Annotated in this window: 38 protein-coding genes, 1 other RNA gene and 3 pseudogenes (1 of these 42 running past the window's edge); 12 read left to right on the plus strand and 30 right to left on the minus strand. The window is 37.4% G+C overall.

Annotated elements, in window-relative coordinates:
- Positions 1-303 precede the first annotated feature (303 nt).
- A complete protein-coding gene (locus JCM15092_RS06105) occupies positions 304-2,301 on the minus strand; it encodes a glycoside hydrolase family 43 protein (protein WP_051532492.1) in 1,998 nt (665 codons plus the stop codon).
- Positions 2,302-2,577: 276 nt separating this feature from the next.
- On the opposite strand from JCM15092_RS06105, the gene JCM15092_RS06110 reads away from it, so the two are divergent.
- The 7 genes and pseudogenes from JCM15092_RS06110 to pelA all read left to right on the plus strand — a co-directional run bounded on the left by JCM15092_RS06110 (position 2,578) and on the right by pelA (position 14,293).
- Complete coding sequence (locus JCM15092_RS06110) at positions 2,578-3,816, plus strand: anaerobic sulfatase-maturation protein (RefSeq protein WP_024993888.1); 1,239 nt, start codon at positions 2,578-2,580, stop codon at positions 3,814-3,816.
- A gap of 304 nt (positions 3,817-4,120) precedes the next feature.
- Complete coding sequence (locus JCM15092_RS06115) at positions 4,121-4,543, plus strand: pyridoxamine 5'-phosphate oxidase family protein (protein ID WP_024993889.1); 423 nt, start codon at positions 4,121-4,123, stop codon at positions 4,541-4,543.
- A gap of 73 nt (positions 4,544-4,616) precedes the next feature.
- The gene (locus JCM15092_RS06120) at positions 4,617-4,919 is read left to right on the plus strand and encodes a hypothetical protein (protein WP_148296606.1); all 303 of its coding nucleotides are present in this window, start codon (positions 4,617-4,619) and stop codon (positions 4,917-4,919) included.
- Between the two features lie 498 nt (positions 4,920-5,417).
- Complete coding sequence (locus tag JCM15092_RS06125; RefSeq protein ID WP_439645902.1) at positions 5,418-8,708, plus strand: SusC/RagA family TonB-linked outer membrane protein; 3,291 nt, start codon at positions 5,418-5,420, stop codon at positions 8,706-8,708.
- A gap of 12 nt (positions 8,709-8,720) precedes the next feature.
- Positions 8,721-10,760 (plus strand): RagB/SusD family nutrient uptake outer membrane protein, encoded by a 2,040-nt coding sequence (locus JCM15092_RS06130; RefSeq protein WP_024993892.1) that lies wholly within the window; start codon positions 8,721-8,723, stop codon positions 10,758-10,760.
- Positions 10,761-10,778: 18 nt separating this feature from the next.
- Positions 10,779-13,084: pseudogene (locus tag JCM15092_RS15190) on the plus strand (hypothetical protein).
- Between the two features lie 108 nt (positions 13,085-13,192).
- The gene (pelA, locus tag JCM15092_RS06140; RefSeq protein ID WP_024993893.1) at positions 13,193-14,293 is read left to right on the plus strand and encodes a pectate lyase; all 1,101 of its coding nucleotides are present in this window, start codon (positions 13,193-13,195) and stop codon (positions 14,291-14,293) included.
- Between the two features lie 387 nt (positions 14,294-14,680).
- Here pelA and JCM15092_RS06145 read toward each other — a convergent pair whose 3' ends face one another.
- The 13 genes from JCM15092_RS06145 to JCM15092_RS06200 form a co-directional block, all read right to left on the minus strand.
- A complete protein-coding gene (locus tag JCM15092_RS06145) occupies positions 14,681-15,646 on the minus strand; it encodes a glycoside hydrolase family 130 protein (protein WP_024993894.1) in 966 nt (321 codons plus the stop codon).
- Positions 15,647-15,657: 11 nt separating this feature from the next.
- On the minus strand, positions 15,658-16,977 hold the full coding sequence (locus tag JCM15092_RS06150) for an MFS transporter (RefSeq protein WP_024993895.1): 1,320 nt from the start codon (positions 16,975-16,977) through the stop codon (positions 15,658-15,660).
- Between the two features lie 49 nt (positions 16,978-17,026).
- Entirely contained in the window at positions 17,027-19,375 is a 2,349-nt protein-coding gene (locus JCM15092_RS06155; RefSeq protein ID WP_024993896.1) for a glycoside hydrolase family 3 N-terminal domain-containing protein, read from the minus strand.
- Between the two features lie 701 nt (positions 19,376-20,076).
- Entirely contained in the window at positions 20,077-21,057 is a 981-nt protein-coding gene (locus JCM15092_RS06160; RefSeq protein WP_159101375.1) for a BT_3987 domain-containing protein, read from the minus strand.
- A 13-nt stretch (positions 21,058-21,070) separates the two neighbouring features.
- Positions 21,071-22,291 carry a DUF1735 and LamG domain-containing protein gene (locus JCM15092_RS16540; RefSeq protein WP_024993898.1) on the minus strand — a complete coding sequence of 407 codons (1,221 nt, stop codon included), beginning with the start codon at positions 22,289-22,291 and terminating at the stop codon, positions 21,071-21,073.
- Positions 22,292-22,307: 16 nt separating this feature from the next.
- Positions 22,308-23,345, minus strand: a complete 1,038-nt coding sequence (locus JCM15092_RS06170) for a glycoside hydrolase family 18 (protein WP_024993899.1) — start codon at positions 23,343-23,345, stop codon at positions 22,308-22,310.
- A 32-nt stretch (positions 23,346-23,377) separates the two neighbouring features.
- Positions 23,378-24,979, minus strand: coding sequence for a RagB/SusD family nutrient uptake outer membrane protein (locus tag JCM15092_RS06175; RefSeq protein WP_159101376.1), 1,602 nt, complete (start codon positions 24,977-24,979; stop codon positions 23,378-23,380).
- Between the two features lie 20 nt (positions 24,980-24,999).
- The gene (locus JCM15092_RS06180) at positions 25,000-28,311 is read right to left on the minus strand and encodes a SusC/RagA family TonB-linked outer membrane protein (RefSeq protein ID WP_024993901.1); all 3,312 of its coding nucleotides are present in this window, start codon (positions 28,309-28,311) and stop codon (positions 25,000-25,002) included.
- A gap of 151 nt (positions 28,312-28,462) precedes the next feature.
- On the minus strand, positions 28,463-29,455 hold the full coding sequence (locus tag JCM15092_RS06185; RefSeq protein ID WP_024993902.1) for a FecR family protein: 993 nt from the start codon (positions 29,453-29,455) through the stop codon (positions 28,463-28,465).
- A gap of 32 nt (positions 29,456-29,487) precedes the next feature.
- Entirely contained in the window at positions 29,488-30,033 is a 546-nt protein-coding gene (locus JCM15092_RS15200) for an RNA polymerase sigma factor (protein ID WP_084488479.1), read from the minus strand.
- 469 nt (positions 30,034-30,502) lie between these two features.
- Positions 30,503-30,899, minus strand: a transfer-messenger RNA (tmRNA) gene (ssrA, locus tag JCM15092_RS16825).
- Between the two features lie 129 nt (positions 30,900-31,028).
- On the minus strand, positions 31,029-31,499 hold the full coding sequence (locus JCM15092_RS06195; protein WP_084488481.1) for a nucleoside deaminase: 471 nt from the start codon (positions 31,497-31,499) through the stop codon (positions 31,029-31,031).
- A gap of 3 nt (positions 31,500-31,502) precedes the next feature.
- Positions 31,503-32,474 (minus strand): type I phosphomannose isomerase catalytic subunit, encoded by a 972-nt coding sequence (locus JCM15092_RS06200; RefSeq protein ID WP_024993904.1) that lies wholly within the window; start codon positions 32,472-32,474, stop codon positions 31,503-31,505.
- Positions 32,475-32,597: 123 nt separating this feature from the next.
- Here JCM15092_RS06200 and JCM15092_RS06205 point away from each other — a divergent pair, with 123 nt between their 5' ends.
- The gene (locus JCM15092_RS06205) at positions 32,598-33,677 is read left to right on the plus strand and encodes a TlpA disulfide reductase family protein (RefSeq protein ID WP_084488483.1); all 1,080 of its coding nucleotides are present in this window, start codon (positions 32,598-32,600) and stop codon (positions 33,675-33,677) included.
- Positions 33,678-33,880: 203 nt separating this feature from the next.
- On the opposite strand, the gene JCM15092_RS15205 is transcribed toward JCM15092_RS06205, so the two are convergent.
- On the minus strand, positions 33,881-35,431 hold the full coding sequence (locus tag JCM15092_RS15205; protein ID WP_034541640.1) for a beta-helix domain-containing protein: 1,551 nt from the start codon (positions 35,429-35,431) through the stop codon (positions 33,881-33,883).
- Positions 35,432-35,508: 77 nt separating this feature from the next.
- Positions 35,509-38,289, minus strand: coding sequence for a TonB-dependent receptor (locus JCM15092_RS06215; RefSeq protein WP_024993906.1), 2,781 nt, complete (start codon positions 38,287-38,289; stop codon positions 35,509-35,511).
- Between the two features lie 149 nt (positions 38,290-38,438).
- Here JCM15092_RS06215 and JCM15092_RS06220 point away from each other — a divergent pair, with 149 nt between their 5' ends.
- The gene (locus tag JCM15092_RS06220) at positions 38,439-39,461 is read left to right on the plus strand and encodes a threonine aldolase family protein (RefSeq protein ID WP_024993907.1); all 1,023 of its coding nucleotides are present in this window, start codon (positions 38,439-38,441) and stop codon (positions 39,459-39,461) included.
- Between the two features lie 251 nt (positions 39,462-39,712).
- Here JCM15092_RS06220 and JCM15092_RS06225 read toward each other — a convergent pair whose 3' ends face one another.
- The 13 genes and pseudogenes from JCM15092_RS06225 to dxs all read right to left on the minus strand — a co-directional run bounded on the left by JCM15092_RS06225 (position 39,713) and on the right by dxs (position 53,274).
- On the minus strand, positions 39,713-41,131 hold the full coding sequence (locus JCM15092_RS06225; RefSeq protein WP_024993908.1) for an NADH-quinone oxidoreductase subunit N: 1,419 nt from the start codon (positions 41,129-41,131) through the stop codon (positions 39,713-39,715).
- Between the two features lie 6 nt (positions 41,132-41,137).
- The gene (locus tag JCM15092_RS06230; protein ID WP_024993909.1) at positions 41,138-42,616 is read right to left on the minus strand and encodes a complex I subunit 4 family protein; all 1,479 of its coding nucleotides are present in this window, start codon (positions 42,614-42,616) and stop codon (positions 41,138-41,140) included.
- A gap of 6 nt (positions 42,617-42,622) precedes the next feature.
- Entirely contained in the window at positions 42,623-44,518 is a 1,896-nt protein-coding gene (gene nuoL, locus JCM15092_RS06235) for an NADH-quinone oxidoreductase subunit L (protein WP_024993910.1), read from the minus strand.
- Positions 44,519-44,549: 31 nt separating this feature from the next.
- Entirely contained in the window at positions 44,550-44,858 is a 309-nt protein-coding gene (gene nuoK / locus JCM15092_RS06240; RefSeq protein WP_034541644.1) for an NADH-quinone oxidoreductase subunit NuoK, read from the minus strand.
- Between the two features lie 12 nt (positions 44,859-44,870).
- Complete coding sequence (locus JCM15092_RS06245; protein WP_024993912.1) at positions 44,871-45,374, minus strand: NADH-quinone oxidoreductase subunit J family protein; 504 nt, start codon at positions 45,372-45,374, stop codon at positions 44,871-44,873.
- Positions 45,375-45,386: 12 nt separating this feature from the next.
- Positions 45,387-45,833: a NuoI/complex I 23 kDa subunit family protein gene (locus JCM15092_RS06250; RefSeq protein WP_024993913.1), complete on the minus strand. Its 447-nt coding sequence runs from the start codon at positions 45,831-45,833 to the stop codon at positions 45,387-45,389.
- A gap of 2 nt (positions 45,834-45,835) precedes the next feature.
- Positions 45,836-46,912, minus strand: a complete 1,077-nt coding sequence (nuoH, locus tag JCM15092_RS06255; RefSeq protein ID WP_024993914.1) for an NADH-quinone oxidoreductase subunit NuoH — start codon at positions 46,910-46,912, stop codon at positions 45,836-45,838.
- A gap of 40 nt (positions 46,913-46,952) precedes the next feature.
- Positions 46,953-48,512 carry an NADH-quinone oxidoreductase subunit D gene (locus tag JCM15092_RS06260; protein ID WP_024993915.1) on the minus strand — a complete coding sequence of 520 codons (1,560 nt, stop codon included), beginning with the start codon at positions 48,510-48,512 and terminating at the stop codon, positions 46,953-46,955.
- Entirely contained in the window at positions 48,499-49,104 is a 606-nt protein-coding gene (locus tag JCM15092_RS06265) for an NADH-quinone oxidoreductase subunit B (protein WP_024993916.1), read from the minus strand. The genes JCM15092_RS06260 and JCM15092_RS06265 overlap by 14 nt, the downstream gene beginning before the upstream one ends.
- Entirely contained in the window at positions 49,095-49,445 is a 351-nt protein-coding gene (locus JCM15092_RS06270) for an NADH-quinone oxidoreductase subunit A (protein ID WP_024993917.1), read from the minus strand. Before JCM15092_RS06270 ends, JCM15092_RS06265 begins: the two co-directional genes overlap by 10 nt.
- A gap of 150 nt (positions 49,446-49,595) precedes the next feature.
- Complete coding sequence (locus JCM15092_RS06275; RefSeq protein ID WP_024993918.1) at positions 49,596-49,967, minus strand: hypothetical protein; 372 nt, start codon at positions 49,965-49,967, stop codon at positions 49,596-49,598.
- A 58-nt stretch (positions 49,968-50,025) separates the two neighbouring features.
- Positions 50,026-51,365: pseudogene (gene trkA, locus JCM15092_RS15210) on the minus strand (Trk system potassium transporter TrkA).
- 10 nt (positions 51,366-51,375) lie between these two features.
- Positions 51,376-53,274 carry a 1-deoxy-D-xylulose-5-phosphate synthase gene (dxs, locus tag JCM15092_RS06285; protein WP_024993919.1) on the minus strand — a complete coding sequence of 633 codons (1,899 nt, stop codon included), beginning with the start codon at positions 53,272-53,274 and terminating at the stop codon, positions 51,376-51,378.
- Between the two features lie 90 nt (positions 53,275-53,364).
- Between dxs and JCM15092_RS15215 the strand changes: the two are divergent.
- From JCM15092_RS15215 to JCM15092_RS06300, 3 genes and pseudogenes are all read left to right on the plus strand, one after another.
- Positions 53,365-54,364, plus strand: a pseudogene (locus JCM15092_RS15215) (GSCFA domain-containing protein).
- Positions 54,331-56,796 (plus strand): bifunctional UDP-N-acetylmuramoyl-tripeptide:D-alanyl-D-alanine ligase/alanine racemase, encoded by a 2,466-nt coding sequence (locus tag JCM15092_RS06295; protein ID WP_024993920.1) that lies wholly within the window; start codon positions 54,331-54,333, stop codon positions 56,794-56,796. The pseudogene JCM15092_RS15215 and the gene JCM15092_RS06295 overlap by 34 nt, the downstream one beginning before the upstream one ends.
- A gap of 67 nt (positions 56,797-56,863) precedes the next feature.
- Positions 56,864-57,499 carry an SGNH/GDSL hydrolase family protein gene (locus tag JCM15092_RS06300; protein ID WP_024993921.1) on the plus strand — a complete coding sequence of 212 codons (636 nt, stop codon included), beginning with the start codon at positions 56,864-56,866 and terminating at the stop codon, positions 57,497-57,499.
- Here the strand turns inward: JCM15092_RS06300 and JCM15092_RS06305 are convergent.
- A protein-coding gene (locus JCM15092_RS06305) for a DoxX family protein (protein WP_034541660.1) crosses the window boundary here: on the minus strand, positions 57,485-57,671 show its 3' end. 248 nt of this gene lie beyond the right edge of the window; the window shows 187 of its 435 coding nt (coding positions 249-435); the start codon falls outside the window, past its right edge; the stop codon is at positions 57,485-57,487. The two genes, JCM15092_RS06300 and JCM15092_RS06305, sit on opposite strands and share 15 nt — an antisense overlap.

Here is a 57,671-nt window from a genome sequence, read left to right on the forward strand (position 1 = left end):
TTATAAATGTCTTCTATAGCTGATCTGCTATATATAAAAACATTGCTAGAACTAATTCACTTTACATTTTATTTCTTTTACTTCCTGCTTTACTATACATCATTTTAAAACTCTAGCTGAATGACTTTACAATAAAACTATTTTCTTCATAGAAATATAGAAATAGCTTACTGATATAAGGAGATAATAATGCTGTAGTTTACTTATGCATCGATTACAGTATTAACGATATAAGATTAAAAATCTGACAACAAAAAAGCCATCATAAATATTATGATGGCTTTTCTATATTGAACTTGTAAATTATTTACCTAACTTAACTGGAGAGATACCCTTTTGAGTTGGTTTTACCGGTGCAATAGTTCCGTCTTGGTTGAATTCCAGCTTGTCTATGCACACTTCTCTATGATATCCTGGTCCATTATTAAGGAAGTCCTTATTAATGCGATGATATACTATATACCATTCATCTTTTCCCGGTATTTGAAGTATTGAGTTATGAGCAGGTCCATATATATTGTTTGCAGGGTCCTGTATCAATATAACTGGTTCTTTTGCCACTTCTATCGGTCCTAACGGACTTTTGCTTGTACCATAGGCAACATGATAGTTTGGAGACCCTGTATCGTCTACTGACCAAAGAAAATAGTATAATCCGTTACGATAGAATACATAAGAAGCTTCACGGAACTGATAATCTTTCAGAGTTCCTCCTTTAGGAGTAAGAACTTTGGTTGTATTCTCCTTGATCGACATCATATCATCATTCAGTTCAGCACCTGCCATATATCCATTTCCCCAATATAGGTAGCTCTTTCCGCTTACAGGATCAGTAAATACATCGCTGTCTATCTGCTGACCTCTTTTTGCTGGAGATAGGGCAACTATAGAGCGTCCTGAATCTTTGAAAGGACCGGTAGGGCTATCTGCAACAGCAACTCCTGTCTGTTTTCCCTTTATAGTATTACCACTATAGTAGAAGTAATATTTGTAGCTGCCATCGGCTTGCTGTTTCTCTTCAATGCATGGTGCCCAAGCATTACCATCTGCCCATACTACCTGATTACTTTTCAAGTCAATTATAGTACCCTCATCTTTCCAGTCAACAAGGTTGTCGGATGAGTAAACGTTAAAGCTATAACCACCCCAGCCTGCATATCCATCAGTGGTAGGATATAGATAAAACTTTCCGGTCTTTTTTGAATACAATATCTCAGGATCTGCACGGAAATCTAGAACTAGTGGGTTGTTGCATCCTGGAAGTCTCTTAACGCTGAACTGATCACTTGGCCACTTATTCATGAGACGTTCTGCCTCTTCCTCTGTTACGGCAATTGTAGTACCATGACGTGGAGTGAACTTGCCGCTTGTACTTGTATTTTTCTCGAATTTGAAATTCTTCAAATCTTTAGAGCTACAGAACTGATAATGTCCGTTTGAATAACAGTCGTACATCAATATCCATCCATTTCCATCTATAGTTTTGAATACTCCGCCACCTTCAACATTCTCATTTGTCTGTTGCACCGGAGCGCTTGGCTTGCTCCATTGTGATCCCGGTTGTTTACCTTTTGCAGCTGTAAGTCTTTTAGATGTAACCTGACAAATACCTCTCTCACCTTCATTTTTGAAGAAGTAGTGGTATAGCTTATCTTTTTTATCATAAACGATATCACTGTCTATCGTAGCAGAGCCACGGTCGAAAAGATAGACTGGTTCTGTCTCAAGGTCTGTAAAATCCTTATTTGCATAGCAATAAAAGACTTTATCGTATGCCAATGAGCCATCGTTTGTGAGCATAGAGAAATAGACCATGTAACGTTTAGCCTCCGAGTCCCAAATTGTCTGAGGAGCCCATACTCTAGTCACCTTGCTCCATTTATCAGCGAAGCGTGTAGGAAAGTGTACAGTTGAGTGTGTCCAGTTAATCAGATCATCCGATTTCATCAAAACAATACCTCTGTTACTAGCCCATCCTTCTTCTGAGCGCATATCTGTAACAACCATATAGAATTTTCCATCCTCACCTCTTAGGATATGTGGGTCGCGCACACCTTTTTTAATAGAGATAGAGTCCGAAGCAATTATCGGGTTGCCATTATTAAGAGGAACATAGTTGTATCCATCTTTGCTTAGTGCAAAGTGTATCTGTTCCTGTTTAGGACTATTCCCGGTGAAATAGGCAAATAGATACTGACTCATCTTGTTTTTAACAGGTTTCTGACTCTTTATCCCATGAGCTGGCATGGCTGTGAGAAGAAGAAAACTACCTACAGTTGTTAGGATGTGTGGTAATTTCATAACTTAATTAATTTAATTATTCGTTTTAAATAGTTTCGTAAACTACAAAGATAAGATAATCATCCAAGAAACTAAATAATACCTAGCGACATTCATTTTCTTAAATGTATAATTAAGTAATACTAACAACTCTCTTCATCTCTTTAATAACCCTTATAAATAGTTTCTATGTTGAAAAGCCTAGTTGTAATTTAAAAGTGATATTTTTGCGTATTAATGTTTGCGAGATATCGCTTCAACTTAAGATAATCAAAAAAGAATTTAATAATTTACGATATGGCTACTTATGCTCCTTTTGCTAAACCTTTATATGTGATGACTAAACCGGTAAGTTCTATATGTAACTTGTCTTGTAAGTATTGCTATTATTTAGAGAAAAACAATTTATATAAGAGGTCAGATGTAAATGATAAGTTTATAATGAGTGATGAACTTCTGGAAAGGTTTGTAAAAGATTATTTGAGGTCTCAGACTCAACCTCAGGTTTTATTTACCTGGCATGGAGGTGAACCATTGATGAGACCAATAAGCTTTTATAAGAAGGCTATTGAGTTACAAAAGCAATATGCAAATGGCAGAATTGTTGAGAATAGTATTCAGACAAATGGCACATTAATAACCGATGAGTGGTGTAAGTTCTTTAAAGAAAATAGGTGGTTAGTAGGAGTATCGATAGATGGACCACAAGAGTTTCATGACGAGTATAGAAGAAGTAAAGATGGCAAATCTTCATTTCATAAAGTCATGAATGGAATTAATCTCTTGAATAAGCATCAAGTAGAGTGGAACGCTATGGCAGTAGTAAATGATTTTAATGCCGATTATCCTCTTGATTTCTACAGATTTTTTAAATCTATAGGTTGCCATTATATCCAGTTCACTCCTATTGTTGAGAGATTATTATCACATAATGATGGCAGGCATTTAGCTTCTGCAGCTAATAGTGAGGATTTACCTCTATCCAATTACTCTTTATCGCCTGAACAATGGGGTAATTTCCTCTGCAGTATATTTGATGAATGGGTGCGTAATGATATTGGCAACTATTATATTCAGCTGTTTGATTCAACTTTGGCAAACTGGGTCGGAGAGGCTCCCGGAGTCTGTACAATGGCAAAAGTCTGCGGGCATGCAGGCGTTATGGAGTATAATGGCGATGTATACTCTTGTGATCACTTTGTTTTTCCAGAATATAAGTTAGGTAATATACACGAAAAGACATTGACTGAGATGATGTATTCGGATAAGCAGTTGTCTTTTGGTGCTGAAAAGTTTAATTCTCTTCCGAAGAAGTGCAGAGAGTGTAATTACCTTTTTGCATGTAATGGAGAGTGTCCTAAAAATAGGTTCATTAAGACAGAGGAGGAGGGAAAGCCTCTGAATTTCTTGTGTGAGGGTTATTATAAGTTCTTTGATCATGTTGCACCATATATGGATTACATGAAAAAAGAGTTCTTAGCTGAAAGAGCCCCTGCAAACATTATGGATTACTTGAAGTCAAATAATTTCGAATGATAATTTTCAGATATTCGACATGCTCCTAAATGCAATTTTAGTTTTGTATCAATCGAAGTCAACAGTCATATATTTTTAATAATACCTTTTATAACTCCTATGGAGCTATAAATTCAGTCATGTGATTCTCCCTAAGTAGGAGGATTAGTATAAATAATATTTATCCTATTACTTATATTTGGTATATAATGTCCTATTATATGTCTGATAAATTCTCAATTTTTAGTCTAAAAAGTTGGGTGACAGATCTTTTTATATAATTTTACAACATGATACAGAATATATAACTATTAATAATAAAATTATGACACGAGAAGAATTATTTGAGATGATGAATGCTAGTCCGGTGATGCACTTGGCAACAGTCGATCAGAATGGTCAGCCACATGTTCGTGGAATTCTTATGTATAAGGCCGATACAGATGGTATAATATTCCATACAGGTGCTATGAAAGAGCTGCATCAGCAGTTGCAGGCAAATCCAAAAGCAGAGGTTTGCTTTAATCACAAAGGAGTACAGATTCGTGTAGATGGTAACTTTGAGTTGGTAGAAGACGATGCATTGGTTGAAGAGATATACAAGCATCCATCACGTCAGTTCATGAGAAACTGGGGCTCTTTGGAGCAGATCAAGACATTCCTCAAGGTGTACCGCATGAAAGGGGGAAAGGCACATGCTTGGACTTTAGCCGATAATTTTGCTCCTAAAGAGTACATCAACCTATAATTCTTTAATTGTTATGTGTATATTTAATCGAATCATAGCAATCCTGCTCATGTTGTTTGGTATTATTCACGACGTGGCAACTTTTACTCCTTTGATTACCGGAGGATTGGAGAGTGTGAGTGAGATGCAAGTCAAAGCCTTGACATATATGAGCCTCATATGTGGCGCATCTCTTATTCTGAGTGGTCTCTTGTTGTTTTTGCTTCTGCCATTTCGTGCAGAACATAAGGCTATCAAGAATGCCACCAATATAATAGGCATATTTCTATTAGCAGCCGGTATTTTGGCTGTTGTATATATGCCCTACAATCCCTTTGCTTGGATCACCCTAATCCTATGCTTGAGTGCTGACTTTGGTATTATTCGCACAAAATGATAAATATCTGATTCTGGAATAATGTAGAAAAATAAGCCCAGCTGATAACAGAAAAGTTATCAGCTGGGCTTTTCTGTAATGCATTCCAATATATTGTACCTCTTTTCTGTTAAAAATAATATAATGCAGTTGTTGCATGGTCACGATTGATGGAGGTGCATATTTCTCTAATATCAGCCTTAAATTCCTTCATATCTATCCGAAGCACAAGATAAAGCCTTTCTAACGGGCTTTTTTGCCACTCCAAACTGCCTTTGTAACTATAAGGACTCTTATTAATGTCAAAAAGTGACTAAAAAAGCTAAAAAAAAATGTTCGTGAGAATAAATAATGCACATAAAAAACTAATAATTCTCCATAAAGGTCCTTACAAAAAGTAATTTCACCCAATGTTAAGCTAATCTTATATACGATATTTTAAAAGTGATTGTTCATTAAACTAATATTAATTTTAAAATTATGAGAAACACAGAAAAAGCAGTGTGGGTATTGTGCTTGATGGCTATATTGTTGATATTGCCTCCACCAAAACTTTTCGCACAAAATCTCACAGTTAAAGGTACGGTTTTAGATTCTGGTGGTGAACCTATTATCGGTGCTTCTGTAGTCGAAAAAGGGAAAACAACTAATGGTGTAATTACTGACCTTGATGGTAATTTTTCTATCAAAGTCGCAACCGGAAAGAAACTTGTTATTTCTTATATCGGTATGGTTACACAAGAAGTTTCTGCAGTAGCAGGAAAACAGATGAAAATTGTTCTTAATGATGATTCCAAAGCTCTTGATGAAGTTGTCGTTATTGGATATGGTAGCAAAGCCAGAAGGGATTTGACAGGTTCTGTCGGCTCCGTCTCGGGTGCAAAAATTGCTTCAGTTCCTGTAACATCAGCTGCAGTAGCTCTTCAAGGTAAAATTGCCGGTGTGCAAGTTACCACGGTCGACGGTGCTCCAGGAGCAGATATTAATATCAGGGTCAGAGGAGGTACGTCAGTAACTCAAAGTAATGAACCTCTCTATATTGTTGATGGTTTCCAGGTAAGCAATATTAATGATATTCCTCCTACTGATATTGCATCTATTGATGTATTGAAAGATGCTTCAATTACTGCAATCTATGGTGCTAAAGGTGGTAACGGAGTTGTTGTTGTTACAACAAAATCGGCTAAAGCAGGTAAGATACAGGTAAGTTTTAATGCTCATCTTTCTACAAGCCAGCTTTCTAATAAGATTGAATTAATGAACTCTGCTGAATTTGCACGTTATCAATATGAATGGTCTGCATGTAATGGTAGCCGTTCAAGCAATGCAAAATTCTTCCGTGCAAACTTTGGTAACCCTCAGGACCTTGATTTGTACACTACACTTCCTACACATGACTGGCAGGATGAGGTTATGGGAGAGAATCCTATTAACTACTCAACAAACATTACAATAGGTGGTGGTACAGACAGAATGCGTTTTAATGCATCTCTCACTCAGAGTGAAGATAAAGGTATTATAATGGCATCAGGTGTTCGTCGTACAAACCTGAATATTAAAACTGCTATCGATATTACAAAGAATCTTACCTTACAGATTAATCCAAAATTCACATTCCGTCGTGATGAGGGAGCTGGAGGAGATAACATTGGTACAGGTGGTATAATTGATGTATTACGCTATCGTCCAACAAATGGTTTGCGTGAGTATGGATATGTTGATCCATCTTATGCAGATCCAGACGAAGAACAATTATTTACTTATACTAATCCTAAGAGTGATATTGACATCAACCAGCAGAAGAAATATAGTTATAACTATACTAATGCTCTTTCTCTTGAATGGAGACCTATTAAAGGACTCTCATTACGTTCTGAGGCAACAATAGGATTGAGCTGGAGAGATCAGTATCGTTTCTTTGGTGCTCTTACTCCAGACGGTCAGAGGAATAACAACCAGCCTCTTGCTATAGTTCAGAAAGATAATTCATTTACTTATATTTGGACAAATACAGCAACTTATGCTTTCTCTTTGAAAGACACACATAATTTCTCATTCCTTTTAGGTGAAGAGGTATATCATACTCAGAGCAAAAATAACTATCAGAAAAACCGTTATTTCCCTCGTGCATTCGAGGCTGAACAGGCATGGGCAAATATGGGATTTGGTACACCTCAGGAGTCTACTACATCTTTATCAACTCCAGACCGTACAGCATCTTTCTTTGGACAGACAAGTTATAACTATAAGCACAAATATCTTCTTTCATTAACTATGCGTGCAGATGGTTCAACAAAGTTTGCTCCAGGAAATCAGTGGGGATATTTCCCATCTGTATCAGGTGCTTGGGTACTTTCAGAAGAGAATTTTATGAAGGGTATTGATTGGATTGATCAGTTGAAACTTCGTGTTGCAGTAGGTCTTGCAGGTAATAACCGTATTGACAATGATATGTGGCGTTATCTATATTCTGTTAACTCAACAGGTGGTCCTGGCTTTGGAGAAGCAACACTTTTCGGAGCTCAGTGGTATGGAAATCAAGGAAATGATAAGTTTGCAAATAAAAATATTAAGTGGGAAACTACATTGACAAGAAACTTAGCAGCCGACATTTCGTTGTTCGATGGTCGTCTATCTGTTACTCCTGAAATCTATTGGAATACAACAAAAGACTTGTTATATAAATCAGATATTCCTTCTGCTACAGGTTATGTAAGTCAGATGCAGAATATTGGTAGAGTATCAAACAGAGGATTTGAATTGACAGTATCCGGTGATATTCTTAGAGGAAAAGACTATGTATTATCAGCTAATCTCTCTTTGGGATCAAATAGAATGAAAGTTGATAAGTTGAACGGAACAGATAATGTAATATGGGATCAGAATAACCGCTGGAAATCAAGCTATAATGACTATTGTTTGAAAGTAGGTGATCAGGTAGGACTTATTTACGGATTCGTATATGATGGATTATATTCAATGGACGAGTTCTACTTTGACCCAACAAACTCTCTTCAGGCCTTACCTTGGGGTTCAAAAGCTGCAGAGAATGGTACAAGTAAAGATGCTCCTACTGTAGATGAAAATGGTGTAGAGCATAGCAAGACTGTGATAAATACGATATCTGGTGATTCAAATTCAGGTATTGCAACTCTTCCTGGAAAAATTAAATTTAAAGATTTGGATGGAGACGGATATATTACAGAAAACGACCGTACTGTAATCGGTAATACAAATCCAAAGGTACAAGGTGGTTTTGGCTTAAGCGGTCAATGGAAGAACTTCGACTTCGCTATGAACTTCAATTTCATGCTTGACTTTGATGTTAATAATGCTACAGCATATCAACTCTCTTCAGCAGAAGGAAATTCAAATAAATTCTTAAATGTACTTCAGAAATTTGCTGATAACGGATGGAGATATACTCGTGATGGAGATGGTGAATGTCTATATAAAGCTTATTTCCTTGACGGATCAGTAGATTTATATCGTGCTTTGAATGAGACTAGCACACTTTGGAATCCTACAGATGTAACAAAGAAAATAACTCACTCTTATTTTATCGAAGATGGTTCATTCCTTCGTTGTCAGGATTTGACATTAGGATACACTCTTCCTCAGAATATTTCATCAAAATGGGGAATATCTAAAGCTCGTTTCTATGTATCTGCTTCAAATCTCTTTATCTTGACCGGATATTCTGGTTATGACCCTGAAGTTGATATTCAGACAGGTCTTACTTGCGGTATGGATTATAACCGTTATCCACGTAGCCGTAGCTTTGTGGTTGGTACAAATATCACATTCTAAAAATGAAAGAACATGAAAATTAAAAGAATTCTAATATCTGGCTTGGCGGTTGTACTTTTATCATCTTGCAGTGATTTCCTCACAGTAGAGTCTCCGTCAAGTTATAGCGAGGATTTTGTCTATAGTCAGAAGACTGAGATAAGTCGTGCTTTAAATGGTGTATATGCGTCAATATTGGTGGATAACCTGTATGGCGATCTTTACCAAAGAACATTTGTTATGAATAGTGATGTTGATTTGATACCTTATACCAGCAACACTGCTTCTCATAATGCATATGCTCGTTTCGATTGTGATGATCAGGGTGGTGAAATAAATAAATTTTGGGTTGCAGCTTACAAAGCAATTGAAGATGCCAACCGTTTTATTTATGGAGTTGAACATAGCCCAATTTTTAATAAAACTGATGAGGAACTGATGCAGATGCTTGGCGAGGCCAAATGCTTGCGTGCTATGGTTTATCATGACCTAGTGGTAATGTTTGGTGATGTACCATTCACTTTCGAGGCTGCAGCACAGCTTGGTGATAACTATGTTATTCCAATAAAGGATAGAAATGAGATACAGGATCTTCTTATTGAAGATTTGAAGGCAATAGCTCCTAACATGGCTTCAACTTCATCTGCTACAGTCGAACGTGCCTCTAAAGAGTTTGCTTGGTCTTTGATAGCTCGTATAGCTTTGACAGCAGGTGGATATTCACTTCATCCAAACAAAGATGATGCAAGCAGCTATGGTACTATGCAGCGTCCTTCTGACTATACAAAGTATTATGAAATTGTAAGGGAATATACTGATAAGGTTATTACCACAGGTACACATTCTCTTGGAACATCCTTCTCAGATGTATTTGTTAAGGAGAGCAATTTTGAACTTGTAAATAGTGGAGATCCTATCTTTGAAATCCCTTTCGCTAAGGAATCAACAGGTCAGGTTGGATATTTACAGGGCCCTACTTCTACATCTAATGAAGGTGCAACTCTGGGTAAGAATGTTTGGGGAGCTTCATCAGGTAGTGCACGCTTAAATGCTTTCTATCGTTATCTATTTAATGAGAATGACAAACGTCGTGATTTTGTTAATGGATTATGGTACTATGGCAATGGAGCGAACAATGCAACCCAAGATTCATGTATGATACGTGCTGATTATACTGTACACAACAACAAATGGTCAAAATTATGGTCTAATGCAGGTCAATTTGTCAATACAAGTAGTGGTTCAACAGGTATAAACTTCCCTTATATGCGTTATGCAGATGTTCTGCTTATGAATGCAGAGGCAATAAATGAACTTGAAGGTCCTACAGCATTAGCACAGAATTCTCTTAGACTTGTACATGCACGTGCATTCGACGATCAGGCTGCTGTTGCAGAATTTATATCAAACGCATCAACATCAAAAGAGGCATTCCTTAAAGCGGTGTTAGATGAACGTAAGTGGGAGTTTGCAGGTGAGAACAGCCGTTGGCGTGATCTTGTTCGTACAAATCTTTATGGACAGGAAGTAGTCTATAGTTTCTTGCGCTATCTCTCTACAGCTATGAGTAATGCAGGTTCATATTCTGGATTCGAGGATGATATAGCACAACATGACGGTAGTTATTATCTGGATGAACTTCCTGAATATATGTATTATCATGTACTTCCTCAGGGTGTTGCTTGGAAAGTAGAATCAAATAAAGTATATGGATATCCTTATCCAAATAGGACAATGGATATACTTTATATCTATAATCCTTACAAACAGACTAGTCAGCCGGCTACTGCTTTGACAGCAGTTGATGGAAAAACATGGTTAACTGCTACTCTATATCAGTGGAGTACTGACTCTCAGCCAACTAATCAGTGTCGTTATTCTTACTACGGATATATTCGTTACACTGAGAGCGGAAACATTGTACTTATTAACAATGGCGTTGAAACTCCTTTAGAGGGTAACAGCGTACCAGAAGTAAGTTCTTTGCCACCTGTACGTTATATATTGCCTTTCCCTAATGCCGCTTTGCAACGTTCTGGAGGAGCATATAAAAACTATTATGGTTACAAATAATAAATTATGGGAACAATTATGAAGAAATATATTTTATATACGCTTATGTTGCTGTCGACCTTCTCTTTCAGCTCTTGTAAGGATGAAGAGGATATTGTGTCGGGAACAGACAGGGAATGGATGACGATGTTTATCTGTGACAACAACAGAGGAAAAGGTGATGACTATGCTATAACTGTAAGGCAGAAGGTCCTAATGGTAATGATATTCATCTCTATTGGTATGGTGTAAAGGACTGTGCCGGATATCAAATTCGTCAGGCACTTCAGCCAAATGTATCAGGAGGTGCTGATGCATGGGGCTCTTCAGCCCAAAATGGCCTTTTGCTGTTGGATACTATTGTAGGTCCTGATGTACTGGATATGGTTATAAAGAATCAGCAATATTCAACAGACTTCCGTTTCTCTATTCGTGTTCTATCTACTAAGGATGATAATGTGACAGATTTTTCACATGCATCAAAATGGTATGGACATGGCGATGGACGTCAATGGGCTGAGTATATCGGAATTACTACAGCAGACCGTTATGCTACTCCTTTCTGTGTTTATGTAGATGGATCAAAGACCACTGAAACTACAATGCGTGTTATGCTTAACCGTAAGTTTAGTGTGGTTTCTGATGGAGTATCTGAAGATGATAAGGCTATCTATCGTGAGAAGTTTGAACTGGATGCTAATGATAATTTCGTTTACCAGTGGCTTGAGGTTCAACCATCTCCTAATAATCCGGCATCAACTATTGGAGATAAATGGTTGAAATATAGGATAACAGAAGAAGATTTCAATAGGGGATATGTAGATATCGATGGATTGCAGAAGAATTCTGTTTATGTTATAAATGTACGTAATGAGAATGTACCTGTTAAATGGGATGCTTATTACAATACATATTCAGCACGCTCTGATGGTGAGCCTGGTGAGCCTATACTGGTTAAACATGATATGTCAGCTCCAAGCCGTGATTATTTTGACACTCAGGAACAGTATGACATTGCAATGACTCAGCATGAAGCTGCAGTAAAATACAATGCTATGCGAATTGACTTCTTGTTAACAGACTTTATCTCTGATGTTAATCTTGCTGAGGGTCAGACTTTCTATTTGGAAGGCGGAAAGACTTACTGCTTCTTCAATAACCTTACTACATGTAAAGGATTCGTATTACGTACAAACCCTGAAGATGTGAAAGCAGGAAAACGTGCTACTGTTCTTCTTGGTGGTATGAGTATGACCGGAACGACTGTAAATTCTATGAACCTTATGTTCGGTCGTCAGCCTCAAGCAGGTGAGGGAGGAGAGATATACATGAAGATGCTTGAATTTGAAGATATAGATTTTGACTGTCCTCTTGCTCTTACATATGGTGACCAGATGGCTGGTCTTGGTTCAGCTACAGGAAACTATTTCATAAATATGTTCCCTAATGGTATGGCAGTTCATCTTGAGAATTTTGTAATAAAGAATTGTACATTCAATCATCTTATACGTGGTTTCATTCGTGAACAAGGCCCTAATTACAAAATCTGGGATAATGTATTGATAGAAGGAAATGAGTTTTATAACTGTGGATATTATAGCAATGGTGCCGGTGGTTATAACTGGGTAGCCGGATCTGGTAATAATGCAAATTCAAACTTGTACAAGAATTTCATTGTCCGTGACAATACTTTCTTTGACTGTCCGTTCCCATCATTCTTCAATGAGACAAAACAGTCTGCATGGAAGAGTGGAGCATGGAATATAACATTCGATAATAATACTTTAGTAAACTGGAACACTCGTGCTGCAGGTAATATCTTTAATATGCGCTATATACCAGACGGTAGTTCATTTAATGTTAGGAAGAATCTTATAATTCTTACCAAACAAGATGGTGACGTTCGTAATATGGTAATGGCTGGTGCAGATATACGTAATATGATGCTTTTGCCTGATGGTACAGAAGGACATGCTACTCTCAACTTTGAGAATAACTATTCTACAAATACATTCTTGACTAATGGTCAGATATTCAGTACTAATGCTTGGAATGCAACTAAGAACAATTTCGGAACCTTGGTAAGTAAAGGCTCAGCGACATTGAACGGTTCTCTTGAAGTATTGGTAGATGATATCTCTCCTGCAGAACTTATGCATAGTCCGAACCCTCCTCATAAAGCAGCGACTAATAGTGATCAGTATATGCATCGTGCTGATAAAATTGATGGAACCGGAGGTGAACATGGAGCAGACTTGTATTATAATAACTCAAGTAAGGTTACAAGCTCTAAAATATATCAGCTTGGAATCGGTGCTTCAAAATGGCGTGACGGATTAAAATAGATGTTGTATTAAATTTATTATAGAGAATTGTTGTAAGGAAAAGGGTTGTATCATATTTTTATGATTACAACCCTTTACTGAAGAAGTAACTAATTAAAATTAAATAGTATGTGTAGTAAAAGTCTCATTTTAGCATTACTCTTTATTTCAATAGCACCTGTTATTACCAAAGGTCAGGATAATAAGATGGTTTATAAGAAATGGCATAAAGATGTAAGAGAGTATACGTCTGATTTTTTTTGCACTCCTGAGGCTGAGCGTATTGCAAATAATCTGATGCTATATCAACAGACTACAGGAGGATGGCCAAAGAATATCTATTTCCCGGCTCAGTTGACTGAAGAAGATAAGGTAAAGATACTTTCAAGTAAAAACGATGTTAACGAAAGTACTATTGACAACAGTGCTACTACAACAGAGATCAGATATATGGCAAACATGTATTGTGCCACTAAGAAGAGTGACTATGAGAAATCTGTTATAGCAGGAATAAACTATCTGTTGGAGGCACAATACGACAATGGAGGTTGGCCTCAGTTTTATCCTCGTCCCACAGGATATTACACTCAGATAACCTTTAATGATAATGCAATGATTAATGTAATGCGTCAGTTGCGTGAAATTTATGAAAACAAGGCTCCCTTCAAATTCATTCCTGAATCTTTGAAAGAGAAAGCTAAAATAGCATTTGACAAAGGTATAGAGTGCATTCTTAATTGTCAGGTTAGGCAGAATGGTAAACTTACTGCATGGTGTGCTCAGCATGACAAAGTTACATTAGAGCCATGTAAGGCACGTGCTTATGAACTTCCTTCTTTGAGTGGTGCGGAGTCAGCTGATATAGTTCTTTTGCTTATGTCATTACCTAATCCATCAGAAAGAGTCAAGACATCAATTGAATCTGCTGTAAAATGGTTTTGTGAAGTTAAGATTGATGGATTGCAGAGAGAGAGTTTTATCAATGCTGATGGGAAAAAAGATTATAAGATGGTTAAAAGTGATTTGTCTCCTTCTCTTTGGGCACGTTTCTATGAATTGGGTACAAATAGACCATTTTTCTCTGACAGAGACGGCGTTGTGAAGTATGATATATCACAAATTGGATATGAAAGAAGAAACGGTTATAGTTGGTATAACAATAGTGGTAATAAGGTACTTAGTGAATACGAAAAGTGGAAGAAAAAGATTGAATCTCCTAAATTTAAATAGACTTCATACTCTTTTTATTATAAACAAAAACGTTTAGATATATTTCAACTAGTTACTCTACTATAATTGAGGCTTTATTTAATAATAAAGTGTAGAGGAAACTAAAAATATCTCTTACTACTATCCGTTAAGTAGCAAGGGATATTTTTAGTTTCTTTTCATTCAGATAAATGGTTTTGGGTAGAGCCGGATGTTGTTGGTAATGCGTTTATTATAAGCAAAATACGTAGTATATACCAAAAATGTATAATATAGCTTTTTTATAATATTTTTCTTATCTTACTTGGATAGCCCAATGCTTTCTCTAGTTAACAAGAAACAATACCTTTTAGATGCATAACTATTAGTAAATCAAGAATAAATCCAAGGCAGTTTAAATTACATTTCCTAGATTGAATCCTTCTTTATGAAGTCTATAATTTCGTCAATATATCCAAAAGCCATTCCTACAACAGTATCTGCAGCTCCGTAATATACAGCCACTCTGTTGCCATCATTTAGTGCAGCGCAAGGAAATACTACATTAGGTACATCACCTTGTAACTCATAACTTGCCGCAGGGGCTAACAAATACTTACGAGTACGATGCAACACCTTCGATGGGTCGTTTTTATCAAGAAGTGCAGCACCCATTGAATAACGGAAACCATTGCAAGTTGTGATGACTCCATGATAGAAAAGTAACCAACCATCTTTTGTTAGGAAAGGTACAGAACCTGCACCAATTTTGGTGCATTGCCAAGCACTCTCAGGAAATGGAGTTACTTTCATAACACATCTGTGTTCGCCCCAGTATTTCATATCAGGGCTGTAGCTTATATAAATATCACCGAAAGGAGTATGTCCATTATCACTTGGACGGCTAAGCATAGCATATTTCCCATTAATTTTCTCAGAGAAAAGAACACCGTTGCGGTTGAACGGAAGGAATGCGTTCTCGCATTGGAAGAATTCCTTGAAATCGAATGTATATCCGATGCCTATTGTCGGACCATTATATCCATTGCACCAGGTAATCCAATATCTATCCTCTATCCATGTTACACGAGGGTCGTACTTGTATTCAGACTCAATCATATTAGTGTTTCCGCATTTAAAAACGATAGGGTCATGTTCTATCTCCCAATTTATTCCGTCTTTACTGAATCCGGAAAAGATATTCATCTGAACTGCTTTGTTATCGCAGCGGAAAACACCTGCAAAACCTTCTTTAAATTTAACTACAGCACTATTAAAGATACTATTAGATGAAGGTATTTGATAACGTTCTATAACAGGATTTTTGGAGTATCTCCACATTACGTCTTTTGAATCTTGGGGGCGTTCTTCCCAAGGCATTATTATAGTATTCATAAAAATAGAAATTAATTATATTTATTTTCTTCTACAGAGTCTTTATATGTAAATGGTACGAAATAAGTTATCAGTAATGATGGAATTGTTGCTATTAGAGTGAAGATAAAAAATATCTCGTAGCCCAAATAATCACTTAAGAAACCACTGATACTTCCAGGAAGCATAACTCCAAAATTCATTATACCTGATGCAAATGCATAATGTGCCATCTGATGTTTGCCAGGAGCCACTTGTTGCATCATAAATAGCATTAGGCCTACAAAACCGAAGCCATATCCAAAATATTCCATAATAATGGCTCCACCAATTAAATACATATTTTCCGGTTGATAAATAGCTAATAAGGTATATGCAATAAAAGGCAAGTTAAAGATACAACAAAGGGTAAACAATGTTTTTTTAAGTCCTCTTTTAGCAATGAATGTTCCTGCTAAGAGTGAACCAATCACAAAAGCTGCAGCACCATAAGTACCATATAATATACCAATTTGTTGTTCACTAAGACCTAAACCTCCTGTCTCCCTCCCAGCTTTAAGGAACAATGGAACAATTTTCATTACAAATCCTTCTGCAAATCGATATATTATAATAAAGCAAACATAGTAGAATATATGTTTCTTCTTGAAGAAATCGGATATTATAGCAACAAGCTCTCGCATTGTTTCCTTACTTGATGCATTTTTATTCTCATTCTTTTTCCCTGTTGGCAATGCATAGAAATGATAAGAACCAAGAAGTATCATTATGGCTGAGAGAATAAAAAATACAATCATCCATGAGTTTATGACAGGGCCCAATTTTATTCCTAAAAGAACAGTTTCATGTTCTTTGAAGTAGTCAAGGAGGAAACCGGCAAACCATACCATACCGCCTGAGACCACAATTTTGGCAATATTATAGAAAGCTCCTTGCCATCCAATATATTTAGCCTGGTCACTTTTACTAAGCTCGTCAATATATATACCATCTGTAACTATATCATGGGTTGCTCCACACAGAGCAACCATAGCTAATATACTTATTGTCACAGCGAAAGATGATGGTAGGTTCAGTGCTATAGCAACAAGACCGAAACAGATAGCTGATATGCATTCTGTAAGGACAACAAAGAATTTCTTTGTTTTATATAATTCCAAGAAAGGGCTCCATAAGAATTTTAACGTCCACGGAATCATTATTATTGAGGTCCATAGGGCAATTTGTGAATCAGAAATACCAAGCCCTTTATACATGAGAACTGACATCATATTTAGTACTACGAATGGGAGTCCCATTGCAAAGTACACCGAAGGAACCCAAGATATTGGGTTATAATTAGTTTTAGTCATATTAAAAATAGTCGTGCTTTTATAATAATTATAAATAAGCTTTACTTATTTATTTAATTGTGAATTGACCTGTAAGTTTTATATCATTTGATGCAGACCCTATCATGACTTTGAATTCACCAGGCTCTACAACCTCCTCTAGTTTCGAGTTGTATAGCGAGAGTTGCTCTTTACCAAGTATGAAAGTAACTCTCTTACTCTCACCTTTTCTCAGAGATATCTTTTCGAAATCTTTAAGCATAATATCTGGTGTAGCGACCGAACTTACCATATCCTGAAGATAGAGTTGTACCACATCTTCACCATCACGGTCACCAGCGTTGGTAACGGTACAACTTATGATTTCCATATTATCTTCGTTATTTCCAGCCTGTATCTTGAGGTCGCTATATGCGAATGTTGTATAGCTCAGACCATAACCGAAGTGGAATAGAGGAGACCCAGGTCCTTCAACATAGTCACGTTGCTTACTCTGTGAGTAGTAAACAGGAAGTTGTCCGACATTACGAGGAACTGATACCGGAAGACGCCCTGATGGATTATAGTCGCCGAATATAACATCTGCAATAGCATTGCCTCCCTGTTCACCAGGATACCATGCGGTAAGAAGGGCTTTTGCCTTCTCGTTGGCAAGGTTCATGTTCAAAGGGCGTCCTGCAATATATACTATTACCATTGGCTTTCCTGTAGCGGCAATAGCATTGATTAGTTTTTCCTGGTCACCAAGAAGGTCAAGAGAGTTTCTGTCGTACCCCTCACCACACTCCATATCCGAGATAATCTGATTACCCTCCTGAGATACGGTTGCCGCTCCTGTTGAGATATATTTAGTCTTAAAGTCGCGTGCACTTGAACCGCCCACGAAGAGTATCACAACATCCGACTCGTTTGCTACATTAACAGCAGATGCAATATCACTTTGTGTTGTATCACGTATGGCACATCCCTTAACGTAGTTCACCTTTGTATTAGCCGATACGGCTGCTCGGATACCATCAAGAGGAGTTACAATCTCTTTCCTATCCTGTGGAGCGGTGTAGTCGCCCAACTGGTTGTACATCATATCCGCATTAGGACCGATGACGGCAATGCTCTTTATCTCTTTTGAGAGAGGAAGTATATTTTCATTCTTTAGAAGGACAATGCCCTCACGAGCTACCTGACGTGCAATCTCCTTATGCTCTTTTGAGCGTACAATCTTCTTTGCCTGCTCAGGAGACACATAAGGATTCTCGAAGAGTCCCATACGGAATTTTATTCTCAGAATGTTTTTTACAGCTCTGTCAATATCCTGTTGGCTAATAAGTTCCTCCTGAAGGGCCTGCTTAAGGTTTTTACCGTAAGCATCCTCACCTAGGTCCATATCTACACCTGCCTTAAGAGCAAGAGCTGCTGCCTCTTTAAGGTTTGCTGCAACTCTATATCCGGCAATACCATTTATGCTTACAAGGTCGGAGTAGACGAATCCTTTGAATCCCCATTTATCTCTCAATACATCTGTAAGAAGATATCTGTTGGCTGTACATGGCACACCATCGATAGTGTTATATGATGTCATGATAGTACCTGCTCCCTCTTTAACGGCCTTCTTGAATGGAGGAAGGTATTCAGAGAAAAGCTGGCGCATGCCAACATTTGCCTGTTGTCCGTTATGTCCACCTTCAGGGATACCATAAGCGGCAAAGTGTTTAAGAGTTGAGAATAGATGCTTACCATCATCCTGCTTCTCACCCTGCATACCCTTCATAAACTCCACACCAAGTTCGCTTGTAAGAACAGGATCCTCTCCAAAAGTCTCCTCCATCCTTGACCAACGTGGCTCACGGGCAATATCCAACACAGGACCATAACCTATTCCTGCTCCTTGTAGACGAGCTTCAAGTGCAATGATTTCACCGGTCTTGTGCATAAGGTCTCTGTTCCAAGTACTTGCCTGAGATAGTGAAGTAGGGAATACAGTTGTCCCAATAGCCATATGACCATGCGGACACTCCTCGGCAAAAAGAATCGGTATTCCAAGACGAGTCTTCTCTATTGCATATTTCTGAAGAGCATTTAGTGCCTTGGCTGATAGCTCAGGATTCAAACCATTCTCAAGAGTCTTTTGTGTCCAAGGATCTGCTCTGAGCACCGCCCAGAATGAACCGATAGGCATTGTCGACATCTTCTCCTTATATAGTTCAGATGGTATTACACCCTTATTCGTTTTGGAGTACATTTCCCATCCAAGTGGACAAAGCAACTGACCAATCTTTTCGTCGATAGTCATTCTTCCTACAAGGTCATTCACTCTATCCTCTATAGGAGCATTAGCAATCGTATAGAGAGGTTTCTGTGCATATATATGCAGTGATGAACAGGCTATAATTGCTGAAATGAATAAATATCTTATTCTCATCTGTTATTATTTTTTTTAACGAATTGCTAAAGGTTCATTATTAAGATTTTTAGGAAGAATCACCTTCACTTTATTACCTTTTAATTATATATCAGACTCTTACTTTTCAGTATATGTGTCATCTTGCTTCAAGTAATAATACCTTCTCATTCAATATACTTAAGAAGTGCTTCTTCATGTAGTTGTAAAGTGCTTAGTTGTTTTTCTTATTCTTAGTTTTTATAAACAACAAAACCTATCATTAAGCTTTTATTTGAATATCATATTCAAATAAATCAAGAACCTGTTTTTCCGATATCATGCGTTTATGCCTTTTCAGGTTTTAGGTTTACAAATCCTTGGACTTATTGAGCAATTAAATTAATAATGATAAGCATAATGTCATGATAGATATGTCTGCAAAGATTTTGTTAAGGTTTTCTTTCTATATTTTGTAATTAATAATAGCATTTATATCACGATACAAGAATAATAAAAAAAATGGTTTAGCAGCACACTTAGTATCTTAAATAATATCACAATAAATTAATAGCTATTTATTAACTATTAGCATAAGTTGTGTTACTTATTTAAAGTATCATTAAGCAGTCTAGTGTTTAAATTTCAACCCTGTACTTTTTCATAAATACAGGGTTGATAAAAAACTGATCTTCTATGTTGTGACTTTATTCAATAATATGAATTAGAATGGACATTTCTGATTATTCATCATATGTTAGGCCAAACTTGGATATATAGCTGTAATTCCAATTCCAGCCCCAGTAACCTGTATCCAAATCCATTGTTACTTTCACATAACGACTAGGTACAGCACCATAAAGGACATACCATGTATAAGTGGACCAACCTACAGTTTGGTTAATACCATTATGTCCTTTCAAAGATCCAAGGGTAATCCAAGAGTTGTTGTCTTCACTTACTGCTATTTCACCATTTTTGACCACATCAGAGCCGATCATATAACCTGATATCTTATGAACAGCGCCTAAGTCGACTACAAAAGAAGATGTTGCTTGCTTCTTGGTAAAATACCAATCACTAGTTGTAAAACCATCAGCATTCAATCCATCGGCAGAAATACAAGCCCACCCTGAACCGTCAGCTTCCTGTCCGAGAAGTCCTTTTGGATTGTCATTGATAAGCGATGTAGATGTCGTAATAACAGCATATACCACGCCTCTATCCTCTGAAACAATACCATCACCCTCAACCTTCATACGCAAAGGAGCCACATACCCCTCTGAAGTAAGTCCGGCCAAATTTGCATCTTCCTTTAAAACAATTCTTAATGAATCGTAGGTTGCGACTGTATCAGCCTTGATATGAGCGACAGCTTCTGAAAGATTAAGATACCCGTCAGGAAGAGCTTTATATTTAGTATTATATTTCTTGTTGTATTCATCTAATAAAGAATTATCCTGTACAAGAGAAACTATAGTAGCATGAGCAACAGGACGCTGAACAAAAGCCGGAATTTTATAATCAAGACCTCCAAATTCACCAACAGGAGTATGCACAATTGCACTGCTTAGAGTGTTTTTTGCATTGACTCTGAAATAAACCAGATTATTTGGATTACCATAAACATCAAAACTTTCATCACTACTGCAAGAAGAGATGACAAAAGCTGATACAGCAGTCATACACAATATAAAGTATTTCAAAATATTTCTTTTCATCATTTTATCCTCCATATTATTGTGCAACTTTATTAATATCATCTTTCACCCAAACAATAGATTCTGCAGCCTTTGGTGTAGGCACCATTACACCATTTTCAGATACATCACGTTGTGACTTGCTCCAATCCATGTCAAATCCATTACCGGTTGCATCCTTAAAGATACATCCATTACCCTCATTGAACTTCCAATAAGCTTTAAGTCCGTCGCTATGAGGATCAACGCCAGCCATTCCACCAAGAATTTCACTTGGAGAAAGAGGACGGTCCCAGATTCGGAGTTCACAGAAACGATGTGAGAAGAACTGGCGAGTTGTATAACCTCCCCATGACATTCCCATCTCATAACGTTTGAACTTAATTTCATCAATCTTAGCACCGATAGATGTATCAAGAACACCATTTACATAAAGTGATATTGTGCTACCATCGTAAACAAATGACAATAAATACCAATGTCCGTTCTCAAATTCAGTGTTAGAGATGAATTTGTTCCCAGCCAGGATTACTTGGAGTTTGTTATCAGAGTTAGCTTCATTGAAACGAAGCAACAATGATTTGGATTCATCTTCCTGTTCAAGAGCCAAGAAACGTTGTGGATAATTAGCACGGCTCAATCCTTGAGGGTAAATTTTTACTTCATAAGTCAGCTTTTTAAGAGGTATATCTTTATCAAAGATATAGTTACTTGAAGCTCCTGAATTAGCCTGAATAGAATAGAAGTTTATAATTCTTGAAATACGTAAGAATATAGTTTTTGAAGTCTCAATAAGAGGTTCGTCTGTTCCATTGACAGCTTTGACTGTAACAGGAACAACATAAGTACGGCCTTCCTCAAACGCATCTGTGTTTACCACACGAACAGTTGTTGCTGTAGAAATAGCAGTACCTGCAGATATTGTAACCTGAGGATTCTCCAACTCTACTGCTCCATCAGGAACACAGAAATAATTGGTAGTATTTGTCTTATTATATTCATCTATTTTACTAGCATCAATAGCCAATGTCAATTTAACATCTTGATCTACTTTCTTTGTGGACTGCACAGTTACAGGATAACTGGCAGGTGTATCTTCGACTACAAATTTTACTACAGGGTTGTTCTCTGTACCTGAGACAAAAAGGCCTGCTTTATTGTAATCAAAATCATCGCCTTCTGAGTTACATGAAGTAAACGTCATACCGCCTGTCAGCATCAAAAGAGCCGCCGAAATGATATTGAATTTTAATTTCATATTAGTATTTTTTTTGTTACTTATTTAATGCAGGGTTCTGTATTTGAATTGCTTCACGGAACTCTTTATATGGAATGCCAGACTGAGATTTATAATTATAATCCAAATAGTAGGCACCGAAACCACCTTTTTTACCTGATGCAGGTTCAAACCTAGCATATTCACGAACCATAGCACCGTTCACGCCACCATCTTGAGATTCAGCGCCAGTACTCTCGCAAAGCACAGTTCTATCTTCAGGACGTCCACCTGAGTGAGTTGAAAAGCCAACCTGCCAAGAATAAGCTTGACGGATGAAGTAATCGCAATAGTCATCACATGTAGAAGGTGAACCACCAAAAAAGTCAACGATAAATAACTTTTCAGACCATTTACCCTGAGGACCTAGATACTTATTACACTCGTTGCCTACAATACCCATGTCTGCATCTCCCCAACCCTCATAGTCAAAGTCGACACCATCAAGTCCGCATTGCACCAATGTATCAACAGCCCAACGAGCATAAGATCGAAGTGATTCTTCATTACCTGAAACGGTCTTAACCATTTTATGCTTCTTTTTTCCGTTCTCATCGAGAACAAATTCAGTTTTGCCTGTTGTAGCGTCTTCTTTAGTCTCATAAACATATTCGAACTCTTGTTTATCCTCATTCCAGACACGGTCCCAGAAGTAATGATTATAGTTTGAGGCATCACCATGCATAACAAAGCGAGTACCTTTCATTGTCTGGCAATATACCATATCTGCATAAGCAGTTGGATAACTTTCTTTTGTTGGAATATCAATCCAAAGATTTACAATATCCAAACTATCTGGGAGTCCTAAGAAACGCTCACCCCATGAAGTCGGGTTCTGGGTATTAGCCCATGAAGCATAGTATGCATAAGATATCTCATGTTTAGAATTCTTAAACTCACGAAGGTTTTTAAAATACTGTGAATCATACTTGTACAGATCTTGAATCTCTATAGTCTCAACATCATTATCACAACTGGTGAGAGACAGAGTAATGATCGACAAAACGAACACGCTGAAAAATATTTTAATTTTCATAATAATATATTCTATTTATGTTTGTTCAACAATTAGTGATTAGGATTCTTATCCCACCAAAGTTTTGTACCACCATTGTCACCACCACCTAACAATGTAACGGCATTTTGAACAGCTGTAAGATTATTGTCATAAAGTGTTGATGGATAAGGCATACGGCGAATCTGTAGATTGGTATTAATTGTTCCGGAATTGCTATTACGAGTAGTCGGGAATAACTTAGGATAACCTGTACGGCGGAACTCAGCCCATCCTTCTGGAGAAATAAGGAAGTTTGCAATCCATTTCTGAGTAATGATACGCTCAAGATTCACTTCAAAAGCTGCATTTTCATCATAAGCAACTGTAATTGTACTTGGTTGAGCAGCATCACCGCCTTTTCCTGTATTATCTACAAAAGCCTTAGCTTGCAATTTGCTTGCAATATAAGCATCAGCACCAGAAGTAACACCCCATTCAGCCATAGAAGCCTTAATTCCCTTTTCATAAAAATCCTTAGCTGTACCACCTGCATTCCAACCACGTAATGCTGCTTCAGCACGGAGGAAGAAACTTTCAGAAGCACTCATATAGATAATATTAGAAGCTGAAGTTAAATTGAAATTAGATATATTATTTCCTATATAATCAGCATTACCATCACTCAAATCAATTCCAAGGCGTACACCATGATAGCCATTATCTTTAGCTTTGGTGAAATATTTAGAAAGACGTGGATCCTGATATCCGTTCATATATGAATCCATAGAAGCACTCATACGTTCCTCATTCCAACTATATGCCTGTTCCCACAATGGATTCATGATTGTCAAGCCTGAAATCATTGCACGATCAGATGCCTCCTCTAGGAATCCGATAGGATTAGAAAGAGATTTTTCAGCCTCTTGCTGAGCAAGCGTTGCATCAGCATATACAACACGCAATGCTAAACGCAGACGAAGAGTGTTTGCAAATTTTGTCCATTTTCTGGCATCACCTTTATAGATATAATCGAATTTCTCAAGAATCTTAGCACCTGAAGATGCAAATGGAGTAAGCACTTCAATAGCATCATCTAGTTCCTCAAAGAACTTCTTGTAGACTTTATCCTGACTATCAAAAGTATTATTCACACTTCCTGCAACATAGTTTACATAAGGAATAGGGCCATACTGGTCGGTTACTCGGTGCATAGCATATACTTTCAAGACTGTTGCAAGAGCAGTAACCTGAGGAGTCTTATTCTTTTCTGCATTAGTTTTAATTTTAGACCAGGCTGGCATAATTTGAGTGTAGTTTTGCTTGTACATAGAATTACCCCAATCACCTGTGAAATAATAGTTACCATTATGATTACCATTAGCCCATGTTCCTGTAGGAGCTACATAACCTGAATACCAGTCAGAACTAAGTCCCTGAAAATGCTGATATGCGCCACTAGAACCGTAAGAGTCATCTTGCTGACCACCAGCAGTGAAAGGAACCATGCGGAGCTCCATCTGAGAGAAGAATGAACCTACTGTGAGGTTGTCTGTCTGAAGCATACCTTCTGTTGCCTCATAAGGATTGGTATTATATTTCTCGAATTGATCGGTACATCCTGCAAAGGCAAGTATCGAACCTACGATAAATGTATTTTTTATAATTGATTTCATAATCATATTCTCTTTTCTTTTTAGAATTTAACCTTAACCGAGAAACCCATCGTGCGAGAGCTTGGCTGCATAAAGTAGTCGATACCCTGGTTATAAGTTCCTGTATTTCCTGTGAGTTCAGGATCAAAAGGAGCCTTGCAATAAATCATCAGAAGGTTATGTGCTATAAATGAAAGGTTCATGTCCTTAATCCATGGAACTACCTTCTTTATTGGCACATCATAGCCTAAGCTTAACTCAGAGAGACGTAAGTTAGTTGCGCTATATACATACTGAGAAGCAATAGTTGTAGTTGTACTTGAGATAGTCTGGAAATAGCTCTGTGGAGTAATACCATTTACACCATTAATAACAACACCACCATTATCACGGGCAGCAGCTGTAGTAGCAGATGTTCCAAAAGCATCCATCAATGACTCAGTAAGAGAAACTACCACACCGCCATTTCTGTAATTGAACAGGAAACCCAAGTTGAAGCCTTTCCAAGAGAAATTGTTACCCCAAGAGAGTGTATAGTTAGGAGTAGCATGACCTGCATATACATAATCATTAGGATTAACTTTGATTGAATGATCTTGTGGATCTACATAAATTTCTCCATGCTCACCTGTGGCCAATGTACGGACATATATATCTGTAAGGTTTCCACCTTTTACAATCTTGTTGCGAGTACCATTGAAACCACCTAAGTTCATCTCATCAAGAGTATATATTTCATTTGTTTCAGGATCAGTAACCTGGTTTATTACCTCCTTCACTTCATTACGGTTCAGTGTCCAAGTAAGATATGTTTCCCACTGTACAGGACCAAGAGGCTGATTATAGCGTGCAGAGAGTTCAATACCCTTATTGTCTACACGACCACCATTTACCCACCAGTTTGTATAACCTGAAGATGGATCTAGCTGAATATTAAAGAACTGGTTGTAAGTACTTGAATGATACAATGTAGCATTTAATTTTAAACGATTGTGGAAGAGTACAAAATCAAGACCTGCTTCCCAAGACTTTGTAAGTTCAGGGTCAAGATTAGGGTTCTTCTTAGATGTTGAAAGTGAAGGACCAGTTGCACCGTTAATAGCATAAGTAGGAATTGTAAGATAAGGCTGAGATGGGTCATTACCTACTTCAGAATAAGAGATACGTGTCTTGAAATAGTTCAACCATTTGTCACTCTTTATCTTTGGGAATATATCTGTCCATATTCCTGAAATACCTGCAGACCAATAGAAATAAGAGTCATCTGCTGGATAAAGAGCTGAAGACCAGTCGTTACGTGCTGTAAGGTCTAAATAAGCCATACTTTTGTAACCGAGCTGAGCACTAGCGAACACAGCCTCTTTCATCCTACGTTCACCATATTCTTGGCTCATTTTAAACTTAGGGTCAGCCGGATCTATATTATTTAAAGTAAAACTGTTTGGAACTTTACCCAAATTACCACTTATATATTTAGCTTTACTTTGGCGCTGATCATAGTTAGCACCTAACACAGCTGTAAGACTCCAACGCTCGTTGTCAAAATACTTATTGACAGTAGCAAAGGCTTCTGCATAAAGCTGATTTGTATTCAAGTCGCGGATAGAGTAGTGCCCTGCATCAGAAGCAAACAATGTCTTTGTACCAGCTGCTAATTTCTGCTCATAACGATCTTCGTTGTTGTCATATTTCACACGGCCAGTAAGAGATATCCAACTTGCCACATCCCACTTAAGTGATGCATTAAACATATTACGAGTTTTATGGTTGACAAATTTCTCTTTCTCTGCAATCCAGTAAGGATTCTCCATTAACTCATTCTGACCAAGCCATGGCCAGTACTGGGTCTCAAGATTGCGGTCCAGATCATGACGGCTATAATATTGAATACCTTGCCAATCGCCACCAGCTGGAAACAAGTAGAGTGTGTAGAGAGGGTTGTTATATTGACCCTGAGAGATCATGTTCTGCTCTTTCACTGTTGCCAACGAATAATTCAAATCAAGTTCCAGATTATCAGCAATTTTAGAAGTGTTGCGAATAGTTACATTATAACGGTCAAAGTCATTATTATGAATTAAACCTGTCGCATTAGTAACACCTAATGAGAGATAAGTTTGATTTCTTTCGTTTCCTGAAGATATACTAACATTGTTTGAGATGTTTGCCCCTGTCTGGAAAAAGTCATTAGGGTCATAAGAACTTGGTGTAGAAAGTTTACTTCCCCAACTATCAAATGAACCTGGTGAAGAAGTGCCATAAGTATTTTGGAACTTATGAGTTACAAAAGGACGTGAGAATTGGAAACTACCACTGTATGTAACATCAACACGGCCTTGCTGCCCTTTCTTTGTAGTTATCAATATAACACCGTTAGCTGCATCAGAACCATAGAGCGATGCAGCTGAAGGGCCACTCAATACAGAGATTGATTCAATATCATTAGGGTTTATATTTGAAGCTGCATCACCTGTAGAACCTGAACCAGAGTACATATCTGTAGGCTGAACCGACTGAATATTTGACATTGGAACACCATCAATCACATAAAGGACATTGCTGTTGCCATTTATTGACTTCACACCACGCATTACCACACGTGTTTGTGCACCAACACCTGCAGCACTTTGGCTGAATTGTACACCGGCAACCTTACCATTGAGTGTGTTTACGAAATTGGCATCCTGCACCTTTGAAACAGCATCATTATTTAGCTGTTGAACATTATAAGAAAGAGATTTAGCCTCTTTTTTGATACCGAGCGCAGTTACAACCACCTCTGATAGAACTTTTGAATCCTCCTGCAACTTAATATTGAGATGTGTTCCTGTAAATTTTACATTCACGGGTTTATATCCTATATAAGATATAGTGATTTCATTTCCCACCGGCACATTTTCAAGCGTGAATTCACCGTCGAGATTGGTTATTGTCCCTGCTGCAGGATTGTTCTTCTCTGAAACATTGGCACCGATAATAGCTTCTCCAGTTTCATCTTTTACCACGCCAGTAAGCTTTTTTCTCTGAGTAGGTTGCTTGACACTTTCTTTTTTTGTAAGATAGATAGTGTTGTTCTTTACTTCGTAAGCAATGTTCAAGTTTGTAAATAAAGCATGCAGAGCCTGTTCTAAAGGCTTTTTCTGTACCTCAATAGAAACTTTTTGATTTACATTGACATACTCATCACTGTAAGCGAGTGAGTAACCTGTTTGAGATTTAATAGCGGAAAGTACAGTCTCAAGCTTTTTCTGTTTGAAATTCAGTGACACGTCTTGTGCCCATCCTGATGCTGTAATACCGCCAAGAAGTAGTGCGATTGTTAATAATCGTCGCGTCTTTAGGTTTACTTTCATTTTAGTTTTTATTAGATTAATTTAAAGCAAAGGTCAATTAAGACTTCATTTATATACAATACACTTATGTTACTAAAAGGTATGAGGTGTATCGAAAAAAATAGAGAAAAATTTATTTTTTCTCTATTTTTGATGGTAATCAGACTTGATTTTATTTTGCAGTTGACACCTTATATGCATCATTATCTTGCATAGTGAATTTTATGCTCGAAACATACTCAAGATCCTTGAGAATATCTTCTATATGCCTTTTCGATGTGGATATAGTAAATCTTACATTCTGGACATCGTTTGTTATATTTGTAAATGATACTCCGTATTGACGAGTCAATGTATTAAGTATATCCTTCAAAGGAGTCTTATAGAAATTAAGTGATGAAGTACGCCATGCAGTTACAGATTGAGTATCCTGCATCTTCTCAACAGAATATTTTCCTGATAATCTATTATATATAATATACTCCTTTGGCTTTAATACGGCATTAACAGATATATCATTTTTTAAGGCTACAGATCCCTCGTCAAGGCAGACATTTACCAACTTGTCCTGTCCGTATGCTTTGACATTAAATTTTGTTCCAGTAACCTCTACATAAATTCCGTTCAGATTAACTCTGAAAGGTCTGAATCTTTCTTTGTTAACTTCAAAATAGGCCTCTCCATTTAGTGCTACATTCCTGCTTGTTAATTCAAATTTCTTTGGATAGCGGAACTTTGTACCCGAATTCAAGTGTACGATAGAACCATCCTGCAGAATTATCCTCATTTGCTCTCCGTATGGGACATTCAATTCAGCATATTCCGTTGGTTCCAAAATGCCGGTCTGATTTACAACATAACCCAATGTAGCAGCCATGAATATAAATGGAATTGCTACAGCAGCAATCCACTTCCATAGTCTTGATTTTTTCTTATTTTCAATAATACTTTCAATAAACCTCTCCTTCATTCTTTCAGATGGAATCTCTTCATTATGTATATCAAGTATATCCAACAACTCATCCAGATAAGCTTCTTTGTTTATCTTATGCGACAAGAACTCCTGCCCCTTAGTCGTAGCGAACCATCGAGACACATTTTGTGCTTCTTCTTTTGTTGCTTTGTTTGAAAGAACCTTATCTATTATTTCCTCTGTAATATTCATCTGCTCTTAATACCTTATATATACAATACATTTCAACACGATAAAAGTATGATTAACATAATCTTCTCAATACTCATTCTTAACATTTTTATAGCTTGTGTATAATGTGATTTCACCGTAGGAACTGATATATTCATATTCTCAGCTATTTCCTGATTGCTCATCCCTTTTTGAATCTTTAACAAGCATACCTTCTTTTGCTGTTGAGGCAAGTCCTTGATAATCTTCAATAAATAACTTCTGAAATCTGTTTCCTCTACTATATCTACGAAATCGTAATCTTCACTTGCACTTGCCTGTGAAATTTCATAGTTCTTTTCTATTATAATATTTCTATGCTTTATTTCATTTAATATATGATTCTTCAGAATTGTAACAAGCAAGGACTTTATATTTCTCTCACTGTCAATATTGTCCCTTTGCTCCCATAGTTTCATGAATGTGTATTGAACAGCATCTTCTGCCTCATCATTTGACTTAAGATAACGATAAGCAAGTACATACAGAAGTCTGTTGTACTGGTCGAATATCTGTTCGAACATTCTGTTATCATTATGTTTGAGTCTGTATATCGGCATAATTATAATATTATCATATCGTACATATTAAGCCTAGAATATATTATATAAGTTTTTTAAAATATTTAATTAAACTTGGTCACAAAGTTATTATTTTTATTTAATGCGTATCTTTTATATTAGGATAAAAAATCGCTTCATCAGGGAAATGTTACATAACCAATCAATTGTTGTGGGAATCGTTAATATCTATTCCGATGAATTTTTTTCGGCAGGAATCTATTCTAGCAAAGACAGTTGGGGCTTGAATACTTGTGAATGGAATGTCATTGTCCAAAAATAGAGGAGAGCATTAAATGTGGGGTACAATTTTTAAATAACCGCTAGTGAGTAGATTTACTCACTAGCGGTTACTCACCAATAATATAGGTTAAAATGAACTATTATGAATAATATGGCAAAAGAAAAATCGCATAAACCATTGATTTATGCGATTTTAATTTGTTTTTGATTCAAAAAAATACTTTAAAGGTGGAGCTGGAGGGAGTCGAACCCTCGTCCAAACAAGAAAGCCATATGCTTTCTACATGCTTATCTTCGCTTTGATTTTCGTGGAAAGGCAAGACCGAAGCTACCAACCTATCCCTTATCCTCTAAAGTTTCATAAAGATCACAAGAAAAGACCTTTACTATTCCCGAATTTACTGCACCACTTGATCAAACGCTTCGGAACAAGAGCTTTTGAGTGATGTCTCGTCTCTATCACTATGATAGAAATAAAGTTAATCTACTATACTTCGATTAAGCAGCGAGAGCATAAGATTCGTTGCCAGATAAAATTTTGAAAACTGGGATTATAGTGCCAATCAACCACGCACTGCATGCTTACATACCACTTTAGCTTGCTGTCAAATCCAGTCAACCCCTTGATTGAATCTTTATCAACAGTATACTATAGTTAGTATCTGGGTGCAAATATATGAAATTAAATTGATTCGTTATAAGGTGCACAGATTATTATAACTATAATTTAATAATCTGTACACCTCTATTGGTCAATATTCTGTCTTATCCTCTTTTACTTCCCATTGCCTGAATGCTTCCATAGCTTCTTCCGATAGGAGTTGTTGAGAAGATAATTTTCTATCTGCGGGCTTAAGGTCTATTTCATCATAGATGAATGAGTCATCGAATCCGATGTCCTTGGCATCTGTTTTTGTATTGCCATAGTATATCTTATCAAGATGAGCCCAGTAGATTGCTCCAAGACACATAGGACATGGTTCGCATGAGGTATAGATCTCATAGCCTGAAAGATCAAAAGTACCTAATTTTTCGCATGCATTTCTTATAGCCATAACTTCGGCGTGAGCAGTTGGATCGCAGTTATGAGTAACACGGTTTGTTCCTGTAGATAATATTTCACCATCTTTTGCTATAACTGCACCGAAAGGTCCTCCGCCATTTTTAACATTCTCTATTGAAAGGGCTATTGCCTTGCGCATTAATTCTTCTTTTGTAAACATCACTTAAACGTAAGTTTCTAGGAATTTAACATTACTCTCTACCTCTACCTTTACCTCTTTTGTTGTTGCAGGGAAGAGAACAGACTCACCGGAATGAAGTGGGAGAGTGTTTCCTTCATTATCCTTTATGGTGCAACCTCCTTCCATACAGATAAATATAACAAATGAGTCAAGCTCACTATAGTCCATTGTCATATTTTCAGTCAGGTCATATACAGAAGTTGTAAAGTAAGAACACTGAACTAGCTCTACCGGTTCATTCTTGATAGGTGTGTAGCTTGTACGATAATCTTCCTGAACAGAATAGTCTATAGCATCTTTCGAGAGTTCTGTATGTAGCTCTCTTGTATTTCCATTTTTATCTTTTCTATTGAAATCGTATATGCGATATGTTATATTTGAGGTCTGTTGAATCTCAGCAATGAAACAACCTGCTCCGATACTGTGAATTCTCCCAGCAGGCAAGAAGAATACATCTCCCGGCTTAACAGCATAGTCTGCCAGTGCATCGCATATTGTATTATCCTCAATCATCTGAGAATACTGTTCAGGTGTGATATTTTTACTTAATCCAGAACGGAGGTGAGCCTTTCCTTGCCCATTGTCAATAACATACCACATCTCTGTCTTACCCATTGAGTTATGACGCTCTTTTGCCAGCTTGTCATCAGGATGAACCTGTATAGAGAGGTCATCGTTGGCATCGATAAACTTTATAAGTAGTGGGAATGTGTTGCCAAAACGTTCGTAGTTACTCTTTCCTACAAACTTACCTTTAAACTCTTTTACAAGTTCACTAAGACGTTTGCCTTTATATTCACCTTCAGAAACAACAGACTCATCGCCTTGGACATCAGATATTTCCCAGCTTTCGCCTACCTGCTCTTGTTTGATATCTATATTTTTAAAAGGGATTATTTTATCACCTCCCCAGATGGTTGACTTTAAAATCGGGTCAAATTTTATTGGATACATATTAATTATTTTAGGTTCAAATACAAAAATAGTCAGAATAAGCAATTCCCTATTCATTTATTCTTCTATTTTTGCAAACTTAACAACAGCTTTAGAATTAATTATAAGATAAATAGAAATAAAATGAACCGTAAATTATTATCAATAGGATTAATGTCAACTTTGACATTATTGAGTTCTGTAAATTTGTACGGATACGAGATAAAAGGTAAAATAGCCTCTTCTCTTAGTGGCGTAGATGGTAAATATGTATATATATTGCCTATCGGTGCTAAAGGGCTTAATGAGGTCATTGACAGTGCAAAAATAAGTAACAACTCTTTTATTCTCTCTGGAGCCGATAAAGGTGAGATGATGTGTAGACTATTTATTCAGGACATGGCTCCCGGGAAAACTTATTCACCATCTTTTCTTTTGGAAAAGGGAAACTTAGTAGCTACTCTTGATACATTTTCATATGTAAATGGTACTCCGGAAAATGATGCTTTTAGTGCATTAATGAAGAAGGTTGAAGATACTCAGACTAAGTTGTCCGCTATTCCCAAAGATGCTGATACCGATAAGAAATATGAGGAAATTATTAAAGAGTTGAACGGTGAAGCATATAAATATATTCTTGCTAATCCAACTAAGCTTACAGCAGCTAAACTCTTTACTGATTTAAGATATGATCTCACTGAGGCTGAACAGGAGGAGATACTTGCTGTAGCAGATGCTAAGTTCATGTCTTTCCCTGGTGTATCGTCTATTAAGGAACACCTTGAGGTATTGAAGAATGTTGCTCCTGGAAAGAAGTTCATTGATTTTGAAATGGCTGATTCTGAAGGTAAGCTACACAAGATTTCTGAATATATAGGTAAGGGAAAAGTTGTCCTTCTTGACTTCTGGGCATCATGGTGCGGACCTTGCATGCGTGAGGTGCCAAGCATAAAGAAGATCTATGATAAGTATAAAGATAAAGGATTCGAGATTGTAGGCATCTCTTTCGATAATAAGAAGGAAAATTGGATGAAGGCAAGAACAGACAAAAATATGAACTGGATTCATCTCTCAGACATTAAGGGATGGAAGTCACTTGCAGCTCCTATGTATGGTGTTAACAGTATACCATGTACTTTACTTATCGACAAAGATGGCACTATACTACAGCGTAATATATTTGGTGATGAACTTGAAGGTAAGTTGGCAGAACTCTTGAAATAGAGATTTATTATTGCTATAACAGGTCCTATAATAGCGTTACACTAAAAAATAACGCTATTTTATTATGGGACACTAAATAATAAAAAGGGTTGTACTGTATAATAAGTATAACCCTTTATTGTATAATGTTGGTTCATGTAAATAGAAGGTGCATTATTACTAATGAACACCTTCTACAGACAATAAACTAAATAAGCCAACAATCAATAATCACTATTGTTTGGATCGAAATTAGTCCATCCTTCCATCCAGTTGTCCGATGCATTGAATGCTCCGATATAACTAACTTTATCGAACCCTGCTGAGAGAGCGGCATCGGTAAATGCTGCTGCATTAAGAATTGGACTTGCTGCAGATGGTTTGTAACTTACACCTACGTTAAGATTATCTTGAAGCAGAAGTTCATTTAACTGCTTAACTGCATTTCCTTTCTGAGCCTTGAAGAATGTTGATGAGTATGATTCTTTAGTCGCATCAATCACAGTTTTTGTTGCTGCATCGTAAAGGTCATCAGTGTAACGTTTATTAGCATCGGAACCTGTTATTCCCATACCTGCAAACCATACATTCTCTATTTTTAGATTTCCTGATTTAGCACTAGCTACTGTGTTACCCTTTTCACCGTCAATAATAATTCCGATAGGATAACCTATAGCCATTGAGTTGAAACAGTTAAGTTTGCTTGAGCGTCTTATCTGCATTGCAGATTGGAACTTACCCAATGATGATCCGTTATTTGGATTAAAGCTACCTCCGTTTATATATTCGTTTGTGTTTTGGAACCCACTATAAGCCATTGGACCTACAAAAGTTATGTTACTGAATGTAGCTGTTGTATAAGGCTCAACAGCTGAACCATCAGCGCAGTTATCTGATTCGAAACCATTTGATTGTGATACGTCGGCAATTTTAGGGTCACGTACTGATAGACCGAATTGTACTTTTCCACTAAATCCGTTGTCTGTATCAAACTCATCATCCCATCCTTTGTATGCGATAATATATTTACAGTTTACAGATCCTCCGAACCATTCGTATGAATCATCGTTAGAATATGATACCTGAATATGGTCAACTTGAGTACCACTACCTACAGAACCGAAAGTGATACCGTTAATCTCTTTATCTGGCTGGAAAGGGAATCCTGCGAATTCAACACGTACATAGCTTAATATACCAGAGTTGTCGGCTGGATCTGTTCCACCATGTGTACTACGTGGACCACCTTCTATCTGCATACCTTCCTTATTGTTCTGATTGTTTGGCGCTTTACCACAGATGATAAGTCCTCCCCAATCACCAGGCTTACGGCTACCCTTAGCCTGATTTGATGTAAATACAATTGGACTTGTCTGAGTTCCTTTTGCTATAAGTTTACCTCCACGCTCAACTATCAAAGCAGCTTGAGTCTGTTTGTCACCTTTTATTACAGTTCCAGGTTCTATAGTCAAAGTAGCTCCATTTGCAATGTATACCCATCCTTTAAGAATATATGTTCCTTTCTTAAGAGTCTGAGTGCCATTGAATACAAAGTTCTGGTCTCCGTTACCAATAACGTTTCCTGTTGGGGCCTCGTTTCCGGCTGTGTCGAATAGAATATGATTACAGCTTACGTGTCCTCCGTCTGTTCCGAAGATATATTCACTTTTTTCACCACCTCCACTGCTATCAGGGGCATTGTCACTGCTGCATGCTGCTAATCCACACATAAGAAGTGCAGAAAGAGCAAAACTCATTAATTTGTTAATTTCCATTTTTTCTTAATTTATTAATAATGAAAAGCAAATACTATTTATCATTTATCTCTATTAGTAGATTGTATCTACTATCTTTAGAATGTATAACTTACGTTTAGTCCGAAGTTTCTTCCAGGTTTGTATTCACGTGTTACCTGTTCCACTTTTCCTTTTGAAGTCTCAGCAAATTGCTTGAATGACACCTTCTCTGCTAAAAGGTCTCTTACATACGCCTTTACCTCTATATGTTTTGCAAATTTCTTTGATATGCTCAAATCGAATGAATTTCTTGGCATTTCGTATGAGTCAGGAACCTTTGCTTCATTTCCTGTAGTACCTAGGCTACGTCCTACACCAATTATTCTATTACCAATTATATTGTACAGTGCTGATATGTTCAATCCTTTATCATTGTTATTGTAGAATAAACCGGTATTGATTATATATGGTGACTGTCCCTGCATTGGTCTATCTTTCTCTGATGAGCTGCTGTCAAATCTCACTTTACTTTTAATCAGTGCACCATTGAAGCTCCAGCTGAAGTTATTAAGACCGATAAAATCAAGATTCTTACGTATGTCTAACTCTACTCCGTAATTGTCGGCACCATTAGCATTTACATATGAATAGGTAAGGTCGGTTCCTCCGTTTACAGTATATGTCCATTCTATAGGATTTGAGAAATTTTTGTAGAATAGTGATACTGATATTAACTCCCCTGCTGAAGGATAGAACTCATATCCTAAGTCGATGTTATCGATATATGCAGGCTTAAGGTTGTAATTACCTTGAACATTACTAGCAAGATCGAAATCATAGAATACAGATGGAGAAACTTCACGGAACTCAGGTCTGTTTGTTGTACGTCCGTAAGATACTCTTACCTGGTTCTTCTCGTTAATCTTGTAAGATGCATTTATTGATGGGAATAGGTCATTGTATGTGTAATAATGGCTCTTAGGGCTTTTCTCATAATCTTTAGTATTGCTTATTAACTCCATTTTGTTATGCTCGTATCTAAGTCCGGCATATACGTTTAATTTTCCAAAAGGTAGGTTAGTAGCTACATAGCCTGAATACATCATATTATTACCTTCGTAGTTGTTGCTCCATTTAACCTTTTCAAGCATATATATACCATCTTCACCATAATATTTATCCTGCATAAGTTCATTTGGGATATTCATATATCTGAATCCGGAAGGAAGGGAATTGTTTGCAGCGTTATAGTTGTATATGAACATTCTGGTATTGTAGTCTCTCATTCTGTACTTCAAATAAGCACCTGCTTTAATCATAGGTTTGAATGAGCCAAAAGCCATATTCAATTCATAATTCCCATTTGCCGATAAAATATGTTCATTGAGTTTCGTCCACTCTCTTGTAATATCGTTTACATTTGACAATCCCATTTTACCCACTTCCATGGCATCGTTAATGATGTATCGTTTACGGTCAGGCATATTGTTATTTGCAAATGCATAACCTGCGCTCCAGTCTATCTTGTTATTATCATTTATAGAGTGTTTTCCTGTGAGTTGAGTGTTATATGTCATTCTGCTGGTATAGTAATACTCTGCACTCTCCTCATTATCACTTTGAGCACTTACTCCTACACGAGTAGTATATCTGTCTCTTCCAAGCTGGTTGAAAATATTCTTAAACTCATATCTGCTGTTACCACTAGCATTTACATATGTAAGGTTCAGCATCGCTCCAACTCTTGCATTGTGATTATACTGATTATCCTTACTATGTCTTAAGTAGTTTGACTTTTGGTTTGTCTCATCGTAAGTACCGAATAGAGAGTTTTCCATATCTTGATAGTTCTTATAGCTGTTGCTGTAGTTTGCTGCAGCCATCATAGCAAGAGTTTCACCTTTGTCACTTGTCCATCTATGTGCCATATTCATAGCAAGATTCATATCTGCTACAGGTTTCAGGCTCTTTACTGTCCAATCATTGTTGAAATTATTATTCTTTAGATCAATACCATCTCCTGCAATATTATTCAGGTTTGCACCTATGCCTCCATTAAGACTTCTTAATCCTGAGTCAAATCCCAAGAAATCTGTGCTGCTGCTTTTACCTGAATTGAAATCCTTGAAGTGTGTACGGTCATTTATGCTACCTCCGACAGAGATATTAAACATATTTTCGTTTGGTACATCTTTTGTGTTTATTAGGATGAAACCTCCACTGAAGTCCGATGGATATTGTGGTGATGGAGATTTTACAACCACCATGTTGTCAAGTTGTGAAGATGGTATTATATCGAAAGAGAAAGCTCTTGAATCGGCTTCTGAACTTGGTACAGCACTATTGTTTATCCAAACATTGTTGTAACGTTGTGAAAGTCCTCTTACCATTACAAATTTCTCATCGATAATACTAATTCCCGGTACTCTCTTTATAACCTCACTTGCATCTTTATCCTGAGTACGTGCAATCTGTTGAGCAGATATACCTGTCTGCATTACAAGACTGTTACGTTGCTGTGCTATGATAGCTGTTTCTGTATTCTTTTTAGCCGCTGCTGTTACAACAATTTCACCAAGTTGTTCTGAATTGGGTTCCATTTTTATATCAATATTACTAACCCCATTTACCTCAACGTCCATTGTAATTGTCTTATAAGATATATAAGATACTATTAGTTTATGGACTCCGTTTCTAAGTCCTGCAAGTTCAAATTTTCCATCGATATCTGTTATCGCTCCTGTTGTGGTGCCATCTACCATTATGGTAGCACCTATAAGCACTTCGTTATTCTGCTTATCTGAAACTGTACCTTTTATCAAGGCCGCTTTACTGACTATTGCTGATGATAGCAATAAAAAGAAGAAGATAATTCTACTCATTTTTCTGTTTTTTATTAGCTTATTTGTCTGATACAAAATTCTATAAAGGCTATTTCTCCTTTAATACATATATGTTATCACTTTTTTACATTATTATTTCATTTATGTTATCATCCTTTTTTTTTATAAAATGGTAACTTTGTGCATATCTATAAAAATATAATATGAGAAGTTTTGCATCCGATAATAATTCAAGCGTCCATCCTTTGGTGATAGATGCTTTGGTAAATGCCAACAAGGACCATGCATTAGGTTATGGTGATGACCCTTGGACAGATGAGGCTACAAGCAGAGTAAAGGCTCTTTTTCAAAGAGAGTCCATAGCACTTTTTGTTTTCAATGGAACAGGTAGCAATACTATGGCTCTACAGATGATGACTCGTCCTTATCATATAATTTTCTGTGCAGAGACAGCACATATTGCTGTAGATGAATGCGGTGCACCAGCCAAGGCAACCGGCTGTATTATGCGCTCTATAATGACCCCTGATGGTAAGCTCACTCCCGAGCTTCTTAAACCTTATATGATAAACTTTGGTGTGGACCACCATTCACAACCGGGGGCAATCTATATAAGTCAGTGTACTGAACTTGGTACTATATATACTCCTGATGAGGTTCGTTCACTTTGTGACTTTGCACATGAGCATGGTCTTAAGGTTCACATGGATGGTGCACGTATCAGTAATGCTGCTGCTTCTCTGAAGCTATCTATAGACGAAGTATCTGCTGCGTGTGGAGTAGATACACTCACTTTAGGAGGTACTAAGAACGGACTTATGGGAGCAGAATGTGTTGTGGTATTTGATAAGTCACTATTTGCAGAGGCACGTTATGCTCGTAAACAGTCTTGCCAACTTGCAAGTAAGATGAGATATATATCATGCCAGTTCACTGCATTTCTTACAGACAACTTGTGGCTGAAATGTGCAGAACATGCAAATGTGATGGCTAAGAAATTACATGATGCTCTCTCTGAGCTACCAGGAGTTAGTTTCACTCAGAAGTTTGAAAGCAATCAGCTCTTTCTCATTATGCCTCGTGAGGTTGAGGACAAGTTATATGAGAAATACCATTTCTATTTTTGGAATGAGGCAATAAATGAGATGAGGCTTGTAACTTCTTTCGACACAACTGAGGAAGATATAGATGATTTGATTGGGTATGTTCGTCAGTTAATGAGATAGCTGATAACACTTTCCTTGTCTTAAACGTATAGTCATTAAAATTGTGGTTTAGGATATTAATCCTAAGCCTTAGGATTAATATCCTAAAGCTTGGGACAAAGAAAAACTCTTGAATGATAGGCGATAGTGTCCTGTTATATAATAAAAGGAATCACCCTTGTAAGTATAAGATGTTTATTCATCTACTTACAAGGGTGATTATTTGTATGGGGTGTATGGATACACCCCAATCTGTTTTAATAAATTACAGATTATAATGCCATTCCGTCAAGCCACATATATACACTGCTTACGATACCTAAAAGTATTATACCTGCAACACATGTTAAAAGGCTTATGCGCATTGGTACACTATTCTTGAATGTCGCAATAGGAGCATCCGATGGAGTAATGAACATAGCTTTAACAATAAGCAGATAGTAGTATAGTGATATGATTGTGTTAACCAATGCAATAAATACTATAACTGAGAAACCGCTTTTGAATGCTGCTGCAAATACAAAGAACTTGCTGAAAAATCCTGCAAAAGGAGGAATACCTGCAAGTGAGAATAGTGCAAGAGTCATAACCATAGCAAGCTTAGGATTTGTTGAGTAGAAGCCATTGTAATCTTCTCTCTCAACCTTTCCTTGTGCATGCTGTTCAACTGCATTGATAACACCGAATACAGCAAGATTGGCTGCGATATATACTAAGATATAATATACTAGTGATGTTGCACCCTGCTCACTTCCGGCAAGTACTGCAAGCATGATGTAACCAGCTTGTGAGATACTACTGAAAGCCATGAATCTTTTCAAGTTGCTCTGAAGTATAGCAAATAGGTTGGCTACAGTTATAGTAACCACAATTACTATAGAAATCATCAGTGACCATTGTTCTACCATAGGAGCAAATACTTTCATCAGGATTGTCATAAGTGCAAACGCTGCTGCTCCCTTAGAGATAACTGAAAGGTAAGCTGTAACAGATGTAGGTGCTCCTTGGTATGTATCTGCTGTCCAGAGGTGGAAAGGTACAAGGCTCAACTTGAATGCAAGTCCTGAGAAGAAAAATACGAGTGATAAAATCTCCAAAGGTGATGCCACTAACAGTGAAGGGATATCATTGAAGTATAATGTTCCGGTAGATCCGTAAAGCATTGATATACCATAAAGCATTAAGCCACTTGAGAATAGAGCTGAAAGAATGAATTTAGCTCCAGCCTCAGCACTATGACCTTTATACTTATCGAATGCTACTAAACAAGCTACAGGGATAGTTGCAAGTTCCATTCCTATGAATAACATAAGGAAGTTTCCTGCACTAATCATGTAGAATAGTCCTATAAGTGTACTGAATGTTAGTACATAGAATTCACCTCTTCTTTGTGCTGTTTCACCTTTACTTAGCCAATCTGTGCTCTGAAGGAATATTATCAGTGTTCCAGCAGAGAGAATTGTCTTCAGTGCATTTGCAAGTGGAGATGTTGTGTACATTCCACCGAAAAGCTCTCCTTGACAGGGCATAATATTTATAATTATACTTATTGCAAGTAGTATCGATGAAATGGTTCCAAGATGATGCTTCTTATCTTCCGGTAGGAAAAGATCGATAATGAATACCAAGATGAATGCAATGATCAGGCTTATTTCCTGTCCCATTGTTGTAAATATAGATATATAGTCCATTGTCTCTTATTTTAAAGATGAAATTATCGGTGCCACACTATTACTAATAAGGTCGCTTATCCACCAAGGTGCAGTTCCGATACCTGCTACACAAACTATAAGGAAGATTACAGCTACCTTTTCATCCCATGTAGCATCAGTAAGTTTCAGATGCTCTTCATTAGTAGGAACTCCATACATAATCTTTCCAACAACGCGTAGAATGTAGACTGCTGTTATTACAATACTTGTAGTAGCAATGATAGTACATACTCTATGGAAAGTATCATTTACTTCGAATGAACCAACAAAAATAGTCATCTCAGCAACGAATCCACTGAATCCAGGAAGACCTAAGTTAGCGAAACCTGCTATGATATAACCTACAGCAAGGAATGGCATTATCTTCATAAGTCCTCTAAGATTACGTATGTCGCGTGTATGAGTACGTCCATATATCATACCAATAAGAGCGAAGAAGAGTGCTGTCATAAGTCCGTGGCTTAACATCTGGATTATAGCACCAGTACAACTTGTTCTTGTAAGCATCAATATAGCAAATAATACAAGTCCGCAGTGAGATACACTTGAGTATGCATTAATATATTTCAAGTCGGTCTGAACGACAGCACTGAATGCTCCGTAAACAACAGAAATAGTTGTCAGTATAAGGAATAGATCACCCCACATTGCTGCACCCTCTGGCAACAGATAGATAGCAACGCGGAAACATCCGTAACCTCCAAGTTTCATAAGTACTCCTGCATGAAGCATTGATACCGCTGTTGGCGCTGAAGCATGACCATCAGGGCTCCATGTGTGGAATGGGAAAAGAGCTCCCAAAACTCCGAAGCCTAAGAATACAAGAGGGAAGAATATATGTTGAATCTCTGCTGGGATACTCTTATGAGCTATTTCCAACAGGTTCATTGTCTCGCCACCTGCTCCGTAGAATATTCCAAGTATTCCTACCAAAAGGAATGCAGAACCACCCATAAGCATAAGTGTAAGTTTCATAGCAGCATACTCTTTCTTTCCACTTCCCCATACACCGATAAGTAAGTACATAGGGATAAGCGCTACTTCATAGAACATGAACATTGTGAATAGGTCGGTTGATATGAAGAATCCATAAACTCCTGTGCTAAGTAGAGTGAACCACATGAAATACTCTTTTGTAAGAGGTTGTAATTTCCATGAGGCAAATATACCTGTAAATACAATTACCGAACTTAACAACAACATAACTACGGAGATACCATCGACACCTACTGAGTAACATATGTTGAGTGGCTCGAACCATGGTATGCTTGATGTGAATAGCATATCACCTTGAGCACCGGCTTCACGCAGGTTTATGTATTCTATAGTAAGGTAGACAGAGAGAGCAAGTAGAATTGAAGCTCCTGCCACCATTGTCGTCTTTACCTGTGTAAGATTTCTTGATGCCCATAAACCAGCCAGCATCAAGACTGGTACTATAACAAATAAACTTAATATATTCATGATGCTTTAGAGTATTAAAATTAATGTAAGAATCAATGAACCAGCAAGGAACCACATACAGTACTGCTGTACATTTCCACTCTGCATACCTCTAATCTCCTCTCCGGCAGCATTGGTACCCCAAGCTGTGAAGTTGAAGAATTGGTCGATTACATGTCTGTCGAACCAAGCAATAGGAGTACTGATGCATCTGAAAATAATCTTCTTTGTGATGAAGATCCATATCTCATCCAGATAGAATCTGTTGTAAGCAGCTTTGTGAAGACCTTTGAACTGCTTGGCAAGCATAGCTGCAACAGGTTGTTTATCGCCTGCATACATCCATGTTGCTATTAGTATAGATGTTATGGCAACGCAAAGACTTGTAATCATAACTGTTGTATCAAGATGTATGGTATAAGCTTCACCATTGCTTGAAACAAGATGTCCGAAAGGTATGAATCCGGCTACACAAGTAATACCTGCAAGCACCATCAATGGAATTGTCATAGACAATGAACATTCGTGTGGATGTACGTTTGGATTATAATTCGGCTTTTTGTTGTATGGAGTTCCCCAGAATATTCCGTAATAGAGGCGGAACATATAGAAAGCTGTCATTCCTGCAATAGCAGTCATGATATATCCCATAACAGGTGAGAATTCGAAACATGCAGTAAGGATTTCATCTTTAGAGAAGAATCCGGAGAATGGCCAAATACCAGCTATGGCAAGACATCCAATAAGGAATGTAATATGTGTAATAGGCATGTGTTTTCTTAAACCACCCATACCGCTCATCTCATTAGTATGAACAGCATGTATTATGCAACCAGCTCCAAGGAATAGAAGAGCTTTGAACATTGCATGTGTGAATAGGTGGAACATACTTGCCATATATCCTAAACCGCCTTCATGTGGGTTAATAGAAGTACAAACTCCTAAGGCAACCATCATAAAACCTATCTGTGAGATTGTTGAGAATGCAAGCACTCTCTTTATGTCACTCTGTACACAAGCTACACTAGCAGCATAGAATGCTGTGAATGCAGCAATGTAAGCTATCCAATGTAACACATCGGGTGCATATCCGACATATAGAGGGAACATTCTTGCTACAAGATATACTCCGGCAACAACCATTGTTGCAGCATGTATCAATGCGCTGACAGGTGTAGGACCTTCCATTGCATCCGGCAACCATATGTGAAGAGGGAACATGGCACTCTTGCCAGCACCTCCGATGAACATAAGTCCAAGAGCTAGAGGAATAAGGAATCCTGCATTTATAAGTGCATTCACTTGTGGAGTGAATGAGAATGTACCTGCATAGTATCCATAAATAAGGATACCGATAAGGAATCCGAGATCGGCAAAACGTGTTACAATAAATGCCTTCTTGCTGGCTGCAATAGCTGCATCTTTTGTATAATAGAATCCGATTAGCAAGTATGACGATACACCTACAAGTTCCCAGAAAATATACATCTGGAAGATGTTGGTTGCAACGACAAGACCAAGCATAGACATGGTGAACAGGCTAAGGAAAGCATAATAGCGCTGGAAACCCTTTTCGCCGTGCATATATCCGAATGAGTAGATGTGTACCATCAGTGATACAGTAGATATAACTACAAGCATCATCACTGAAATCGGATCAATCATAAAACCAAAATCTATAGAGAGGTTTGATGAGAATGGAAGCCAGTTAAAGTTCCATGCTGTAATTGTAGGATAGACTCCTTCAGCATTTCTTGCTCCGGTGAAATAAGAAAAAGCGGTATAGTAGGAGAGGCATGCTACTGTCGCCAGTGAGATTGTGCCTATTATTCCTGCAACTTTGCTCTTCATATACATTCCTGCGAGTCCTAATACCAGGAAACTCAGAAAGGGTAGGAGCAGTATAAGAATAGTATATTCCATATTTATTTTTTTATATCTAGTGAAGTGATTGTTATCCCTTCATTTCGTTAATATTCTTTATCTGTATATTCCGTATGTTACGGTATATATTGATGATTATCGCGATCGCTACTGCAGTCTCAGCCGCACTGACTCCTATTGCAAATAGTGCAAAGAAGTGTCCTTCCAGTTTGTCAGGAAATAGGAAACGGTTGAATACAGCAAAGTTAATATCTACCGAGTTGAGAATAAGCTCAACGCTGATAAGTATTGCAAGTATGTTTTTTCTTGTGAAAAAGCCATATATTCCCACAAACATCATGAATGTGGAGAGTATTAGATAATATTCCATTGGTACCATAATCTCTCTCTTTTAACGTTTACGTGCTATCATAACTCCTCCAACTATACAAGCCAGAAGGAGAATACTTATCACTTCAAATGGTAATACATATTGGTATTTTTCCATTCCCATCAATGTATATCCTATAGTCTTTACATCAAGCTCTCCTGGTTGGAAACTTGGTTCAATAAAGTCGTTCTTTAGAATAACAAAGAGGCAAATACCTAAACCAGCTAGTGTGGATAAGAATCCTGCTGCCACTTTGCTGTTCTTTAACTTCTCTGCTTTGTCTCCCTGTGCTGAGGTAAGAAGTATACTGAATACATAAAGTACTGTGATACCTCCTGCATATATTAGTAGCTGTACAGCTCCCAAAAATGCATAGTTCAGCTGGAAATATATCGCTGCTGTACCGAAAAGCACAAAGAGAAGGTATGTAGCTGCACGCAATATTCTTGAAGTAGTCACCGAAAGAACGGAACATACACCAATAAAAAGTGCAATTACAATGAATACAATAATTTGTAGTGTCATAATATCTTTGTTTTATTTTTTATTCAGAGTCAATAACAGTTTGGAACGGTCGAAGACTGAATTCTCAAATTCGGTATCGAATTCAATGGCATCATGAGGGCAAACGTTGACACAGATTTGGCAAAACATGCATGAACCTAAGTCGTACTCATATTTAACAAGTACTTTCTTTTTCTTGCCTGTTTCCTCATCAGTGATAGTCTCGCTTGTAATTGATATCGTGTCATTAGGGCAGTTCATCTGACATAATCCGCAGGCAACACACTTATTGTTGCCATTCTCATCTGATGGCATTACCAACATTCCGCGGAAGCGTGGAGATATTTCAAGTGTAGCTCTGTTCTCAGGATACTGTTCAGTTACTTTCTTAGTGAAGAACTCCTTAATGGTAGTCTTCATACCTATGAGTAAAGTACTTACTCCGTGTATAATACCTTTAATATATGATTGTTCTTCCATAATTAAAAATGCAAATTAAATACTACAATAATTACCATGAGCAGTAGGTTAAATAGACCTATAGGCACAAGGTATTTCCATTCCAAAGTAAGAATCTGGTCTATACGAAGACGTGGGAATGTCCACTTTATCCACATAAGTAAGAACACTACAAAGAATGCTTTTCCAAAGAACCAAACAAATCCTGGTATATAGTCCATGACTGCATTGAAACCATCAAGGCCAGCGATATGAAGTGGCATCCATCCACCAAAGAATATGGTAGCGGCTATTCCGGAAATGATAAAGAGGTTTACAAACTCGGCAACATAGAAGAAACCGAAATGCATACCTGAGTACTCTGTGTGATAACCTGCTGTAAGCTCACTCTCTGCTTCTGGTAAGTCGAAAGGTCCTCTGTTTACCTCTGCATTTCCTGCTATAAGATAGATTACAAATGCTATAAGTGCCGGAATATGTCCTTTGAAAATAAACCATCCGTCAGCCTGTTGCTCTACTATCTCAGATAGCTGCATAGTATCTGTCAGTACTACCATGGTAAGTAGACTCAGACCTACAGACAATTCATAACTGATCATCTGTGCACCACTTCGCATTGCGCCGATAAGTGAGTACTTGTTGTTGGAACTCCAACCTGCAAGTAGTATACCTACAACACCTATACTTGATGCAGCCATAAGGAAGAATATACCTACGTTGAAATCAAGTACCTCCAAGCCTTTGCTTATAGGCAGACAGCTGAAAGCCAGAATAGATGATATGATAACTATGTATGGTGCAAGGTTATATAGGAACTTATCTGCATGACGAATCTCGATAATCTCTTTTATAAGCATCTTTAATACGTCTGCAAAAACCTGTATAGTACCGTAAGGACCTACTCTGGTAGGACCAAGACGGCATTGAAATGCTGCACACACTTTTCTCTCCATATAGATCATTATAATGGCTATAATGGCATATGCAAGCAATATTATTACTCCAATCAGTACACATTCAAGGAAAATTGCAAGCTGCTCAGGCATATATGTGCAAAGTAGTGAATGTATCCACTGGGTTATTATGCTAAAATCAAACATGATTGAATATCTTGTTATATCTTAATATTATTTGAAAAAACTATCGGTCAATATCAGGCACAACATAATCCACTGTTCCACCAATTGCGATTAAATCGGCAATCTTAGCTCCACGACTCATTGTTTCCATTGCTGATACTAGAGGTAAACCTGTAGAACGGAACTTAAGTCTGTATGGATATTTCTCACCGTGACTCTCAAGGAATACACCGAACTCACCACGGCTACCCTCAACCGCAGAGTAGTATATACCTTCCGGAACCTTGATGATAGGTTTCATTTTCTGTTGATATTCTCCTGCAGGAATATTATCGATGAGTTGTTCAATAATTCTCATACTCTCTACAATTTCATCAATTCTTACCAAATATCTTGCATATGAATCTCCTTCAGTTCTAACTATCTGTTTGAAGTCAACTTTATCGTACATAGCATATGGATGACGTTTTCTAACATCACAAGCCCATCCACTTGCTCTACCTGTACCTCCGGTAGCTCCGAAAGAGATAGCATCTTCTTTGCTCAATAGACCTACACCCTTCATACGCTGTTGGGCAATGATATTTCCAGTAAAGACATCGTTGTACTCCTTAAGCATAGGACGCAGATAAGTAAGGAAACTCTTAACTTTCTCAACGAAGTCAGGTGCGATATCAGCTTGAACTCCACCAATAGTGTTGTAGTTCTGTATGAGTCGTCCTCCTGTAGTATATTCGAATATATCGAGTATCTTCTCTCTGTCGCGGAATCCATATAAGAAGGCTGTCAATGCTCCAAGGTCCATACATAGACATGAGAAGAATAGTAGATGTGAGTCAATTCTCTGCAACTCATCCATAATAGTACGGATATATTGTACTCTCTCACTAACCTCTACTCCCATAGCCTTTTCTACACACATACAAAGAGCATGTCTGTTTTGGTGTGCTCCAAGATAGTCTAATCTATCAGTAAGAGCTAAGGTTTGTTGGTAAGTAAGACTTTCGCACATTTTCTCTATACCTCTGTGTATATATCCGCAGTGAACATCAAGTTTCTTGATAATTTCACCCTCTAAAGCGACGCGGAATCTTAATACACCATGAGTAGCAGGGTGCTGAGGTCCAATGTTAATGATATATTCATCTTCATCGAATATAGCCTGTCTCTTCTCAATGACACTACCATCAGGCTGCTCTTCCATGTATTTAGTTGAGTCAACTGTCTCCTCGTTTGTCATTCGTAGTGGATTGAGGCTATCGTCATAATCTTTTTTCAAAGGATATCCGACCCAATCATCACGAAGATATAGGCGACGCATATCAGGATGACCGATAAATACGATTCCTAAGAAATCGTATACTTCTCTTTCGTTGAAATCAGCACCTTTCCATATATCAGATACAGTTGGTATCTCAGGTTTCTCTCTGTTAGGAGCGACACACTTAATAGTAATAGTCTCTTGAGTCTCACTATTTTCAAGGTGATAGACTACGCCAAGTCCATTCTCTTGCCAGTCAACTCCGGTAAGACTTCTAAGGAAGTCCATGTGCTTTTCTTCCTTAAGACGAAGCATTTCGTCGTGTAAAGCAGCAGCTTCTATCTCATTAATCTTGTCCATCGTTTACTTTGTTTTTTGGTTTTTCCTCTTTTTTATTAACACCTCCAAAAAATTTCTCTACTTTCACCTTTCTCTGCAATTGTATCATTCCATATAGCAATGCTTCAGGTCTTGGAGGGCATCCTGGTATGTATACATCTACTGGCAATATTTTGTCTACTCCGTTGAGTACATGATATGATTTCTTGAAAGGCCCTCCTGAAATGGCACAACCTCCAACAGCTACTACATATTTAGGATCAGCCATCTGATCATATAGTCTCTTTAGTACCGGTGCCATTTTATCAGTTATAGTTCCTGCAACCATAATCAAGTCGGCCTGTCGTGGACTAGCTCTTGTTACTTCAAATCCGAAACGTGCAAAGTCATACCTTGCAGCACCGATTGCCATGAACTCAATACCGCAACAGCTTGTTGCGAATGTAAGTGACCAGAGAGAATTACTTCTTCCCCAGTTAATGACATCATCGAGTACTCCGACAATAACATTTGAGCCATTCTCGTTGAGCTCTTTGACCATGTTCTCCAGAGATTCATTGTCTTTGAATTCTTCATACTGGATAGATTTTATTTTTGGTTTCTTTATTTCCATTCAAGTGCTCCTTTCTTCCATGCATAAGCAAGTCCTAATACTAATACTAGTAAGAAGAACAGAATGCTTATAAGTCCATACACTCCCAATTCCTGTACCACTACAGCCCAAGGGAAAAGAAAAACAGTCTCCACATCAAACATAAGGAATAGGATTGCAAAGAGGTAATATCCCACTTTGAACTGCATCCATGATTGACCTCTTGTAGGCATACCACATTCATATGCTTCACCTTTTTGGGCATTATATGAACGCGGAGATATGGCTCGTGCAATTCCAAGTGCTACTGCAACCATTGCTATTGCCGTAAGTATTACGACAATTAATAATGTAAAATACATGCGTAATAGATTTTATATTGATTATTATTATTTATCTACAATGATTATCGAATAGTTTATTTGGTTTGTTATATCAGCATATATGTGCTTGTGTAACAGGTTGTAATATCCGAAAAAATTGAAAAGTTTTGACATGATAAGGCTGATCGTTTAAATTATAATCTTCCGGAGCTTGAATATATAGTGGGAGTCTTTAAACAAAAATAGATTGCTTACAATTTGGGCTGTAAGCAATCTGTTATCTGTATGTATGTTTCCGAAATTTTCACTGGTAATATTTGAGAAAAGGCTTTTAGACTTGCAGGCCTTGATAATCGTATTGCTTCCAACGGCTTGTAAAACTTCAAAGAAATGATTAGCTAAAAGGAAGTCTATTGTTTTTTCTCGTGGCGTATTCTTCTGGCTATAGTTCGTCTCGTGGACATCAACTGCTGTATAAGATGTTGACATCTCACTCTTGCTTATCGTCAAAATAAGCACAAATAGTGACACATAGACAAAAAATTTTAGAAGTTTTTCCATTATAGGTTTAAAATGCGGTGCAAAGATATAAAAATAAGTATTATAAATATCAAAAAAATTAATTAAAGAATTTCTCTGCTTTTTTAATCATAAATCCCAAACAGAATACCACTACATGGTCTCCAGGAAGTATTGTGGTATTTCCTGTTACAAGTATACCGTTACCATTCCTGATAAGTCCTCCAATTGTGATTCCTTTAGGAAGCCCCATATTCTTTATAGAGTCTTTTGTAATCCTTGATCCCTCTTTTACAGTAAATTCAGCTACATCGGCGTCAGCAAAGGTGAGACATTTTACATTTGATACATCTGCATCGAGCATCATCTGGTAGATATGGCTTGCCGCAATAAGTTTCTTGTTTATTACTGTACCGATATCAAGACTCTCTGCCATGCCTATGTAGTCAATATTTTCTACCTCGGCAACAGTTTTACTAACTCCCATACGCTTTGCAGCAAGGCAAGCCAATATGTTCGTTTCAGAATTACCTGTAAGAGCAACAAAAGCATCAGTGTTTCTTAGTCCCTCTTCTTCAAGTAACTCAAGGTCTCTACCGTCACCATTAATAATCATCACCTTATCATCGACCAACTCCGTAAGTCTGTTGCATCTGTTTATATCGCTCTCGATAATCTTCACCTCCATGTAGTCGGGAACAAACTGAGTTGTCTTTACAGCTATTCGGCTTCCACCCATAATAATCACCGTCTTAACATCAGCATAGTTCTCTTTGCCAGCAATCTTTCGTATGTATGGAATATATTTCTTTGTGGTAGTAAAATATACAATGTCATATAGCTTTATGGTATCATCACCTCTCGGTATTATAGTCTCGCTACCTCTTTTTATAGCAACGACATGGAATGGTATATTCTTTCCACCAATCTCATGAAGAGGAACATTGAGAATTTCGGCTGTTTCCCTCATCTTTGCTCCAATAAGGACTAATGCACCGCCGCAGAACTCCCACCACTGTCGTATCCAGCTCATCTTTACTGCATCTACAATATCTTTTGCAGCAAGCATCTCAGGATAGATAAGTGAGTTCACTCCTAGTTTAGCGAAGAATTCCTTATGATCTGGTTGAAGGTATTCATTATTATCTATTCGTGCCACAGTCTTCTTTGCTCCAAGATTTGTAGCAAGCATACAGGCAGTCATATTTCTACTTCTTCGGGAGTAACTCCGATGAAAAGGTCAGCTCCGGCTACTCCGGCACTTTCTAACCCTTCTATAGATGTTGGTGAAGCGCATACTGTCATCAAGTCGAAATTGGAATCAATTCTTCCCAATTTGTCTTCATCTTCATCCATTAGGACAATGTCTTGTTTCTCTCTTGATAGTAGTTTAGCAAGATGCGTTCCAACAGCTCCTGCACCAGCGATAATTATTTTCATTTCACCATATTTATAGACTCAACAAATCTTCGCAGATACTATCTTCATCAAGTCCGCAAATTTCATGTAGTTGAGTAATATTACCGTGTTGTACAAAGTTATCAGGTAATCCAATTCTCTTAATAACAGGATTGTATCCGTTATCAGACATGAATTCAAGAATGGCAGATCCCATTCCTCCTTTCCTTACACCATCTTCTATAGTAAGAATCTTTTTAAAGTTCTTACCTATACAATTCAGCATATCTTCGTCCAGAGGTTTTAAGAAGCGCAAGTCGTATAAGGCTATACTCTTTCCACTCTGCTGCTCAGCTTTTGCAATAGCTCTTTTGGCAACATTTCCTATAGGCCCTAAAGTTATTACTGCAATATCTTTTCCCTCTTTGATAATTCTTCCTTTTCCTATCTCGACTATTTCCAGAGGACATTCCCAATCTACAAGTACACCTCTTCCTCGTGGATATCTTATCACGAATGGTCCCATGTTAGGAAATTGGGCAGTGTACATGAGTTTTCTTAACTCGTGTTCATCCATAGGAGATGCTATGGTGATGTTGGGAATAGGGCGCATATAAGCAAGGTCAAATGCTCCATGATGTGTAGGCCCGTCTTCTCCTACCAGTCCTGCTCTGTCAAGGCATAGCACTACATTCAGTTTTTGTATAGCTACATCATGTATAACGTTGTCGTAAGCTCTCTGCATGAATGATGAATAGATATTACAGAAAGGTAGTAATCCATCTTTGGCCATACCTCCAGAGAATGTAACAGCATGTCCCTCTGCTATACCAACGTCGAAAACTCTTTCCGGTATTGCCTTCATCATTATATTCATGGAACAGCCGGAAGGCATTGCAGGAGTAACTCCGACAATCTTATCATTCTGTTCTGCCAGCTCAAGGAGTGTATTCCCGAAAACATCTTGGAAAAGAGGTGGAATACCATTTGTGTCCTTTACAATTCTCTCACCGGTCTCTTTGTCGAATATACCCGGGGCATGCCATATTGTAGCTGCTTCTTCAGCAGGAGCGAAGCCTTTTCCTTTTTTGGTATGTATATGAAGTAGTTTTGGTCCCTTCATATCTTTAATATCATTAAGGACCTTTGTAAGGTTAATTACGTCATGCCCGTCGATTGGTCCGAAATATCTGATGTTCATACCTTCAAATATGTTCTGTTGCTGATAGAGCATAGATTTTAGACTGTTATTGAATCGGATAAGACTTTTCCTTCTCTCTTCATTCAGTATACCCCATTTAAGGAACATATTGGATAAATTAAACCTTATTTTATTGTAGCATGAAGAGGTCTGAAGATTCAGGAGATATTGTTTCATACCACCGACACTTCTGTCGATGGCCATATTATTGTCATTAAGAATAATAAGTAGGTTGTTTGGAGAGGATGATACATTGTTAAGACCTTCAAAAGCCAAACCACCACTCATAGAGCCATCTCCAATGATAGCAACAACATGACGACCATTCTCATTGTGCATTTTAGCAGCTACCGCCATACCTAGAGCTGCAGATATAGAGTTTGATGCATGTCCGCAAGTGAAAGTATCATATTCACTTTCGGATGGTGAAGGGAATGGAGTAAGACCGTTAAGTTTTCTGTTTGTGCAGAAATTATCTCTTCTACCAGTCAAGATCTTATGTCCATATGCCTGGTGTCCAACATCCCAAACAAGTCTGTCGATTGGAGTGTTGAAAACATAATGAAGAGCAACAGTAAGTTCAACAACACCTAAGCTCGAACCAAAGTGGCCGGGATTGCATGAAAGTTCATCTATGATCTTATCTCGTAGCTCTTTACAAACCAGAGGAAGTTCAGATGTTTTTAGCTTTCTCAAATCTTTAGGGTTGTTGATGCTGTTCAACAAACTATATGAAGTGTTTTCTTTCATCCTTTTACTAAATAAATATCGTGCAAAAATAGTAATATTAATATGTAATAGATTACTTTTGTTTTAAAATTTATACCTTATAGAGTGGATATGGAGCTTATCACAAGGGTAGAGATGCCTAGAACTAAAGAAATTAATCATTTTGACAGAATTATGGTCTTAGGATCATGCTTCGCTCAGAACATGGGAGAAATTCTTTCCTCTAAAAAGTTTAGATGTGATATTAATCCTTTTGGCATTCTTTACAATCCACTCTCCATACTCCAGGCGTTAGAAGAAATATACCAAAATAAGACCTATACAGCTGATGATCTGCAGTATGATGGAAGACAGTGGCATAGTTGGATGCATCATAGCTCATTCTCTTCAGCTAATGTTAATGAGTGCTGCGAGAATATAAACAGTAGGATTGCACAGTCTCATGAAAATCTTAATAACCTCGATTTTATAATAATTACCTGGGGCACTGCCTATGCATACTATCTGTCCGATTATAAAGAGCCGTTTGTTGTGGGAAACTGCCACAAGCAGAAAGATTCTCTCTTCAACAGAGTAAGACTTGATGGTGATGAAATTGTTGACGGGTATGTAGCCATGATTGACAGATTAAGAGAAAAGAATCCAGATCTTAAAATTATTTTGACAATAAGCCCTATACGCCATATAAAAGATGGATTGCATGGTAATCAGATAAGCAAGTCTGTTTTGCTGCTTGCTGCAGAAAAACTTTGTGAGATGAGGGATAATATATTCTATTTTCCATCTTATGAGATAATGATGGATGAACTGAGAGATTATAGATTCTATGCCGATGATATGGTGCATCCGTCATCTCTTGCTGTTGAATATATATGGATGAAATTTTCGGAGACATTCTTCTCTGAATTGACAAAAAAAATAGTTGAGGAGTGGAGTGGTATTGAAAAGGCTTTAAACCATCGTCCTTTCGACCCTGCATCACCTTCTTATCATAAATTTTTTAACGCAAATAGTGTTAAATATAAACCGAATTAAAGAAAAGTACCCTTATTTTGAAATAAATAAAGAAATAGAACAATGTCAAGCTCAATTGAAAACATTAACAAACTAATAAAATCTAAACTGATTGGTGGTTATGAAAGTAATATTGATTGGATTCTTACAGACAGCCGTTCAGTGTGTTTCCCGGAAGAAACTCTCTTTTTTGCATTAAAGACAAAAAGGAATGATGGTCACAAATATATTGATGAATTATTTGAAAAAGGGGTACGCAACTTTGTTGTAAGTACTCTTCCAGAAAAAAAAGATAACTATCCAAACTGCAATTTTCTATTAGTAAACGATACATTGAAGGCTCTTCAGCTATTGGCGGAGAAGCATCGTGAGAATTTCCAGATTCCAGTGATAGGTATCACAGGAAGTAACGGAAAGACAATAGTCAAAGAGTGGCTTTATCAGTTGCTCAATGAGAATTATGTTATTACACGTTCACCAAGAAGTTACAACTCACAGATTGGTGTTCCTCTATCGGTATGGATGATGAATGAGAATACTGAGTTGGGCATATTCGAAGCCGGAATCTCTGAAATGGGTGAGATGGAGGAACTCCGTAATATTATTCGTCCAACTATAGGTATACTTACCAATATCGGAGGTGCTCATCAAGAGAACTTCTTTTCAATGCAGGAGAAGTGTATGGAGAAACTGTCACTATTTAAAGATTGTGATGTGATAGTTTATAATGGAGATAATGAACTTATCAGCAGCTCAGTACTGAAATCACTCTTCACATCAAGAGAGATTGCATGGAGTACAAAGGATAATGAACGTCCTCTATTCATAGAATCAATAGATAAGGGTGATAATTCTACAACAATAACATACCGCTATATCGGTATGCCGGGAAAATATACCATCCCATTTATCGATGATGCATCTATTGAGAATTCAATCCATTGTGTTTCTATAGCTCTATATTTCATGATACCACAGGATGTGATAGCTGCAAGAATGGAAAAGCTGGAGCATATAGCAATGCGTCTTGAGGTTAAAGAGGGAAAGAGTGGTTGTGTTCTTATCAATGATAGTTACAATTCAGATCTTGCTTCACTTGACATAGCACTTGACTTCATGTCTAGACGTTCGGATGACAAGGGTAAGAAGCGTACACTTATACTATCGGATATGTTTCAGACGGGACAGAGTAGTAAGCTGCTTTATCGTCAAGTAGCAGAACTTGTTCATAGTCGTGGAATAGATAAGATTATTGGTGTTGGAGATGATATTCAGGCTGCCTCATCACGCTTTGATGTAGAGAAATACTTCTTTCAGAATACACAGCAACTAATAGAGTCGGAAATGCTTCAATCCTTGAAGAATGAGGTCGTACTGATAAAAGGTTCACGAAACTTCCATTTCGAAGAGATTTCTGACTTGCTGGAACTTAAAGTTCATGAGACAATACTTGAGATAAATCTAAATGCAATAGTAGATAATCTTAACTACTATAGAAATAAGCTTAAACCAGAGACAAAATTGGTATGTATGGTAAAGGCATTTGCTTATGGTGCCGGCTCTTTTGAAATTTCTAAGACTCTACAGGACCATCGTGTGGACTATCTTGCTGTTGCAGTGGCTGATGAAGGATCTGAGTTAAGAAAAGCAGGAATTACATCGTCTATAATGATTATGAATCCTGAGCTGAGCGCTTTTAAGACAATGTTTGATTATAGACTAGAACCTGAGGTATATAGTTTCAATCTTCTTGAAGAACTGATAAAAGCTGCAGAAAAAGAGGGAGTCACAAACTTCCCTATACATATAAAACTAGATACTGGAATGCATAGACTTGGCTTTATACCTGAGGAGATTCCTGAGTTGATAAGACGCCTTAAGTCTCAGAATGCGGTAATACCTCGTTCGGTATTCTCACACCTTGTTGGTAGTGATTCAGATCAATTTGACTCATTTACAAAACGTCAGATTGAGACTTTTGAGAAGGCATCTACTGAACTACAGGATGCTTTCTCACACAAGATAATAAGACATATCTGTAACACTGCAGGTATTGAGAGATTTCCAGGTGCTCAGTTTGATATGTGCCGCTTAGGTTTGGGACTATATGGAGTTGACCCTTATACAAACAAAATTTTGCATAATGTATCAACTCTGAAGACGACCATACTACAGATTCATGATGTACCTAAAGAGGAGACTGTAGGGTATAGCCGAAAGGGAAAACTTAATCGTGACTCAAGGATAGCAGCTATACCTATAGGATATGCTGACGGAGTTGACCGTCATCTTGGTAATGGCAATGCATATTGCCTGGTTAATGGACAGAAGGCATATTATGTTGGTAACATATGTATGGATGTATGTATGATTGATGTAACCGATATTGATTGTAAAGAGGGGGATAAAGTTGAGATATTCGGTGATAATCTTCCTGTAACACTTCTTGCGGAAAAGTTAGGCACAATACCTTACGAGATACTTACAAGTGTATCGAACAGAGTAAAGAGAGTATACTATCACGATTAACAATAATAATTTAATATGAAAGCACGCATACTTTTTTTTGTCATTGCTCTGTCTGTTGACATTTAATGTGACATTTGCACAGAGCCTGAAATCTGTCTCTATACTTGGAGACTCATACTCTACATTCGAGGGTTTTATTCCCGATGGAAATAGTATATGGTATTGGAAGACTCCAAATCCTTCATTAACTGATGTTGATAAAGTAACCCAGACATGGTGGCATAAGTTTGTAAAAGAGAATAATTTCAAACTTCTTGTGAATGATTCATATTCTGGCTCTACAATATGTAATACAGGATATAATAAAGAGGACTATACAGACAGATCGTTTATAACAAGAATGAAAAGACTTGGGTGCCCTGATGTAATCTTTATTTTTGGTGCAACAAATGACTCTTGGGCAAACTCTCCTATAGGGGATTTTAAGTACTCTGATTGGACAAAGGAAGATCTCTATAATTTCAGACCTGCACTATCATATCTGCTATCAAATATGATTGACTACTATCCTAACATAAAGATATATTATATACTGAATGATGGGCTTAAAGAGGAGATAAACAACTCTATAAAAGATATTTGCAAACATTATGAAATATCTCTTATAGAGTTGAAAAATATTGATAAGAAAAATGGGCACCCATCTGTTGTTGGAATGCAACATATATCAGAGCAACTTAAAGGTGCTTTACTTCTTAATTAATTTATTTCTTACTAGATAATCAACAGAATATCTTCCTGGACCTGAAATATAAGAGATACAGAAAACCGCAAGATATAGTATTGCAAGTTCTTTAACTGCCATCGGATCGTTAGCATGTATCACAAATACAGCAACTAACATGGTAAATATCAGAGGTATAAGCACTACTCTA

The sequence above is a fragment of the Phocaeicola paurosaccharolyticus JCM 15092 genome (genome assembly GCF_000613805.1).
In the GTDB taxonomy this organism is placed as follows: Bacteria; Bacteroidota; Bacteroidia; order Bacteroidales; family Bacteroidaceae; genus Phocaeicola; species Phocaeicola paurosaccharolyticus.

Excerpts from the sequence above, each read along its gene's own strand:
- JCM15092_RS16540 (WP_024993898.1), bottom strand. The coding sequence starts at position 22,291 with ATGAAATTAAAATTCAATATCATTTCGGCGGCTCTTTTGATGCTGACA.
- JCM15092_RS06275 (WP_024993918.1), bottom strand. The coding sequence starts at position 49,967 with ATGGAAAAACTTCTAAAATTTTTTGTCTATGTGTCACTATTTGTGCTT.
- JCM15092_RS06205 (WP_084488483.1), top strand. The coding sequence starts at position 32,598 with ATGAACCGTAAATTATTATCAATAGGATTAATGTCAACTTTGACATTA.
- nuoH (WP_024993914.1), bottom strand. The coding sequence starts at position 46,912 with ATGTTTGATTTTAGCATAATAACCCAGTGGATACATTCACTACTTTGC.
- nuoL (WP_024993910.1), bottom strand. The coding sequence starts at position 44,518 with ATGGAATATACTATTCTTATACTGCTCCTACCCTTTCTGAGTTTCCTG.
- JCM15092_RS06110 (WP_024993888.1), top strand. The coding sequence starts at position 2,578 with ATGGCTACTTATGCTCCTTTTGCTAAACCTTTATATGTGATGACTAAA.
- JCM15092_RS06175 (WP_159101376.1), bottom strand. The coding sequence starts at position 24,979 with ATGAAATCAATTATAAAAAATACATTTATCGTAGGTTCGATACTTGCC.
- JCM15092_RS06200 (WP_024993904.1), bottom strand. The coding sequence starts at position 32,474 with ATGTATCCAATAAAATTTGACCCGATTTTAAAGTCAACCATCTGGGGA.
- JCM15092_RS06270 (WP_024993917.1), bottom strand. The coding sequence starts at position 49,445 with ATGTATTTTACATTATTAATTGTCGTAATACTTACGGCAATAGCAATG.
- JCM15092_RS06155 (WP_024993896.1), bottom strand. The coding sequence starts at position 19,375 with ATGAGAATAAGATATTTATTCATTTCAGCAATTATAGCCTGTTCATCA.
- JCM15092_RS06220 (WP_024993907.1), top strand. The coding sequence starts at position 38,439 with ATGAGAAGTTTTGCATCCGATAATAATTCAAGCGTCCATCCTTTGGTG.
- JCM15092_RS06250 (WP_024993913.1), bottom strand. The coding sequence starts at position 45,833 with ATGGAAGAACAATCATATATTAAAGGTATTATACACGGAGTAAGTACT.
- JCM15092_RS06115 (WP_024993889.1), top strand. The coding sequence starts at position 4,121 with ATGACACGAGAAGAATTATTTGAGATGATGAATGCTAGTCCGGTGATG.
- JCM15092_RS06150 (WP_024993895.1), bottom strand. The coding sequence starts at position 16,977 with ATGACTAAAACTAATTATAACCCAATATCTTGGGTTCCTTCGGTGTAC.
- JCM15092_RS06170 (WP_024993899.1), bottom strand. The coding sequence starts at position 23,345 with ATGAAAATTAAAATATTTTTCAGCGTGTTCGTTTTGTCGATCATTACT.
- dxs (WP_024993919.1), bottom strand. The coding sequence starts at position 53,274 with ATGAAAGAAAACACTTCATATAGTTTGTTGAACAGCATCAACAACCCT.
- JCM15092_RS06145 (WP_024993894.1), bottom strand. The coding sequence starts at position 15,646 with ATGAATACTATAATAATGCCTTGGGAAGAACGCCCCCAAGATTCAAAA.
- JCM15092_RS06130 (WP_024993892.1), top strand. The coding sequence starts at position 8,721 with ATGAAAATTAAAAGAATTCTAATATCTGGCTTGGCGGTTGTACTTTTA.
- JCM15092_RS06180 (WP_024993901.1), bottom strand. The coding sequence starts at position 28,311 with ATGAAAGTAAACCTAAAGACGCGACGATTATTAACAATCGCACTACTT.
- nuoK (WP_034541644.1), bottom strand. The coding sequence starts at position 44,858 with ATGGTACCAATGGAATATTATCTAATACTCTCCACATTCATGATGTTT.
- pelA (WP_024993893.1), top strand. The coding sequence starts at position 13,193 with ATGTGTAGTAAAAGTCTCATTTTAGCATTACTCTTTATTTCAATAGCA.
- JCM15092_RS06125 (WP_439645902.1), top strand. The coding sequence starts at position 5,418 with ATGGCTATATTGTTGATATTGCCTCCACCAAAACTTTTCGCACAAAAT.
- JCM15092_RS06245 (WP_024993912.1), bottom strand. The coding sequence starts at position 45,374 with ATGACACTACAAATTATTGTATTCATTGTAATTGCACTTTTTATTGGT.
- JCM15092_RS06295 (WP_024993920.1), top strand. The coding sequence starts at position 54,331 with ATGTCAAGCTCAATTGAAAACATTAACAAACTAATAAAATCTAAACTG.
- JCM15092_RS15205 (WP_034541640.1), bottom strand. The coding sequence starts at position 35,431 with ATGGAAATTAACAAATTAATGAGTTTTGCTCTTTCTGCACTTCTTATG.
- JCM15092_RS06260 (WP_024993915.1), bottom strand. The coding sequence starts at position 48,512 with ATGGACAAGATTAATGAGATAGAAGCTGCTGCTTTACACGACGAAATG.
- JCM15092_RS06265 (WP_024993916.1), bottom strand. The coding sequence starts at position 49,104 with ATGGAAATAAAGAAACCAAAAATAAAATCTATCCAGTATGAAGAATTC.
- JCM15092_RS06160 (WP_159101375.1), bottom strand. The coding sequence starts at position 21,057 with ATGATGAAAAGAAATATTTTGAAATACTTTATATTGTGTATGACTGCT.
- JCM15092_RS06195 (WP_084488481.1), bottom strand. The coding sequence starts at position 31,499 with ATGTTTACAAAAGAAGAATTAATGCGCAAGGCAATAGCCCTTTCAATA.
- JCM15092_RS06105 (WP_051532492.1), bottom strand. The coding sequence starts at position 2,301 with ATGAAATTACCACACATCCTAACAACTGTAGGTAGTTTTCTTCTTCTC.
- JCM15092_RS15200 (WP_084488479.1), bottom strand. The coding sequence starts at position 30,033 with ATGCCGATATACAGACTCAAACATAATGATAACAGAATGTTCGAACAG.
- JCM15092_RS06225 (WP_024993908.1), bottom strand. The coding sequence starts at position 41,131 with ATGGACTATATATCTATATTTACAACAATGGGACAGGAAATAAGCCTG.
- JCM15092_RS06230 (WP_024993909.1), bottom strand. The coding sequence starts at position 42,616 with ATGAATATATTAAGTTTATTTGTTATAGTACCAGTCTTGATGCTGGCT.
- JCM15092_RS06185 (WP_024993902.1), bottom strand. The coding sequence starts at position 29,455 with ATGAATATTACAGAGGAAATAATAGATAAGGTTCTTTCAAACAAAGCA.